Source organism: Janthinobacterium sp. UMAB-56 (assembly GCF_900095265.1).
GTDB lineage: Bacteria > Pseudomonadota > Gammaproteobacteria > Burkholderiales > Burkholderiaceae_D > Janthinobacterium.
The window spans coordinates 284,963-333,015 of sequence record NZ_LT607652.1 but is presented as its reverse complement, the minus strand read 5'-3'; the positions used below and the strand labels follow the sequence as shown (position 1 = coordinate 333,015).

General features: G+C 62.4%; 52 protein-coding genes and 1 pseudogene. 25 read left to right on the top strand and 28 right to left on the bottom strand.

Translation table 11 applies throughout. From position 1 onward, the window contains the following. The 6 genes from fliD to K0F85_RS04570 form a co-directional block, all read left to right on the top strand. On the top strand, positions 1-953 hold a 953-nt coding region (fliD, locus tag K0F85_RS28585; protein ID WP_257572522.1), incomplete at its 5' end, for a flagellar filament capping protein FliD. A 21-nt stretch (positions 954-974) separates the two neighbouring features. Next, entirely contained in the window at positions 975-1,421 is a 447-nt protein-coding gene (gene fliS / locus K0F85_RS04590; RefSeq protein WP_219114742.1) for a flagellar export chaperone FliS, read from the top strand. A 4-nt stretch (positions 1,422-1,425) separates the two neighbouring features. Then, positions 1,426-1,752 carry a flagellar protein FliT gene (locus K0F85_RS04585; protein ID WP_219114741.1) on the top strand — a complete coding sequence of 109 codons (327 nt, stop codon included), beginning with the start codon at positions 1,426-1,428 and terminating at the stop codon, positions 1,750-1,752. Between the two features lie 25 nt (positions 1,753-1,777). Continuing rightward, a complete protein-coding gene (locus K0F85_RS04580; RefSeq protein WP_219114740.1) occupies positions 1,778-2,965 on the top strand; it encodes a flagellar hook-length control protein FliK in 1,188 nt (395 codons plus the stop codon). Then, positions 2,958-3,284 carry an EscU/YscU/HrcU family type III secretion system export apparatus switch protein gene (locus K0F85_RS04575; protein ID WP_219115004.1) on the top strand — a complete coding sequence of 109 codons (327 nt, stop codon included), beginning with the start codon at positions 2,958-2,960 and terminating at the stop codon, positions 3,282-3,284. The genes K0F85_RS04580 and K0F85_RS04575 overlap by 8 nt, the downstream gene beginning before the upstream one ends. A 25-nt stretch (positions 3,285-3,309) precedes the next feature. Further along, a complete protein-coding gene (locus K0F85_RS04570; protein WP_219114739.1) occupies positions 3,310-4,056 on the top strand; it encodes a flagellar brake protein in 747 nt (248 codons plus the stop codon). 31 nt (positions 4,057-4,087) lie between these two features. Here K0F85_RS04570 and fliE read toward each other — a convergent pair whose 3' ends face one another. Further along, on the bottom strand, positions 4,088-4,390 hold the full coding sequence (gene fliE, locus K0F85_RS04565) for a flagellar hook-basal body complex protein FliE (protein ID WP_257572521.1): 303 nt from the start codon (positions 4,388-4,390) through the stop codon (positions 4,088-4,090). Between fliE and K0F85_RS28580 the strand changes: the two genes are divergently transcribed. The 14 genes from K0F85_RS28580 (at position 4,287) to fliR (ending at position 16,070) form a co-directional block, all read left to right on the top strand. Then, positions 4,287-4,643: a hypothetical protein gene (locus tag K0F85_RS28580; protein ID WP_257572562.1), complete on the top strand. Its 357-nt coding sequence runs from the start codon at positions 4,287-4,289 to the stop codon at positions 4,641-4,643. The genes fliE and K0F85_RS28580 overlap by 104 nt on opposite strands. 75 nt (positions 4,644-4,718) lie before the next feature. After that, on the top strand, positions 4,719-6,434 hold the full coding sequence (fliF, locus tag K0F85_RS04560; RefSeq protein ID WP_219114737.1) for a flagellar basal-body MS-ring/collar protein FliF: 1,716 nt from the start codon (positions 4,719-4,721) through the stop codon (positions 6,432-6,434). Continuing rightward, a complete protein-coding gene (fliG, locus tag K0F85_RS04555; protein WP_034787109.1) occupies positions 6,427-7,425 on the top strand; it encodes a flagellar motor switch protein FliG in 999 nt (332 codons plus the stop codon). The genes fliF and fliG overlap by 8 nt, the downstream gene beginning before the upstream one ends. Positions 7,426-7,468: 43 nt before the next feature. Next, positions 7,469-8,182, top strand: coding sequence for a flagellar assembly protein FliH (locus K0F85_RS04550; protein ID WP_219115003.1), 714 nt, complete (start codon positions 7,469-7,471; stop codon positions 8,180-8,182). A gap of 89 nt (positions 8,183-8,271) precedes the next feature. Then, on the top strand, positions 8,272-9,588 hold the full coding sequence (fliI, locus tag K0F85_RS04545; RefSeq protein WP_257572555.1) for a flagellar protein export ATPase FliI: 1,317 nt from the start codon (positions 8,272-8,274) through the stop codon (positions 9,586-9,588). Between the two features lie 32 nt (positions 9,589-9,620). Beyond that, positions 9,621-10,061 (top strand): flagellar export protein FliJ, encoded by a 441-nt coding sequence (fliJ, locus tag K0F85_RS04540; RefSeq protein WP_219114735.1) that lies wholly within the window; start codon positions 9,621-9,623, stop codon positions 10,059-10,061. Between the two features lie 19 nt (positions 10,062-10,080). Beyond that, positions 10,081-11,373 carry a flagellar hook-length control protein FliK gene (locus K0F85_RS04535; RefSeq protein ID WP_257572520.1) on the top strand — a complete coding sequence of 431 codons (1,293 nt, stop codon included), beginning with the start codon at positions 10,081-10,083 and terminating at the stop codon, positions 11,371-11,373. Positions 11,374-11,559: 186 nt separating this feature from the next. Continuing rightward, positions 11,560-12,072, top strand: a complete 513-nt coding sequence (gene fliL / locus K0F85_RS04530; RefSeq protein WP_219114734.1) for a flagellar basal body-associated protein FliL — start codon at positions 11,560-11,562, stop codon at positions 12,070-12,072. Positions 12,073-12,078: 6 nt separating this feature from the next. Then, the gene (gene fliM, locus K0F85_RS04525; protein ID WP_070220128.1) at positions 12,079-13,065 is read left to right on the top strand and encodes a flagellar motor switch protein FliM; all 987 of its coding nucleotides are present in this window, start codon (positions 12,079-12,081) and stop codon (positions 13,063-13,065) included. Between the two features lie 52 nt (positions 13,066-13,117). Next, complete coding sequence (fliN, locus tag K0F85_RS04520; protein WP_034754038.1) at positions 13,118-13,552, top strand: flagellar motor switch protein FliN; 435 nt, start codon at positions 13,118-13,120, stop codon at positions 13,550-13,552. After that, positions 13,549-14,142 carry a flagellar biosynthetic protein FliO gene (fliO, locus tag K0F85_RS04515; RefSeq protein ID WP_219114733.1) on the top strand — a complete coding sequence of 198 codons (594 nt, stop codon included), beginning with the start codon at positions 13,549-13,551 and terminating at the stop codon, positions 14,140-14,142. The genes fliN and fliO overlap by 4 nt, the downstream gene beginning before the upstream one ends. A 7-nt stretch (positions 14,143-14,149) precedes the next feature. After that, entirely contained in the window at positions 14,150-14,908 is a 759-nt protein-coding gene (fliP, locus tag K0F85_RS04510; RefSeq protein ID WP_219115001.1) for a flagellar type III secretion system pore protein FliP, read from the top strand. Between the two features lie 15 nt (positions 14,909-14,923). Continuing rightward, positions 14,924-15,193, top strand: a complete 270-nt coding sequence (gene fliQ, locus K0F85_RS04505) for a flagellar biosynthesis protein FliQ (RefSeq protein WP_035821365.1) — start codon at positions 14,924-14,926, stop codon at positions 15,191-15,193. 22 nt (positions 15,194-15,215) lie between these two features. Further along, positions 15,216-16,070 (top strand): flagellar biosynthetic protein FliR, encoded by an 855-nt coding sequence (gene fliR / locus K0F85_RS04500; RefSeq protein ID WP_219114732.1) that lies wholly within the window; start codon positions 15,216-15,218, stop codon positions 16,068-16,070. 9 nt (positions 16,071-16,079) lie between these two features. On the opposite strand, the pseudogene K0F85_RS04495 reads toward fliR, so the two are convergent. From K0F85_RS04495 to flgB, 12 genes and pseudogenes are all read right to left on the bottom strand, one after another. Then, positions 16,080-17,244: pseudogene (locus K0F85_RS04495) on the bottom strand (MFS transporter). A 57-nt stretch (positions 17,245-17,301) separates the two neighbouring features. Then, positions 17,302-18,543, bottom strand: a complete 1,242-nt coding sequence (gene flgL / locus K0F85_RS04490; protein ID WP_219114731.1) for a flagellar hook-associated protein FlgL — start codon at positions 18,541-18,543, stop codon at positions 17,302-17,304. 52 nt (positions 18,544-18,595) lie between these two features. Further along, positions 18,596-20,563 (bottom strand): flagellar hook-associated protein FlgK, encoded by a 1,968-nt coding sequence (gene flgK, locus K0F85_RS04485; protein ID WP_219114730.1) that lies wholly within the window; start codon positions 20,561-20,563, stop codon positions 18,596-18,598. 88 nt (positions 20,564-20,651) lie between these two features. Then, positions 20,652-21,578 (bottom strand): flagellar assembly peptidoglycan hydrolase FlgJ, encoded by a 927-nt coding sequence (flgJ, locus tag K0F85_RS04480; protein WP_219114729.1) that lies wholly within the window; start codon positions 21,576-21,578, stop codon positions 20,652-20,654. 10 nt (positions 21,579-21,588) lie between these two features. Continuing rightward, the gene (locus K0F85_RS04475; protein ID WP_219114728.1) at positions 21,589-22,704 is read right to left on the bottom strand and encodes a flagellar basal body P-ring protein FlgI; all 1,116 of its coding nucleotides are present in this window, start codon (positions 22,702-22,704) and stop codon (positions 21,589-21,591) included. Between the two features lie 2 nt (positions 22,705-22,706). Next, the gene (locus tag K0F85_RS04470; protein ID WP_219114727.1) at positions 22,707-23,357 is read right to left on the bottom strand and encodes a flagellar basal body L-ring protein FlgH; all 651 of its coding nucleotides are present in this window, start codon (positions 23,355-23,357) and stop codon (positions 22,707-22,709) included. A gap of 50 nt (positions 23,358-23,407) precedes the next feature. Continuing rightward, the gene (gene flgG / locus K0F85_RS04465; protein ID WP_219114726.1) at positions 23,408-24,190 is read right to left on the bottom strand and encodes a flagellar basal-body rod protein FlgG; all 783 of its coding nucleotides are present in this window, start codon (positions 24,188-24,190) and stop codon (positions 23,408-23,410) included. 72 nt (positions 24,191-24,262) lie between these two features. After that, complete coding sequence (locus K0F85_RS04460; RefSeq protein WP_219114725.1) at positions 24,263-25,006, bottom strand: flagellar basal body rod protein FlgF; 744 nt, start codon at positions 25,004-25,006, stop codon at positions 24,263-24,265. Positions 25,007-25,189: 183 nt separating this feature from the next. Beyond that, entirely contained in the window at positions 25,190-26,737 is a 1,548-nt protein-coding gene (locus K0F85_RS04455) for a flagellar hook protein FlgE (RefSeq protein WP_219114724.1), read from the bottom strand. Positions 26,738-26,791: 54 nt separating this feature from the next. Beyond that, on the bottom strand, positions 26,792-27,487 hold the full coding sequence (locus K0F85_RS04450; protein ID WP_219114723.1) for a flagellar hook assembly protein FlgD: 696 nt from the start codon (positions 27,485-27,487) through the stop codon (positions 26,792-26,794). 15 nt (positions 27,488-27,502) lie between these two features. Further along, entirely contained in the window at positions 27,503-27,904 is a 402-nt protein-coding gene (gene flgC, locus K0F85_RS04445) for a flagellar basal body rod protein FlgC (RefSeq protein ID WP_071075845.1), read from the bottom strand. Positions 27,905-27,906: 2 nt separating this feature from the next. Next, entirely contained in the window at positions 27,907-28,353 is a 447-nt protein-coding gene (gene flgB / locus K0F85_RS04440) for a flagellar basal body rod protein FlgB (RefSeq protein WP_219114722.1), read from the bottom strand. A gap of 191 nt (positions 28,354-28,544) precedes the next feature. On the opposite strand from flgB, the gene flgA reads away from it, so the two are divergent. The 3 genes from flgA (at position 28,545) to K0F85_RS04425 (ending at position 30,136) form a co-directional block, all read left to right on the top strand. Next, complete coding sequence (flgA, locus tag K0F85_RS04435; protein WP_219114721.1) at positions 28,545-29,240, top strand: flagellar basal body P-ring formation chaperone FlgA; 696 nt, start codon at positions 28,545-28,547, stop codon at positions 29,238-29,240. Positions 29,241-29,351: 111 nt separating this feature from the next. Then, the gene (gene flgM / locus K0F85_RS04430) at positions 29,352-29,660 is read left to right on the top strand and encodes a flagellar biosynthesis anti-sigma factor FlgM (protein ID WP_034787161.1); all 309 of its coding nucleotides are present in this window, start codon (positions 29,352-29,354) and stop codon (positions 29,658-29,660) included. Between the two features lie 8 nt (positions 29,661-29,668). Continuing rightward, complete coding sequence (locus K0F85_RS04425; RefSeq protein ID WP_219114720.1) at positions 29,669-30,136, top strand: flagella synthesis protein FlgN; 468 nt, start codon at positions 29,669-29,671, stop codon at positions 30,134-30,136. 63 nt (positions 30,137-30,199) lie between these two features. Here the strand turns inward: K0F85_RS04425 and K0F85_RS04420 are convergent, their stop codons facing one another. From K0F85_RS04420 to K0F85_RS04370, 11 genes are all read right to left on the bottom strand, one after another. Continuing rightward, on the bottom strand, positions 30,200-31,057 hold the full coding sequence (locus K0F85_RS04420; protein WP_219114719.1) for a hypothetical protein: 858 nt from the start codon (positions 31,055-31,057) through the stop codon (positions 30,200-30,202). Positions 31,058-31,129: 72 nt separating this feature from the next. Further along, the gene (locus K0F85_RS04415) at positions 31,130-31,492 is read right to left on the bottom strand and encodes a translation initiation factor Sui1 (RefSeq protein ID WP_219114718.1); all 363 of its coding nucleotides are present in this window, start codon (positions 31,490-31,492) and stop codon (positions 31,130-31,132) included. A 50-nt stretch (positions 31,493-31,542) separates the two neighbouring features. Then, complete coding sequence (gene motD / locus K0F85_RS04410) at positions 31,543-32,331, bottom strand: flagellar motor protein MotD (RefSeq protein WP_219115000.1); 789 nt, start codon at positions 32,329-32,331, stop codon at positions 31,543-31,545. Positions 32,332-32,336: 5 nt separating this feature from the next. Further along, positions 32,337-33,083 carry a flagellar motor protein gene (locus K0F85_RS04405; protein WP_099377957.1) on the bottom strand — a complete coding sequence of 249 codons (747 nt, stop codon included), beginning with the start codon at positions 33,081-33,083 and terminating at the stop codon, positions 32,337-32,339. Continuing rightward, positions 33,065-33,796: an RNA polymerase sigma factor FliA gene (locus tag K0F85_RS04400; protein WP_219114717.1), complete on the bottom strand. Its 732-nt coding sequence runs from the start codon at positions 33,794-33,796 to the stop codon at positions 33,065-33,067. The genes K0F85_RS04405 and K0F85_RS04400 overlap by 19 nt, the downstream gene beginning before the upstream one ends. A 45-nt stretch (positions 33,797-33,841) precedes the next feature. Next, positions 33,842-34,705, bottom strand: coding sequence for an antiactivator of flagellar biosynthesis FleN protein (locus tag K0F85_RS04395; protein WP_219114716.1), 864 nt, complete (start codon positions 34,703-34,705; stop codon positions 33,842-33,844). Continuing rightward, on the bottom strand, positions 34,698-36,026 hold the full coding sequence (gene flhF / locus K0F85_RS04390; protein WP_034785293.1) for a flagellar biosynthesis protein FlhF: 1,329 nt from the start codon (positions 36,024-36,026) through the stop codon (positions 34,698-34,700). Before flhF ends, K0F85_RS04395 begins: the two co-directional genes overlap by 8 nt. Positions 36,027-36,286: 260 nt before the next feature. Then, positions 36,287-38,383, bottom strand: a complete 2,097-nt coding sequence (gene flhA / locus K0F85_RS04385) for a flagellar biosynthesis protein FlhA (RefSeq protein WP_219114715.1) — start codon at positions 38,381-38,383, stop codon at positions 36,287-36,289. After that, positions 38,380-39,573, bottom strand: a complete 1,194-nt coding sequence (flhB, locus tag K0F85_RS04380) for a flagellar biosynthesis protein FlhB (protein ID WP_219114714.1) — start codon at positions 39,571-39,573, stop codon at positions 38,380-38,382. The genes flhA and flhB overlap by 4 nt, the downstream gene beginning before the upstream one ends. A gap of 139 nt (positions 39,574-39,712) precedes the next feature. Then, positions 39,713-40,711, bottom strand: coding sequence for a fumarylacetoacetate hydrolase family protein (locus K0F85_RS04375; protein WP_219114713.1), 999 nt, complete (start codon positions 40,709-40,711; stop codon positions 39,713-39,715). A gap of 89 nt (positions 40,712-40,800) precedes the next feature. Next, a complete protein-coding gene (locus tag K0F85_RS04370) occupies positions 40,801-41,511 on the bottom strand; it encodes a pseudouridine synthase (RefSeq protein WP_219114712.1) in 711 nt (236 codons plus the stop codon). Between the two features lie 256 nt (positions 41,512-41,767). Between K0F85_RS04370 and K0F85_RS04365 the strand changes: the two genes are divergently transcribed. Next, positions 41,768-42,145, top strand: coding sequence for a hypothetical protein (locus tag K0F85_RS04365; protein WP_219114711.1), 378 nt, complete (start codon positions 41,768-41,770; stop codon positions 42,143-42,145). 370 nt (positions 42,146-42,515) lie between these two features. Here K0F85_RS04365 and K0F85_RS04360 read toward each other — a convergent pair whose 3' ends face one another. From K0F85_RS04360 to K0F85_RS04345, 4 genes are all read right to left on the bottom strand, one after another. Continuing rightward, positions 42,516-43,517, bottom strand: coding sequence for a S49 family peptidase (locus K0F85_RS04360; protein WP_219114710.1), 1,002 nt, complete (start codon positions 43,515-43,517; stop codon positions 42,516-42,518). A 39-nt stretch (positions 43,518-43,556) separates the two neighbouring features. Beyond that, positions 43,557-43,934, bottom strand: coding sequence for a Rieske 2Fe-2S domain-containing protein (locus tag K0F85_RS04355; protein WP_219114709.1), 378 nt, complete (start codon positions 43,932-43,934; stop codon positions 43,557-43,559). Beyond that, on the bottom strand, positions 43,931-44,590 hold the full coding sequence (locus K0F85_RS04350; protein WP_219114708.1) for an HAD-IIIA family hydrolase: 660 nt from the start codon (positions 44,588-44,590) through the stop codon (positions 43,931-43,933). Before K0F85_RS04350 ends, K0F85_RS04355 begins: the two co-directional genes overlap by 4 nt. Positions 44,591-44,680: 90 nt before the next feature. Then, positions 44,681-45,676 (bottom strand): RluA family pseudouridine synthase, encoded by a 996-nt coding sequence (locus tag K0F85_RS04345; protein WP_219114707.1) that lies wholly within the window; start codon positions 45,674-45,676, stop codon positions 44,681-44,683. Positions 45,677-46,356: 680 nt separating this feature from the next. On the opposite strand from K0F85_RS04345, the gene K0F85_RS28575 reads away from it, so the two are divergent. After that, the coding region (locus K0F85_RS28575) for an Rne/Rng family ribonuclease (protein WP_257572519.1) at positions 46,357-48,053 on the top strand (1,697 nt) is incomplete at its 3' end.

Genomic DNA, 48,053 nt, shown 5'->3' with positions numbered 1-48,053 from the left:
GTATTTCCTTCCAGAAAGATGGCAGCCTGACACTGGAAGCGAGCAAACTCGACAAAGCCATCAGCGCCAACTTCGGCGATATCGCTGGCCTGTTTTCGGCCATCGGCAAGGCCACCGACAGCAACGTCGCCTTTACCAGCTCGACGGCCGCCACCAAGCCCGGCACCTATGACCTGAGCATCACTACCATGGCCAGCCAGGGTTCGCTCACCTCCGATGGCGTGCTGGCGGCCAGTACGACGATTGCCAGCGACACCACCTGGAATATCACCCTGAACGATACGGAGCCATCGGCGGCCAAGAATACGGCCCAGGTGTCGATACCGGCTGGCACCTATACGCCGGCACAGATGGCGTCGCTGATGCAATCGTCGATCAACGGCGTGAAAGCTTTTTCAGACAATGGCGCGACGGTCTCCGCGTCGATCGACGGCACCGGCAAACTGGTCCTGGTGTCGAGCCGCTATGGCTCGGTATCGAATCTGGCCTTGAGCAACAGCACGGGGACCGGTATAGAGACGCTGTTTGGCGCGGCCAAGCCCGTCAAGGGTGCCGACGTGGCCGGCACCCTTGGCGGGCAACCGGTTGTCGGCTCCGGTCAGACACTGACGGGTGCACCCGGCTCGCCAGCCGAAGGCTTGAAAATTGAAGTGACCGGCGGCGGCACCGGTTCGCGCGGCACGGTCAGTTTCTCGCAAGGCTATGCCTACCAGTTGAACAACCTGGCCACTTCCTTCCTGGGTACGGGCGGCGTGATTACCGGGCGCACGAGCGGTATCAATGAAACGCTGAAGTCGATAGCGACGCAGCGCGACAAGTTCAGCGCGAAGCTGACCGAGATCGAAGCGCGCTACCGCGCCCAGTACTCGCGCCTGGACGTGACGCTGAGCAAATTGACGTCCACGCAAAGCTATTTGACTCAGCAGCTGGCATCCATCGCCGCCAACCGTTAAACCCATTCATCAGGAGAATATATGTTTGGAACCCAACAACGCGGCGTCAACGCCTATGCCAAGGTCGGCCTGGAAACAGGCATAGGCTCGGCCTCGCCGCACAAGCTGATCGTGATGCTGTACGACGGCGCCCTGGTGGCGGTGCTCAGCGCGCAGATGCACATGAAATCAGGCAATGTGCCGGAAAAAGGCAAGTCCATCTCGAAAGCCATCCAGATCATCGACAATGGCTTGCGCGCCAGCCTGGATAAGGAAGCGGGCGGCCAGATCGCCGAAGGCCTCGACGCCCTGTATGAATACATGAGCGCGCGCCTGCTGACGGCCAACATCCACAACGATCTTGGCATGCTGGAAGAAGTGCAGCGCTTGCTGACCGACCTGCGCGAAACCTGGAATGCCATTGGTTCCACGCCCGCCGCCATTCCCGGCGCCGATTTGAAACGTATGCCCAGCCTTGCGAGCGCCTGACCCCATGATGACCCATCAAGAAGTCCTGACCACCTATGAAACCATGCAGTCCCTGACGGGCCGGATGGTGACCGCCGCCGGCAATGCCGACTGGGACGAACTCGAAGCGCTGGAACAGCAGGTGAGCGCGCATGTGGAGGCGCTGAAGGCGAATGAAGAAAAGGTCGTGCTGGAAAGCGCCGGCCGCCAGCGCAAGGTCGCCCTGATCAAGCAGATACTGGAAGATGACCGCAAGATCCGCGACCTGACCATGCCGTGGATGGCGCAATTGTCAAAGCTGATCAACAGCACCGGCACCGAACGGCGCCTGGCCAACGCCTACGGCGTCTAAACGCCCACGGGGCGAGGTCATTATCATGTTGCCGAAGATGGATACGATCGGCATGACGCCCTTGACCCCGGCCAAGGGCACGCGGGCGGCCGATGCCGTCGCCGACCCGCGCCAGGCCGAGTTCCAGCGCTCGCTGCAGGGACTGATCGGCAAATCCATGCAGGGACAGGTGCTGGCCCGCATGGGTGATGGCAGCTATCTGGTGCGCGTGGCCGGCACGCCTGCCCGCATGCAGCTGCCCGCCGGCGCGCAGCTGGGCACGGAAATCCCGCTGACCTTGATCGGCATCAATCCCCGTCCCTCTTTTCAAATCGGCAATAGCCGCGACCAGCCCGCCAGCGCCCTGCTGACGTACGCCGACGCGCAGGCCGAACCCGACGCAGCCGAAGCGCGCGGCCCACAGGCTGGTGCCGCCCAGGCGGGCACGCGCGCCAGCAGCACGGCCGCCACCCTGCTCAGCCGCGCGCCCCTGACACCGGCCAATTTGTTGCCCGCCCTGGCAGGCGACACGCCGGCGCCGGAACTGAGCACCACCGCGCGCGCCATCAGCACGGTACTCAGCCAGGCGGAAAGCGTGCCCGGCGCGCCCCTGGCGCTGCTCGGCAAGACACCGCTGATGGCCTCCCCGGGCACCAATCCTGCGCAGGTGGCGCAAAAATTGCACGATGCGGTCGGCAGCAGCGGCCTGTTCTACGAATCGCATGTAGCCGAATGGGCAGAAGGCAAGCGACCGCTGGCGTCGCTGCTGCTGGAGCCGCAAATGCAGAGGGCGGCACAGGGCGAGACGCCCAGGACGGGCACCGACCTGGCTTCGGCGCAACTGATCAATTTGCAGCTGCATACGCATGAACAGGCGCGCGTGCAGTGGCAGGGTGAAGCCTGGCCCGGCCAGAAGATGCAATGGGATATCAGCCAGGATGCGCCGCAAGGGCAGCAGCACGCAGGGCGCGACGGCGACGAGGAAGCGACGGCCTGGCGCAGCAATGTACGCTTCCAGTTTCCCCTGCTGGGCGACCTGGCCGCGCACGTGGTCTTGCAGGGAGGCCGCGTGGCCATCCAGTTGCAGGCGGGCAGCGAAGGCAGTGCCGACACCTTGCGCCAGCATGCGGCGCAGCTGGAAGCATCGCTCGCCGCGGCCGGCTGGCCCCTGTCGTCCCTCAGCATCGCCGGCAAGCCGGAGGCGGCCGAAGCGGCGGCAGCAGATGATGCTTGACGACACCAAGCGCAAGGTGCCGCAGACGGCCGTCGCCCTGGCCTACCAGAGCGGCACGCCGGCGCCCAAGGTAGTGGCCAAGGGCAGCGGCCTGATCGCGGACCAGATCATCAGCACGGCGCGCGAACATGGCGTCTTCGTGCATGAATCGAAGGAATTGGTGGCGCTGCTGATGGATGTCGACCTGGACCGCCAGATTCCGCCCGGACTGTATCGGGCGATTGCGGAACTGCTGGCCTGGTTATATCATATTGAATCTGCGAAGGGCGGACCGATCCCGCCGCCGCCCGACACCAGCGTCAACCTCACCGATACATAGACAGGCATCAATGCAAGCACATATTATGGATTCCGGTCTCGAAAACTGGCATGATTTTGAAGTGGAATCGCGGCGGGAAATCATCGCCTTGCTGCGCAGCATCAGCGAAAAGAACCAGCTGATCCGCATGCTGATCCACGGTGAGTCCGATGTGTGCGTCACTTCCATCCTGGAAGTCGATGCCGAACGCAATACCGTCATCCTCGACCGTTCCGTGAATGCCGACCAGAACCGGCGCATGGTGGCCGCCACCGGCATTTCGTTTGAAACCTCGCTCGACAAGATCCGCATCCTGTTTGCCAGCGCCCTGGTGGAAGAGTGCAATTACAGCGGCACGCCCGCCTTGAAAATTGCCATTCCAGAAACACTGATCCGCTTGCAGCGGCGCGAGTATTACCGCATGACCACGCCCGTGAGCAACCCCGTGCGCGTCTCGATTCCCCTGCCGCCCTCGCTGGGCGGCGCCGACACCCTGTTTCCGCTGGCCGACATCAGCTGCGGCGGCATCGCCATCCTGGACAATAAATTGATGCTGGGCGAGACCATCGGCAGGGACTATCCCGGCTGCCGCATCGACTTGCCGGAAGTCGGCATCGTCACCGCCACCTTACAAATTCGCAATTCGCTGGACATGACCCTGCTGAACAACAAGCTGAACCGCCGCCTGGGCTGCCAGTTCGTCGACTTGCCGCGCAGCATGCTGGCGCACGTGCAGCGCTATATCACGCGTCTCGAACGCGAGCGTAACGCACGCATGGCTGGACTCAGCTGATAACCCAGCCGAAAGCTGGGGTAAATTAGACTTAAACCTGCATATTCATGATCTCGTGATATGCAGAAACCAGTTTATTTCGCACCTGCACCGTCGCCTGGAATTCGATGCTGGACTTTTGCATCGACACCATCACGTCCGACAGGCTGACCTTGTCGTCGCCCATGGTAAAGCGCTGGCCCAGCGCCGCGGAGGCCTGCTGCGCGCCGCTCACGGAGTCCAGCGCGCTCTTGAAGGCATCGGCAAAATTCACCTTCGCCGCCGGCATCTCGGTCTGGATCGCCGGTATTTTCGCCTCCGGCCGCGTGGCCGCCGACTTCAGTTGCGCGATCATCGCCTCGATCCTGCTACTATCGATACCGCCTGTTTTCACTTTGCCTCCCGATTCTGGTCTGCTTCATATCTGTTCCATGCCTGTTGCACCCAGAGAACAAAACGCTGGATTGCACGGCAACGACGGGTACAATAACTTCCATCACATGTTGCCAGGGTTCCACAATACCAGCGCCAACGCCAGCCGCTCGGCCGAGCAGGCGGCAAAAGCGCCTTCTATTTGGACGATTGAAGCGCGTGACAGTGGCGGATAATTCTGCATATCGCCCCCTCCTTCATTGGAAGCGGCCCCCACTCATTAGCAAACATACGCGCCCCGGAAGGCAATCATGGCTGTAGCCGAAGAAATCGATGTGAACCGCATACCGCCGGAGCCGGCGCCTGCCCGCTCGCCCGTGGAATCCGTGCAAGCCTTCGCCAAGACACCGATGGGCAAGAATTTCCTGCGCGGCCTGGGCGTGGCGGCACTCGTTGCCATCGGCGTGGCCCTGTACATGTGGAACCAGCCACCCGAGTACAAGGTCCTGTTCTCCAATTATACGGACCGCGACGGCGGCGCCATCACCGCATCGCTGGACCAGCTGGGCATCAAGCACAAGTTTTCCGAAGGCGGCGGCGCCATTCTCGTGCCCACCGAGCAAGTCCATGACGCGCGCCTGAAACTGGCAGCGCAAGGCTTGCCCAAGGGCGGCAACGTGGGTTTCGAGCTGATGGAAAACCAGAAGCTGGGCGTTTCCCAATTCCTTGAACAGGTCAATTTCCAGCGCGCGCTGGAAGGCGAACTGGCGAAATCGATCGAATCGGTGTCCGCCGTCGACACGGCGCGTGTCCACCTGGCTCTGCCGAAACCCTCCGTCTTCGTGCGCGACCAGCAAAAACCGACGGCTTCCGTGCTGCTGAACCTGCACCCAGGCCGCGGCCTCGACCAATTGCAGGTGAGCGCCATCGTGCACCTGGTGGCGTCCAGCGTGCCGGAATTGCTTCCAGTCAATGTCACCGTGGTCGACCAGGCCGGCAACTTGCTTTCGAACCAGGAACGGGACAAGGACCGCGCCAACGGCATCAAGAGCCTGGACCCGAATCAACTGAAGTACGTGCAGCAATTGCAGCAAAGCGTGATCAAGCAAGTCGAATCGATCCTCCTGCCCATCGTCGGCGAAGGCAATGTGCGCGCCGAAGCGACGGCCGACGTGGACTTTTCGCAAAGCGAGCAGGCGGCTGAAACCTACAAGCCAAACTCGCCGCCGGAAGCATCCACCATCCGCAGCCAGCAAACGAGCGAATCGACGGGCGCCGGCAATGCCAATCCGTCGGGCGTGCCCGGCGCGCTGTCGAACCAGCCGCCCGGCGTGGCCACGGCACCGTTGACGGCAGAAGCACCGGGCGCAGCGCCAGGCGCACCAACGGCGCCCACGCAAAAGGAGTCGACGACAAATTATGAAGTTGACAAGACTGTGCGCTACGAGCAGAAATCCATGGGCGGCTTGCGCCGCCTGTCAGTGGCCGTCGTCGTCAACTACCGCCGCACGATCGACAAGGATGGCAAGGTCACCGTCAAGCCGATTTCCCCTGCCGAAATGGTCCAGATCAATAATCTGGTCAAGGAAGCCATGGGCTACAACAAGGAGCGCGGCGACAGCTTCAGCGTGGCCAACTCTCCCTTCGACGGCATCGACCGCGCGCCGGAAGGCAAGCTGGAGTGGTGGCGCGACCCGGCCAACTTGCCGCTGGCCAAGGAGTTGGCGAAGTTCCTCATCACGGCCCTGATCCTGCTGTATATCTTCATCAAGATCGTGCGCCCGATGCTGCGCCCGGTGATGCGCAAGATCGACGATTTCGGCGCCCCGCCGCCCGTCATCGAGCCGGAACTGGCCAAGGATGGCGAAGACAACGAAGTTCTGCTCAGCGAAGCCGAGCTGGAAGAACTGGAAGAAGATACGGCCCGCGGTTATCGCGAAAACCTGGCAATGGCCCGGAAACTGGCACAGGAAGATCCGCGCGTGGTCGCCAACGTAATCAAAGCATGGATAGGCAATAATGACTGAGACAACGGGACTGCAAAAAGCATCCATCCTGATGCTGGCACTGGGCGAGAGCGAAGCGGCCGAGGTCATGAAATTCCTCGGCCCGCGCGAAGTGCTGAAACTGGGCGCCGCCATGGCCACCATGAAGGGCATCGCGCACGAGCAAGTGGTCGAGGTGCTCGACGACTTCCGCGCGCAGACGGAACTCAATTCCACGGTCGGCCTCGATTCGGACGAATACATCCGCCAGGTGCTGACCAAGGCGCTGGGCGACGACAAGGCGTCCGTGCTGCTGTCGCGCATCCTGGGCGGCAAGGATGCGTCCGGCATCGAATCGCTGAAATGGATGGATTCGCAATCCGTGTCCGAGCTGATCCGCAACGAGCACCCGCAGATCATCGCCACCATCCTGGTCCATCTGGAACGCGATCAGGCTTGCGAAATCCTCGGCCATTTCACGGACCGCCTGCGCAACGACGTGGTGCTGCGCATCGCCACCCTGGACGGCGTGCAGCCGGCCGCCTTGCGCGAACTCAACGACGTGCTGACGAAACTGCTGTCCGGTAACGAAAACATCAAGAAATCGTCGCTGGGCGGCGTGCGCGCGGCGGCCGAGATCTTGAACTTCATGAGCGGCGAGCAAGAAGGCTCCGTCATGGACAATATCAAGAACTACGACAATGATATGGCGCAAAAGATCATGGACGAAATGTTCGTGTTCGACAACGTGATCGATATCGACGACCGCGGCATTCAATTGCTGCTGCGCGAAGTGCAGTCGGAAATGCTGATCATCGCCCTGAAAGGCGCCTCGCAAGAGCTGCGCGACAAGATTTTCAAGAACATGTCACAACGTGCCGGCGAGATGATGCGCGAAGACCTGGAGTCGAAAGGCCCCGTGCGCCTGTCGGAAGTGGAATCGCAACAGAAACAGATCCTGCAAATCGTGCGCCGCCTGGCGGACGAAGGGCAGATAGTACTGGGTGGAAAAGGCGAGGATTCGTTTGTCTAATTTAATACCCAAAGAGCAACAAACCGCTTACCAGCGTTGGGAAATGACCTCGTTTGGCGACGAGCGTCCCAGCGTGGTGGCGGCGCGCAAGCTGCTCGAACCGGACCCCGAACCGGAGCTCGACCCGGAAGTTGATCCGTACGGCGAGCTGCACGAGGAAGAGCCGGCCCCGCCGCTGGAATACCCGACGCAGGAAGAACTCGACGCCATCCGCGAGTCAGCGCGCGCGACGGCCTTCGACGAGGGCCGCGCCGCCGGCTATGCGCAAGGCCATGCGGCCGGGCATGCCGATGGCCATGCAGAGTCGTATGCGGAAGGCAAGGCGGCCTGCGCCGTGGAACTGGCGCACCTGCAAAGCGTCGCCGTCGACTTCGGCACGGCCGTGCAGCAGGCCGATGAACTGATCGCCAACGATGTCATGGAACTGGCACTGCAGCTGGCCAAGGGCATGCTGAAAACGGCCTTGCCCGTGCGCCCCGAACTGATGCTGCCGATGGTGCGCGAAGCCATCGAATACTTGCCCGTGCTGCAACAACCAGCCTTGCTGATGCTCAATCCGGAAGATGCGCAAGTGGTGCGCGACGGCATCGGCGACGAACTCCACAAGGGTGGCTGGCGTGTCATCGAAGACCCGACCGTGGAACGCGGTGGTTGCAAGATCGACACGGCCAGCAACCAGATCGACGCGCAAACGTCCACCCGCTGGCAGCGCCTGACGCATGCGCTGGGCAAGGACCTGGACTGGCTGGCGCCGTGAGCGAGCCAGTCAAAGGCCCCACCGCCCATGCGGCGCGCTGGCGCGCCTATCTGAGCGACTGTTCGGCCGTGGTCGGCTTTGTCGAACCGATGCAAATATCGGGCAGGGTCACACGCGTGGCTGGCCTGGTGATGGAAGCGGTGGGCCTGCGCCTGGCCGTGGGCGCCGCCTGCACCGTGCCGCTGCCGAATGGCGGCCGGGTCGAGGCGGAAGTGGTGGGCTTTGAAGGCGAGCGCCTGTTTTTGATGCCGCAAAGCGACGTCGAAGGCATCGTGCCCGGCACGCGCGTGTTTTCCGTCGAACCTGCCATTCCCCGCCCCGGCAGCGTGGCGCATCCGCGCCGCCGCCCCAGCGACCGCGCGCGACACTTGCCCGTGGGACCGCAACTGCTGGGCCGCGTGCTCGACGGCGCGGGACGGCCACTCGATCAGCTGGGCCCGTTGCACACGACCGACAGCGCTCCCATCAATGTACGCCCCGCCAATCCCCTGGGCCGCGCGCCCATCGTCGATACCCTGGACGTGGGCGTGCGCTCGATCAATGCCATGCTGACCGTGGGCCGTGGCCAACGCATGGGCCTGTTCGCCGGTTCCGGCGTGGGTAAAAGCGTGCTACTGGGCATGATGGCCCGCTACACGGAGGCGGACGTGATCGTCGTCGGCCTGATTGGCGAGCGGGGACGCGAGGTGAAGGAATTCATCGAGCAGATTCTCGGCGCCGAAGGCCTGGCCCGTTCCGTCGTGGTGGCCGCGCCGGCTGACACGCCGCCACTGATGCGCCTGCAAGGGGCCGCGTATGCGACGGCCATTGCCGAGTATTTCCGCGACCAGGGCCAAAATGTACTGTTAATCATGGACTCGCTGACCCGCTACGCCATGGCGCAGCGTGAAATCGCCCTGGCCATCGGCGAGCCCCCCGCCACCAAGGGCTATCCGCCGTCCGTCTTCGCCAAGCTGCCCGTGCTGGTGGAGCGGGCTGGCAATGGCGAAGAGGGCGGCGGCTCGATCACGGCGTTCTACACCGTGCTGACCGAGGGCGACGACCAGCAAGACCCGATCGCCGACTCGGCGCGCGCCATCCTGGACGGGCATATCGTGCTCAACCGCCGCCTTGCCGAAGCGGGCCATTATCCCGCCATCGACATCGAGCAATCGATTTCGCGCGCCGCCCACTCGATCACCACGCCCGAGCACCAGCAGCAGGCGCGCAAGCTGAAACAGTTGTATTCGCGCTATGAACGCAGCCGCGACCTGATCAGCGTGGGCGCCTACAGCGCCGGCACCGACCCCGTGCTGGACCAGGCCATCGCCCTGCATGACAAGATTGAAGCGTTTTTACAACAGCAAATCACGGAGCGGGTCAGCATGGACGAGAGCTTGGGGCAACTTACCGCTCTATTCGACTGATGAGGGCTTGCACAGCGGGAATATAATCAACCATGGCTTCTCCTTCCCAACTTGCAACCCTGATCGACCTTGCCCAGCGCGAAACGGATGACTGCGCCAAGCGCCTGGGCGCAGCCCTGAAAGCGCTCGACGATTGCCGCCAGAAGCTCGACATGCTGTCCGGCTACCGCGACGACTATGCCCAGCGTTTTGAGGCGAGCATGAGCAGCGGCATTACGCCCATGGCGTACCGCAACTTCCAGGCCTTCATGGTCAAGCTCGATAGCGCCATCCTGGGCCAGCAGCAAGTGGTCGAGCATGCGCAGGCCCGCAGCGAAAATGAAAAGATGCGCTGGCAACTGGCCGAACGCAAGCGCATGTCCTACACCACCCTGAACAACCGGGCACAGGAACAGGCGCTGAAGCTGGAAAACAAGCGCGACCAGAAAGCAATGGATGAGCACGCGGCGCGACAAGCCTATTACAAACGCTAAGCAACACTGAGGCAGCATCATGCAAACCCAGCCAACCCCGATTTCCCAGATTATCTCGCCCAACGCCACGCCGGGCGCAGCCAACCGCAGCCAGCCGTCCACCAGCGGCACGGCGGGCGACTTCCAGCGCACCCTGAANNNGATCGAACAACGCCAGAGCAGCCGCAATATGGCGCAGGCACAAGTACAAGCGCCGGCGCCCCGCCCCGCCAGCCCTGCGGCCACGCCAGCGCCAGCGCCAGCGCCCGCGACGCAGTCGCCCGCCAATGAAGCGAAGCCGACGCAAGCGGGCAGCGAACAGGCAGCCGCCAGCGACCAGCCGCCAGCGCCGGCCAGTGAGACCGCCGCTGACAGCGCCACGACCGAGAGCGAGGCCAGCGTAGCCACCGCTGCGGCCGCGACAGTCACGCCGCCAGCCGATCCGGCAGCCGAGATGCTGGCCCTGGTGGGCAGCATCCAGCTGGCCATCCAGCCGTCGGCGGCAGCAGCCAAGGGCGTGCAGGAATTGCCCGCCCGCGCCGGCGTCAAGGCCGAGGGCAAGGGCCTGGCGGCAAGTCCATTGCTGGCAGCCGGCCAGGACAGCGGCAAGGCCGCCACCACCGTCATCGCGCAAGCCGACAGCGGCGCCTTTGCCGACAGCCTGGGCCAGGCCCAGGGCAAGACGGCCGCCACACAAGGCAGCAGCGTGCCAGGCGGCAAGACCGAGCCTGGCAAGCTGGCCATCGACGCCCAACTGGCAGCGTCCGCCAAGGCTGGCAGCGCCGTGGTCGAACCACTCCTCAAGGAAACGCCTGCCGACCTGAGCCGCCTGGCGGCCCAGTTGCAGCCGGGCGCGCTGCAGCAGGCAGCGGCCGCCGTGGCCGTGCCTGCCGACAAGCTGGCAGGCCGGGTCGGCACGCCGGCCTGGGACCAGCAACTGGGCCAGAAAGTCGTATGGATGGCGGCCGGTGGCGACCAGAGCGCCACCCTGACCCTGAATCCGCCCGACCTGGGCCCCGTGCAAGTGGTACTGACGGTGACCAATGACCAGGCCGATGCGGCCTTCATGTCGGCCCAACCCGAAGTGCGCCAGGCGCTGGAAGCTGCCATGCCGCGCCTGCGCGAAATGATGAGCGAAGCGGGCATCGCCTTTGGCAGTGCCACCGTCTCGGCCGGCACGCCGGAACAGCAAAGCAATGGCGAGCGAGCCACCTCGGGCGAACGCCGTGGCCAGGGCCAGGGCGGCGGCGTCTCGGGTGGCGAGATCGCCATCGCGCCGGCGGCAGGCGGACGCAGCCGGCCCAGCCTGAGTGCCGTGGATACCTTTGCCTGAGGAAATGTCGTCGTGCACAAGCCACTGGCGCACCCCACGACGTAACTTTTCGTATAAAAACAGCGAGTTGAGGGCGCTTACACCCTCTTTTCACTGCATCCTTCTGCGCAGAATTTGCCGATAATGACATAATGGCGTCGTGAGCCACTTCCATGCACTCGAGTACCATTGAAAGCAAATCCAAAAATGAAAGCAGATCCGAAAGCAGATGCAGGCCTGGCTCCCGCCGGCGCCTCGAAAAAGAAGCTTCTGATCATCGTGCTGGCCGCGGTGCTGGTGGCTGGCGGCATCGGTGGCGGTGCCGCCTGGTACTTCCTGCATGGCAAAGCCGATAAAGAAGAAGCGGCGCCCAGCAAGAAAAAACATGCCGCGTCCAAGGCCGGTCCGCCCGTCTTCGTGCCTGTCGACTCCTTCACCGTCAACTTGCAGCCGGAAAACGGCGAGCAATACTTGCAGATCGCCTTCACCTTGCAGGTCAGCAGCCCGGAAGAAATGGATACAATCAAGCTGAACATGCCGAAGGTGCGCAGCCGCCTGCTGCTGCTGCTGTCCGGCAAGAAGGCATCCGAACTCAATACCGTGGAAGGCAAGCAGCAACTGGCGGCCGAAATCATCAATCAGGTGAACCAGCCGTTCGAGGACAAAGGGCCGGAGCAAGACGTGACGGACGTATTATTTACCGCATTCATCATTCAATAAGCAGCCATGGCCGATAATTTCCTCTCCCAGGAAGAAGTCGATGCCCTTCTGAAGGGCGTCAACGGAGACCAGGACGACGCGCAGACGCCGGAAGATGTCACGGGAGTTCGTACCTACAACCTGGCAACCCAGGAGCGCATCGTGCGCGGCCGGATGCCAACGTTGGAAATTATCAACGAGCGTTTCGCCCGCCTGCTGCGCGTGGGCCTGTTCAACTTCCTGCGCCGCAGCGCCGAAGTGTCGGTGGGTTCCGTGCGCGTATCGAAATATAGCGAGTTCATCCGCAATCTGGTGGTGCCGACCAATCTGAACCTGGTCCACATGAAGCCGCTGCGCGGCACGGCCCTGATGGTCTTCGATCCGGGCCTGGTGTTCCTGCTGGTCGACAATCTGTTTGGCGGCGACGGACGTTTTCATACGCGCGTCGAAGGGCGCGACTTTACGCAGACGGAGCAGCGCATCATCTTGCGCATCCTCGATATCGTCTTCGAAGCCTATACCAAGTCGTGGGAGCCGGTCTTCCCCGTCGAATTCGAATATATTCGTTCAGAAATGAACACGCAGTTCGCCAATATCGCCACGCCGAACGAGGTGGTGGTAGCATCCACGTTTACGGTGGAACTTGGCTCCGTTTCCGGACAAATCCACTTCTGCATGCCGTACTCGATGATCGAGCCGATCCGCGATTCACTGACCTCGAGCCTGCAGGGCGAGGCGCTGGAAGTGGACAAGCGCTGGATCCGTTTGATGACGCAGCAGATCCAGATCGCCGAAGTCGAGCTGGTCGCTTCGCTGGGCACGGCGCGCGTGTCGTTCGACGAAATCCTGAACATGAAGGTGGGCGACATCATCCCGCTGAATATTCCCGAACTGATCGCCGCCACCGTCGATGGCGTACCCGTGATGGATTGCACCTACGGCGTGTTGAACGGACAATATGCATTGAAGGTGGAGAAACTCCTCGCCAATGCCGATAACATGAACAATCATTAAATAATGCCCCCGGGCCGCGCTGCGGCCCGCATCTGTACAACAGGAGAAACACATGTCTGACAACCAAGACGACCAAAGCGCGGAAGACGATTGGGGCGCGGCCATTGCCGAGCAGGCCAAGGCGGAAGCCGAAGCGCTGCAGAACCAGGCAGCCAATACGGCCAGCGCGGCCAGCGCCGCCGTATTCAAGGACTTTTCCAAGCAGGCATCGAAGTCGGAAACGCACAACGATATCGATTTCATCCTCGATATCCCCGTGCAGCTGACGGTCGAACTGGGCCGCACCAAGATCGCCATCAAGAACCTGCTGCAACTGGCACAGGGTTCCGTGGTCGAACTCGACGGCCTGGCGGGCGAACCGATGGACGTGCTGGTGAACGGCTGCCTGATCGCCCAGGGCGAAGTGGTGGTGGTGAATGACAAGTTCGGCATCCGCCTGACCGACATCATCACGCCTTCCGAACGCATCCGAAAATTGAATAAATGAAGCCTGGCCTGTTGATTTCCACCCTGCTGCCGCTCATGGCGGCATGCAGCATTGCCCAAGCGGAACCGGCAACCGCGTCAGCGCCGGCGGCCAGCGCCGCCAGCGCGTCTGTCGCGCTGGCAAGCGAGACACCGCCAGCCGCCGCAGCGGTGCCGGTCGCAGCACCTGCCGCCGCACCCGCACCCGCCGCCGCCCTGCCCGCCATGCCGGCGGGCGCGCCGATGACGATGGCGCCGACAAGCTCGGCCGGCAGCCTGTTGCAAACCATCTTCGCGCTCGTGTTCGTACTGGCCCTCTTGATCGGCCTGGCGTGGTTCATGAAGCGCTATGGCCCCAAGGTCATGGGCGGCAACAACAAGATGCGCGTCGTCAGCTCGCTCAACCTGGGCGGACGCGAACGCATCGTCCTCGTCGAAGTGGCCGACCAGTGGATCGTCGTCGGCGCCTCGCCCGGCCGCGTGAACGCGCTGGCCACCATGCCGCGCCAGGAAGGCGAACTGCCGCAACTGGCCGCGACGCAAAACGGCCCCGCGGCCGCCAATTTTTCCGAGTGGCTGAAACAGACCATCGAAAAACGCAATGGGAAATAAGCAGCAGATGGCATGGTCCAAGGTAAAGACTCCCCTGAGCTGGCTGCTGGCCACCGCCGCGCTGGCCTTGCCGCTGTGGGCCATGGCCCAGCCTGGCATCCCGGCCTTCAACAGCACGCCGGCGCCGGGCGGCGGGCAGAACTACTCGCTGCCGGTGCAGACGCTCATCCTGATGACGTCGCTCACCTTCCTGCCGGCGGCCCTCTTGATGATGACCTGCTTTACGCGCATCATCATCGTGCTGTCCTTGCTGCGCCAGGCCATCGGCACGCAATCGGCGCCACCGAACCAGGTGCTGGTGGGGCTGGCCCTGTTTTTGACCCTGTTCGTCATGGGCCCCGTGTTCGACAAGATTTATACGGATGCCTATCTTCCCTATCAGGAAAACAAGATCAGCATGCAGCAGGCGATGGACAAGGGCGTCGATCCGCTGAAGACCTTCATGCTCAAGCAGACGCGCCAGGCTGACCTGGCCCTGTTTGCCAAGATGTCGCGCTCGCCAGCCCTGCAAGGCCCGGAAGACGTGCCCCTGCGCATCCTCGTGCCCGCCTTCGTCACCAGCGAACTGAAGACGGCGTTCCAAATCGGCTTTGCCATCTTCATCCCGTTTTTGATCATCGACATGGTGGTCGCCAGCGTACTGATGTCGATGGGGATGATGATGATGTCGCCGGCCACCATTTCGCTGCCGTTCAAGCTGATGCTGTTCGTGCTGGTCGATGGCTGGCAGTTGCTGCTAGGTTCACTCTCCCAGAGCTTTTACTAGGTAGGGAAGCATACGATGACCCCCGAAAGCGTCATGACCCTGGGCCGCCACGCGATGGAAATCACCCTGATGGTGGCCGCGCCCATGCTGCTCGTCGCCCTCATCATCGGCTTGATCGTCAGCATCTTCCAGGCGGCCACGCAGATCAACGAGGCGACCCTGTCTTTCATCCCCAAGCTGGTCGGCATCTTTGTCGCCCTCGTCGTGGCCGGCCCGTGGATGCTGTCCGTCATGCTCGACTACATGCGCCAGGTATTTACCGGCATTCCGAACCTGGTCGGCTAGGCATGGGGCCACGGCAGACGCCATGCTGACCCTGTCGAGCATCGAACTGAACACCTGGATCGCAGCACTGCTGTGGCCGCTTAGCCGCATACTCGGCCTGATTGCGGCCGCCCCCCTGTTCGGCAACGCGGCCGTGCCGGCCAGCGTGAAGGTGACACTGGGTGCGCTGCTGGCCATGATCATCGCCCCCACCGTGCCGGCCCTGCCTGCCGTCAACCCGATGTCCCTGCCCGGCTTGCTGATCCTCACGCAAGAGATGCTGGTGGGCCTGGCCATGGGTTTTTCCATCCGCATCGTGTTTTCCGCCGTCGAAATGGCGGGCGAGCTCAGCAGTCTGACCATGGGCCTGGGCTTCGCCTCCTTCTTCGACCCGCAAACCAAGGGCAGGTCTTCGGCCATCAGCCAGTTCCTCGTCATGCTGGCCACGTTGATGTTTCTGACTGTCAATGGCCACCTGGTCTTGCTGGCGGCGCTGGCGGAAAGTTTTGTCAGCCTGCCCATCTCATCGAGTCCCATCAGCGGCGGTGGCTTCCAGCAATTGGCAGCCTGGGGTGGGGAAATTTTCCGCTCCGGCCTGCAAATTGCCCTGCCCGTCATCGCCGCCCTGCTGCTGACCAACGTGGCCCTGGGCATTTTGACGCGGGCCGCGCCGCAACTGAATATTTTCGGTATCGGCTTTCCCGTCACTCTGGGCGTGGGCTTGCTGGTGATCGGCATGGTCCTGCCCTACCTGGCCACGCCCTTCCAGAACATGTTCCTGCGCGGCATAGAAACGGCGCGTTTGCTGCCGCGCGGCTTTGCCACGCGCGACCGGCCTCCCCCACCCGCCCCGCCGAACCCCTTGCGCCCGGCGACGCCGGCGCCGCAGCCGCCCTGATTCCTTCGTTTATCGCTGGTCGCTGCTGAGCGCCACGCGCCAGCGCCGCACATCGAGATTCAAACGCAAGTGGTGATGCCTGACCAGGTAGCGCACGCCGACCAGCGCCGCCGCCAGGCCAGACAGGGCGGCGATGCCCAGCGCCCAGCGCGGGCCGAAGGTGTCGGCCACCCAGCCCACGATGGGCGCGCCCAGCGGCGTGCCGCCCGCCGAGATGGCCGAGAGTAGCGCCATCACGCGGCCCCGCATGGCGGGCGCCGTCGACAGTTGCACGCTACTGTAGACACTGGTGATAAACGTTTGCGCGGCGATACCAATCACTACCAGCATCATGCCGAACAACCAGTAGTTGGGCATGACGGCCGCCAGCGCGCAAGCCATCACGGAACTGAGCACGCCATACTGGCCGGCGCCCGCATGGAAGGCCGTCAGCGACATGGTCGACAGGAAAATGGGGAAATTCAGGCCGAAGGTGCCGATCAGGAACAGCATCAGCAGGATGAGCATCAGGTCGGGCCGCCGGCGCACGTAGCGCCAACCTTCGCCAAGGCGCGCGCGTGGCCTTCAGGCGCGGTGCACGGCGCAGCAGTTCCACGCGCACTAGCATCAGCGAAGCGATCACGGCGGCAAACGAGGCCGCATTGATGAGGAAGACCCAGCCGCTGCCGACGCTAATGATGAGCAAACCAGCGACAGCCGGGCCCAGCATGCGGGCCGCATTGAACGAGGTGGAATTGAGCGCCACGGCGTTCGCCAGGTCGTCCTCGCCGACGATTTCGGAAACAAACGTCTGGCGCACGGGCGCATCGAAGGCCGTCACGCAACCCAGCAGGAAAGCAAACACATACACCTGCCACAGTTGTACCTGGCCGCTGATACACAATATCCCGAGGCCCAGCGCCAGCAAGCCCATGGCCGCCTGCGTGCACAGCAACAATTTCCTGCGATCCAGCAAGTCGGCTGCCATGCCCGTCAGGGGCAGCAACAACAACTGCGGGCCGAACTGCAAGGCCATGACGATGCCGACGGCGCTGGCATTGTGCTACGTCAATTCGCTCAGCACCAGCCAATCCTGCGCCGTGCGCTGCATCCAGGTGCCGATATTCGACACGAAGGCGCCGCCGGCCCAGATACGGTAATTGGGACTGCGTAGCGAACGCCATGTATTGTTCATCTGGGCATGCGGCTTCCCTGCCCCGCCCTGGCCGCATACAGCTGCAATGCGGACGGCTTATCTGATGTAATTGAACAGCGACAGGCCCGAGATGGAGGTAAAGGACTTCTGCGCCGCCTGCAGGGTGGTCTGCTGCTGGCTGAACAGGGAAATCGCCTTCACCATGTCCAGGTCCTGCAAGCCGGACAGGGTGGTCGCATACTGCAGGTCGAGGTCGTCGCCGGCGCTGTCGAGCGTGTCGAGTTCCTTCAGGCGCGAACCGACTTCCGCACGCACCGACAGCACATTGTCGTAAGCCGTGTTGAAAATATCCTGCGCCGCGTTCAGGCTGGCCGTCATGCGCGCCTGGCCCGCGTCACCCGAGGCAGGCTGACCCAGCGCGCCGATCAGGTTGGTGATGGTGGTAAAGATCGATTCCTTGCCGCTGGGCTCCAGGGTGAACTTGTCCTGGTCGGCAGGCTTGCCCGCGATGTTGACTTGCTGGCCGTCAAAGTTAATCGCGTCGCCCGTCTTGTAGGCTACGGGCACGGCGGGATTCGGGATGGTCTGGCCCAGGGTCGCATCCGTCACGGTATAGGTCGTGACGGCATCGGTGCCCGTGCCCGTCACCTGGAAATCGATCGAGTACTTATGTCCCGTCAACTTGCTGGGATCGGTGACGGTACCACCGGAAATGATGCCGGCGCCGCCGCGCGTGAAATTGCCAGGGTCGGCCGCCGTGGTGAACTTGCCGTTGCCCGTCAAATTATTCTCGAACACGGCCGCGCCCGAATCGCTGGTGGCCAGGTAGCGCGTCGAGCCCACCTGCAGCTCGCGCTGGCCCTGGTCACCCACGTAGCTGGCGCCGCCCGGCGTCTGGCTGAACGGCTGGGTGGACGACTTGTAGCCGCCGAACAGATAGCCGCCCGCGTTGTCGGAAGTGTTGGCGATGCCCATCAGGTCGGTCAGGCGCCCCTTCAGCTCCGTGGCCAGACTCTGGCGGTCGACATCCTTCAAGGCCGGATTGCCGGCCTTGCGCACCAGATCCTGCACATCGGCGATCAGCGAGGTGGTGCTGGCCAGCGCCAGCTCTTCCTGCGACAGGAAATTCTTGGCGTTTGAGCGGTTCGTCACGAATTGCGTATTGATCGATTGCGACTGCGTCACTTCCAGCGCGCGCGCAGAAGCGATCGGGTCGTCGGCCGGCGTCAGGTTGCGGCGATTTGCCGACAGCTGCATCTGGGTGCGGTTCAAGGCACCCTGCAGATTGTTCAGCTGCGTGCTGCCCGCTTCATAGATCATTTTGGTACTGATGCGCATGATGCTGCCCTTCCTGATGGCGGCGGGGCGCTATGCGCCGCCGCTTGAATAATTAACGTCCGAGGCCGATGACCACGTCGAACAGGGTGCTGGCGATCTGCATAACCTTGCCGCACGCCTGGTAGGCTTGCTGGTAACGCAGCAGGTTGGCAGCCTCTTCATCGAGGTTGACGCCGGAGACGGCTTGCTGCTGCGTACTGGTTTGTTGCAGCAAGGCCAGGCTGGCCAGGCCGCTGACCTGTACTTCGCGCGTCTTGTTGCCTACATAGCTGACGGTTTCCGCGTACGAACCCTGGAACGTGGCCTTGCCGCCGTCGAGAATATTTTTCGTCTGCAAGCCCGCCAGCAGAGCGGCATTGCGGTTGTCACCCACCCCGCCCGTGTTCGGCGCAATGGTGAAGGTATCGCCCTGCGCGGGCGCGCCCGTCATGCTGACGTTGATGCCGCCAAAGCTGAAGCTGTCGCCTTCCGTATAGGGGATGTTCGCCGTACCGGCCGGATAGGTGGTGGTGGCGCCATTCAAGCCTTTCACCGTTACCGCCTGGCCGGCGGGGAAACCTGTCAGTGAGGTGCTCGCCTTGTCATACGTCAAGGTCAGCGGTGCGGTCAGGGCATTGCCCGGGGTCAGGTAGGACTTGTCGACGGAGCCGGCGCTGAGTTTGCCGCTGCCCGTGTTGGCCACCGGCGCCGACGTGGCGATCGGCGCGCCGGCGGCCAGCTTGTTGCGGTCGGTAATCGCCACGGCCAGATCTGAAGCGCCGTGGGCCGTTGGCCTGACCATGAAGTTGTCGCCCTCGGCAGCCGCGCCCGTGATCGAGAAATCCACGCCGTCGATGGTCTGCGGCACCGTTTGCGGATACGGATTGATGGTCGTTTTCGCGCCGTCGCTCTGGCGCGTCACCACATAGTTCGCGCCGTCATACTTCACGGCATAATCGCTGGCCGTCAGCTTGGTCGGATCGCTGACCTTGGCCGACACTGCAGTCGTGCTGGTGGCGTTGTTGCGGTAGTCGGCGCCGATGACGGGATCGGGCAACTTGAAGAAATCGCCGCCCATGTCGCCATTCAAGTCCTGGCCCAGCTTGTGCTGCTCATTGAAGGAAGATGCCAGCGCGATGGCGACCTTGCCCAGCGAATTCTGGATACGGTCCAGGCTGCCGCTGCGGAATTCCAGCAAGCCGCCCAGCGCACCGCCGCTGAGAGAACTTTCCGACAGCTTGGTGACGCTCGATCCCGTCACATAACCGACGTCCAGGCGGTTCGGATCCGTCGGCGACGGCGTGGTGGCCAGTTCAAAGTTCTTGCTGCCCACCACCAGCGGCTGGCCCGAACCGATCGAGACGGAAATCGAGTTGCCGGCGCCAGGCTGAACCGTTGCCTTGACGTATTTGTTCAGCTCCGCGATCAACTGGTCGCGCTGGTCCAGCAAATCGTTGGGCTGATTGCTTTCACTCGTGGTCAGGTTGGTAATCGACGTATTGAGTTCCGCGATCTGCTTGGCGTAGGAGTTGATCACCTTCACGTTCGAAGTGATCTGCGAATTGACACCATCGCCGATTTCCGTCAGACGCGCGCTGAGGCCCTGGAAGCGCGCCGTCAGCGAATTTGCGCTCGACAACAATGCCTGGCGCGACGAAACAGACGAGGGATTCGAACTGAAATCCTGCACGCCCTTGAAGAAGTCGGCCATCGCCGGCGACAGCCCGGCCGTGGGGTCGGCCAGCATATTGTCGATCTGCGTGATCTGCGTATAGTAGGCGTCGAGCGAACTCGTGGTCGCCTGCGCAGCATTCACCTGGGAAGCCATGAAACCGTCGTACTGGCGCTTGATTTGCGATACCTCGGTACCATTGCCAACAAAGCCATAACCGGCATTATTGAACTGCGCCGTCTGCTGCAGCACCACCTGACGGCTGTAACCGTCCACGTTGGCATTGGTGATGTTATGCCCGGTCGTCGACAGGCCCACCTGCGCTGCAAGCAAACCGCTCTTACCGATGCTGAGTAGATTCGAAGTCATGGTGTCTTATTGGTTACCGTCAAGAGTATTTACGGCAGCCGCAGCGAAAACTTGAAGCGCGCGGCCTGCACAAGGGTATAAAAACGACTTAACCGACCAGCGAATGCTTGATGATTTTTGTCAATTTGGCAGCGTAATTCGGGTCCGTCGCGTAGCCCGCCTTTTGCAAGCCCTGGGCGAACGTGCTGGCGTCGCCCGCGTTGGCCAGCACTTTCTCGTAGCGCTTGTTGTTGGTAATCAACTGCGCATAATCCTTGAAGCTGTCCGCGTAGCTGTCGTAGGCGCGGAATTTTTCCACCTTGCGCTGCGCCTTGCCATTCACATATTCCGTGGTGACGGCTTCGGTGACCTTGCCCTTCCAGTCGCCGGACGCCTTGATGCCGAACAGATTGTGACTGCTGCTGCCGTCGCGGTTGATGATTTCGCGCTTGCCCCAGCCCGTTTCCAACGCTGCCTGGCCCAGCATGAATTTGGCCGGGATGCCGGTGGCACGGCTGGCTTCTTCCGCATGCACGCCCAGCTTTTCCTGGAAGGCGCGCACATGCGGCGCCTGCGTGGCGTTGGCCTTGTCGCTCAGCGTCTTGCCGGTGCCGGTGGCGCTGCCTGGACCCTCGGCGAGGGCGCCCTGCTGCTGGCGGAATGCAGCCAGCGCCTGCGCCATGCTCGACGAACGGGGCGACGGCGCTTCGGCGCCATCGGCGGCCAGTGCCTGGTTCGACGACGACAGTTGGCGGATCAGCACGTCGGCCAGTCCCGTGCCACGCTTGGCCAGGTTCTGGCTCGTCTGCTGGTCCAGCATGGAGGTGTACATCTTGCTTTGCTGGCTATCCATGATGCCGTCCTGCGGCGTGGCGTCGCGCATGCTTTTCATCATCATGTTGATGAACATGGCTTCGAATTGCGTGGCCGCCTCTTTCAGGGCGGCAGGGTCCTTCGCCTTGGCGGACTGGCGCAAGCCATCCATGCCCTTGACGTCATAGGCGGCGGTATTGCTGAGGTCGGTTTGGCTGATCATGGCGTGCCCATCAAATGATTTCGAGTTCGGCGCGCAGCGAGCCGGCCGCCTTCATCGCCTGCAGTATGGCCAGCAAGTCTTGCGGCGAGGCGCCGATGGCGTTCAAAGCCTTGACCACGTCGGACAGCGAAGCGCCGCCCTTGACCAGCATGACCTTGCCCGGCTCCTTCTTGATATCGATCTGCGCCGTTTGCGTGACCACCGTGCGTCCACCTGACAAGGGGGCCGGCTGGCTCACCTGCGGCTCGACATTGATGGTGACGGACAGGTTGCCGTGCGAAATGGCACACGTTTCCAGGGTCACGGACTGGTTCATCACCACCGAGCCGGTGCGCGCATTCATGATGACCTTGGCCGCCAGGCGGGCCGGATTGACTTCGATGCTTTCCAGCTGGCCCAAAAAGGCCACGCGCTGATCGCTGCCGCCCGGCGACTGCACCTGGATCACGCGCCCGTCCAGCGCGGCGGCCGTGCCGGCACCGTAGCGGCTGTTGATGGCGTCGACCACGCGGCTGGCGGTGGCGAAATCGGTGGCGTTCAATTCCAGGCGTATCGTGTTGTTGGCGCCCAGTACCGACGGTACGCTGCGCTCGACGGTGGCGCCGCCAGAGATACGCCCCACGCTCAAGTGATTGATGACGACGGAACTGCCGGCCGCCTGCGCGCCCACGCCGCCCACCAGCACGTTGCCCTGCGCCATGCCATACACCTGGCCATCGGCGCCCTTCAGCGGCGTCATCAATAAGGTGCCGCCGCGCAAGCTTTTCGCATTACCCATCGACGACACCGTCACATCGAGCAACTGGCCCGGTTGGGCAAACGCGGGCAAGGCCGTCGTCACCATCACGGCGGCCACGTTTTTCAGCTGCAAACTCGTGCCTTGCGGCAAGTTGATGCCCTGCTGCTGCAGCATTGCCGCCACGCTCTGGATGGTGAACGGGGTTTGCGTGGTCTGGTCGCCGCTGCCGTCGAGGCCGACGACGAGGCCATAGCCCATCAGCTGATTCTGGCGCACGCCGGCGATGCTGGCCAGGTCCTTCAGGCGCTCGGCCTGCGCCATGGGCGCCAGCAGGGCGCAAGCGAGGCCGAAAATGGCGCAACAGCGGGGAAAGTTAAAAGTAGCCATGGTCAGAACGGCAGCAGGCTGAGGAAGAAGCGCGACGCCATCGAGGCCATCTCGGCGCGGTCGATCTGGCTGTTGGTGCGGTATTCGACGCGCGCATCGGCCACCTGGGTCGATGGCACGACGTTGCCCGTGCCGATGGTATCGGGATTGACCATGCCCGAGAAGCGGATGAATTCCGTGCCCTTGTTCATGGCGATCTGTTTTTCGCCGGCGACGATCAGGTTGCCGTTCGGCAATACCTCGATCACCGTCACGCCGATCGTGCCGGAAAAAGTGTTGCTGGCGGACTGGTTGTCGCCATCGGAAAACTTCGTCGCGCCAGTCGCCGCAACGCTGCCGCCCAGGCGGCCCTGGGCGAAGCCGGGCGTGCTGAAGCCCACGCTGCCGGACTTGTTGCCGGAACTGGCGCCCGACTTGACGGCATTCGTGCGCTCGGTGATGGCGATGATCATGGTGTCGCCCACGTGACGGGCGCGGCGGTCTTCGAAGGCGGGTCGGTAGGTCGACGGCTGGTAGATGGAGCCATTGCTGACGACTACGGGTTCCGGCATCGGCGCGCGCGTGGTGGTCGGGTATTGCACGATCGAGGTGGGCGTGATGGCGCAGCCGGACAGCAGGACTGCGGACAACAGGGCGATGATGGGATATTGCATGACAAACCTCCGCTGCCATCCTGCGGCGGATGGCATGACGACTATGAAAATTAAAGTTGCGACAATTTCTGCAGCATCTGGTCGGATGTGGTGATGGCCTTGCTGTTGATCTCGTAGGCGCGCTGCGTCTGGATCATGTTGACCATTTCCTCGGCCACGTTGACGTTCGAGGATTCGATATAGCCCTGCATCAGCACGCCGGCGCCATTCGTGCCCGGGGTGTTGGTCTGCGCCACGCCGGAAGCGCCCGTTTCCATGTACAGGTTTTCACCCTTCGATTCCAGGCCGGCCGGATTGACGAAGGTGGTCAGCTGCAGGGAGCCGATTTGCGATGGCGCCACTGTATCGGGCAAGGTGACGGAGACGGTGCCGTCGCGCGCCACGGTCAGGCTCAGCGCATTCGTCGGCACGGTGATGGCGGGCTGGATGACGAAGCCTTCGGACGTGACGAGCTGGCCGTTGGCGTCTGTCTGGAAAGAACCGTCGCGCGTGTAGGCAGTGGCGCCGTCCGGCATCAGCACCTGGAAGAAGCCCGTGCCGTTGACCATCACGTCGCGCGAATTGCCCGATGCCTGGGGATTGCCTTGCGTATGGATGCGTTCGGTGGCCACGGTGCGTACGCCGGTGCCGATCTGCAAGCCCGATGGCAGCTGCGTCTGCTGCGACGATTGCGCGCCCGGCTGGCGCACATTTTGATACAGCAAATCTTCAAACACGGCACGCGACTTCTTGAAGCCGGTGGTGCTGACGTTGGCCAGGTTATTGGCGATCACGTCCATCTGCGTCTGTTGCGCTTCCAGGCCGGTTTTGGCAATCCAAAGGGAACGAATCATGATTTTTCTCCAATAACAGCGCTAGTCAGCCCTGTAGACTATTTCTATGTGACCATTATGCGGGTGCCCCCATCAATTCAAAGCGAGGATCTGGGTGGCTTTCGCCGCGTTATTCTCGGCATTCTTCAACAAGCTCATTTGCGTTTCGAACTGGCGCGCCAGGGCGATCATGCTGACCATGGAATCGACGGGGCTGACATTGCTGCCTTCCAGCGCGCCCGTGGTCAGCTTCACAGCCTGGTCGGCCTGCGCCACCGTGCCGTCCTTCAGACGGAACAGGCCGTCGTCGCCGCGCACCAGTTGCTGCTCGGGCGGATTGACCAGCTTGATGCGTCCCAGCACCGTCGATGGCCCCGGCGGCACGTCGGTGGAAATCGTGCCCACCGTGCCGTCGCTGGCAATGGCCACCGTGACGCCGGGCGGAATGGCCATGGGGCCCGTATCGCCCTGCACCATCAGCCCGCCCTGCGTTTGCAGCATGCCGTTTTCATTGAGCTTGAAGGCGCCGTTGCGCGTGTAGGCTTCGGAACCGTCGGCCGACTGCACCGCGATCCAGCCCGCATTTTCCACGGCCACGTCGAGCGCGCGGCCCGTATGCTGCATGGGACCTTGCGTGAAATCGGAACCGACCGTCGAATCGACGACGAAGGCGCGCGTCGGCATCATGCCGTCGGCCACCACGGGCACGGCGCGGAACGAGTCGAGCTGGGCACGGAAACCCGTGCTGGTGGCGTTCGCCAGGTTATTCGCGGTGGTCGCCTGCTTGTCCAGGATGTGCTTGGCGCCCGAGCCGGCGGTGTAGATGAGACGGTCCATGTGTTTCTCCTGCCTAGATCGCAACTGATGCGGTTACTGCAAAAATACGGCAACATCACGGGTGCCTCGGAAAGCGTAGCGAGCGATTCAATACCGGCTTGAGTAGCGCAGCTGTACGGAGGTACAGCGAGCAACGCCGGCCCGGTAGTGAGACGCGCAGTAGCTTAACGAGGCGCCCCCACGTTAGCGCAGGTTGACGAGTGTTTGCAAGACCGAATCCTGCGTCTTGATGGTTTGCGCATTCGCCTGGTAGGCGCGCTGGGCCGTGATCATGTTGACCAGTTCCGCCGTCAGATCGACGTTCGATACTTCCACCGCCGAGGCACGCAAGTTGCCCAGGTTGCCGGTCTTGGGCTCGCCCGTGACGGGCTTGCCCGAGGCCGAACTTTCCACCCAGGCATTGTTACCCAGAGGCTCAAGGCCGTTCGGGTTGACAAAGTTGCTCAACACCACCTGGCCCAGGCTGCGCGTCTTGCCATTGTTGTACTGGCCCTGGATCACGCCATCGTTGCCGACGATAAATTGGCTCAGCTGGCCCGCCTTGTAGCCGTCCGCTTCCGTTTTCTTTTCCGCCGTAGTCGTGCCCAGTTGGGTCGACTTGGTGAAATCGACCTGTACCGACAGGGTCGCATTGGCGCCCGTGGCGGGGAAGATCGGCAGGTTGACGGTGACGGGCAAGGATTGCGGCGGCACCAGGGCCAGCATGGCGGCCTTGTCCAGGCTACCCACCGTGTTGAAGACCAGCGAACCGGTCTTGACGGCTGGGACCACCGTCACGGCACGGATGGCCGCATCGATCTGGTCGGGCGTGCGGCTCGAATTGACGCCATTCGGCACAGCACTGCCGTAGGTGGCGGCGATGGCGGCCAATTGCGCCGGCGTGGCGCCCGCAGCAGCGGCGGCAGCCGAGACGGCGGCACCGGCCGCATTGCCGTAGGCAACGGCGGCGGTCGTCACATTGGCCGGCACCAGCGGCACGGCTGTGGCGGCAGCCTGGTAAGCGGCGCGCGCGGCCAGCGAAGCAGGGTCCGTCTGCAGGGCGGCTGCGGCCTTCATGCTGGTCACTTCCGTGCCGTCAATGGCCGAGTAGACATCCCAGGTGTTGGTGCCCGTCTTGACGTAGAAATTCGACATATTGTGGGAATTGCCCAGCGAATCGAAGACTTCGACGGGAAACTGCTTGTGGTACGAGGTATCGTCAGTTGAATTGAACGGCACCGTGGTCGGCATGGCCGTATTCGAATTCAGATTGACTTGCGTATCGATCTTGGTGGTTGCCTCCGGCTTCATGTCCGACTGGTCGATCTGCAGTGGCACGATGGCGCCGGCAACGATCTTGCCGTTGACGTCGGCCGGATAGCCGGTCAGCTGCGCCAGTTGGGCGTTGACGATGAAGCCGCTCTTGTCGACCTGAAACTGGCCATTGCGCGAGTACTGGATGGCGCCGTTGACGCTGGTACGGAAGAAGCCGCCGCCATTGATGGCGATGTCGAGCGGGTTCGACGAAGTTTCCAGGTTGCCCTGGTTAAATTGCTGGGCGATTTGCGAAACCGATACGCCGATCCCCGCCTGGTTGCCACCTACACCATACAGTGAGTTGGCATAAATGTCGGCGAACTGGGCCTGCGACTGCTTGAAACCCACGGTCGACGAGTTGGCGATGTTGTTGCCGATGACGTCCAGCGATTTGGCGGCGCCATTCAAGCCGCTCAGGCCTTGTTGGAAAGACATTGTGTTCTCCTGGTAGATATTTGGGGGTAGAGGGTCACGCTAAGGGGAAGCGGCTTACAGTATCTGTTTCACGTCGGCCATGGTGATGCTGCCCACGCCCGGAACATTCAATTTCACGCCATTCGCGCCCGTCGACACACTGGCGACCGAACCGAACATCAGCGCCGTTGCATCCTTGAGCTTGGTGCCACCGCGCGTGGCTTCCACCGCGAAGGTATAAGCGCCGTCGGCCAGGACGATGTTCTTGCCATCCTTGTCGAGATCGGCGGTAGAACCATTCCAGCCCAGTGGCAAGGTGCCCGCTTCCTGTGCGCCCAGGTCGATGGAATGGACTTCCTTGCCATCCTTGTAGATGATGACCTTGACCTTGTCGGCTGCCGTGGCCAGGTCCACGCCCAGCAGGGCGGCGCTCTTGCTCAGGTTGATATCCTTGCCCGCCGTCAACACGCCGTGGCCGATGATATTGGCCGCCTGCATGGATTCGGCTTGCTGGTAGCTGGCTTTCAAGCTTTCCACCGTGGTATTGAGCTTGTTGACGCCCGTCACCGTGGACAGCTGCGCCAGCTGACTGGTCAGCTGTGCATTGTCCAGCGGGTTCATCGGGTCCTGGTTTTTCAACTGGGTGACCAGCAGGGTAAGGAATTTGTTCGTTTCCGCTTCGACACTGCCTGCGGCGGCCGTCGTCTTCTTCGGATTCATCGTCGCCATCAGGTCGGTGGTGACGGTGTTGCTGGTATCGATGGTTGCCATAATGATCAGTCAGCCTTACTGGCCGAGGGTGAGGGTTTTCAGGAGCAGCGACTTGGCCGCGTTCATGGTTTCCACGTTGGTCTGGTACGAACGCGAGGCCGACAGCATATTGACCATCTCGTCGACCGTATTCACGTTGGGCATGGTGACGTAGCCCTTCTCGTCGGCCAGCGGGTTCTTCGGGTCGTAGACCAGCTTCATCGGCGACGGGTCTTCGATCACCTTCTGCACCTTGACGGCCGTGGCGCCGTTGGCCATGGGCACGGCTTCGAACACCACCTGCTTGGCGCGATAGGCTTCGCCCGTGGCACTGGTGGCACTGTCGGCATTGGCCAGGTTGCTGGCCACCGTGTTCAGGCGCTGCGCCTGGGCGCTCATGGCCGAACCGGAGACATTGAAGATATTAAATAGCGACATGATTATTGTCCTCCCTGGATGGCCGTCAGCATGCCCTTGATCTGCGCATTGAGCAGGGTGATGCTGGCCTCGTAGCGTATTGAATTGTCGGCAAAGGCGTTGCGCTCGAGATCCATGTCCACCGTATTGCCATCGACGGCGCCCTGGGCCGGCGCGCGATACAGCAGCGGCGTGCCGTCGGCCAGGGTCTCGACCTTGCCGCCTGCACCAGCAGCGGCAGCCACGCCCTTGCCCGGCATATGCTGCGCCGCCGTGCCGGTCAGGGCGGGCATACTGCCGCCCGACTTCGCCAGCGCACCCTTCAGCGCGCTGGCGAAGTCGACATCGCGCGCCTTGTAGTTGGGCGTGTCGGCATTGGCGATATTCGAGGCGAGCAATTCCTGGCGCGTCGAGCGCAAGCTTAGTGCCGTCTCGTTGAAGCGCATGTAATCGTCGAGTTTCCCTATCATGTCAGGCTCCGGAAAGATCTGCCACTGGCGCCCGAGATGGCGGAAGGATGGCGGTATAGTGATGACAGGAAACATAGTACGGCGCCCACCGGCAAGGCCATCGCCGGATCAGACCATACTTTTACCCCTTAATCGGCGCTTCGAACGGGGCGGCGCGCACTATCATGGCAGTATTCCAGAGGCCTATCACCATGAAAACACCGCTCGCTTTCTTCTTCGCTGTTGCCACCCTGCCACTGCTGGCACAGGCGCAAAACGCCGGCCGGCAAACGCCGGAAGCGCTGCGCAACAGCGTGGAACAATTCCTGCAAGTGCAAAGCAACGGCTTGCCAGGCAAGGTGACGGTCACCGTCGGCGCCGTCGATCCGCGCCTGAACCTGGCGGCCTGCCCCGCGCCGCAAGCGTTCATGGCGCCAGGCGCGCGCGCCTGGGGCAAGACCACCGTGGGCGTGCGCTGCACGGCGCCCAGCAACTGGACTATTTATTTGCAAGCGAACGTGGCCGTCGTGGGCGACTACGTGGCCAGTGCCGTGCCGCTGGCGCAAGGGCAAGCCATCGACGCCAGCCAGCTGGTGACGATGCAGGGCGACCTGGCCGCATTGCCGGCAGGCATCGCCACCGACGTGGCCCAGGTGGTAGGCGCCAGCACGAATATGTCCTTGCCACCAGGCACGCCGATGCGCCTCGACACCCTGCGCCGCAAGCCGGTGGTGATGCAGGGCCAGCTGGTGCGCGTCGTTTCCAGTGGCAACGGTTTCCAGGTGGCATCAGAAGGGCGCGCCATCGGCAGCGCCGGCGATGGTCAGACAGTGCAGGTACGCACGCAGAGCGGCCAGCAGATCAGCGGCGTGGCGCGGGCTGGCGGCATGGTAGAGGTCGCGTTCTAAACACGGATGGACAGTGATATTGTGGTCTGGCGCACTAAAGTTTCGGGAGAAGGTGCCGATAATGACACATATCCCGGAGTTTTTTGACTTCGACCAGACGAGGATCACGCTGTGAAAATTACCGACAACACCATTAAAAGCAATCCCGGCCTGCCGGTGGCGCCCGCGAGTACCTCCGGCGCCCGGAATGCCGAGAAAGCCCAGGCAACACCGACGACGTCGGACAATGTACGCCTGTCGCCGCAAGGACAGGCATTAGCGGCCAGTGCAACTGCCGGCAGCGGCGCCGTGTTCGACACGAAAAAAGTCGAACGCATCAAGCTGGCGATCGCCGACGGCCAGTTCCAGGTCAACTCTGAAAAAGTGGCGGACGGTCTCCTTGACACAGTCAAGGACTTGCTGCACTCACGAAATAGATAGGTTTCCCCATGCAATCAGTGACTCCGTTTTCCAGCCTGCGCGACGAGCAACAGCTCATGACCACATTGCTGGCATTGATGAAAGAAGAACAGCGGCATCTGGTTGCGGCTGACATCGATGCAATCACGGAGCTCACGGCGCGCAAGACGGCGCTGGTCGGACAATTGAGCCAGTTGGCGGCGCAACGCCACCAGGCGCTGGCGGCAGCCGGTTTCACGGCCGCCGAAGCGGGCATGGAAGACTGGCTGGTCGGCGCCAACGAAGCGGAGGCGGCCCCCCTGTGGAAAGCCCTGCTCGAAACGACGCGCGAAGCCAAGGAACAAAACCGCCTGAACAGCCTGCTCGTCAACAAACACATGCTGCACACGCAAGGCGCCCTGAACGCCATGCGCCCCCCGGCCCAGAGCGGCAATTTCTACGGCCCCAGCGGCCAAGCGACGACGAACACGGCCAGCCGGCGCGTGGTGATCGGCTGATTGCCCTTCTTATCTCCCTTATTCAACAGCGATCCCCCGGCAAGGCGCAGCGGCCTTGCCACCTCAACCGTGCGCGGCGCGCCCCGCATGCTGGCGATACTTCGCCGCGATGGCTTGCGCCTTGGCGCGGGCGGTGGCCTGTTGCTCCGGCGTCAGCTCGTTTTGCAGCCAGTGCCAGTATTCATCCTGATATGGATTCGTGACGCCGGGCGCCAGGATCTCGTCATAGACGAGGCGCAGGGCCAGCAGGTAGCCATACGCTTGCGGCGCATCCTTCAGCACCACCTCGCCATCGCGCAGATACGCCATCATCAGGGTAGTCACGCTGGTGAGTTCCGCCTCGTCCGCCTGCGCCGTCAGTTGGGCGATGGCTTGCCGCTTCCATGCCTGCACCAGCGGATCGTCGGGACGGTTGCGCAGCGCGCTGCGGTCGCCGAACGGCCCTTCCGACAGGAACAGGGTGGCGGCGCCCGGCACGCCCGCCTTCGCGGCGGTGGCCAGATAGCCCAGGCGGTCCTCGCGCTGACGCTGCGTCAGGCCCGCGCACAGCTGCCGCTGGGCGGCCTTTTCGTCTGCCGTCATCTCGCGCCCCAGTTCGAATTCCAGTGCCGGCAGACGGCCTTCTGTCTCAAAAGAAATACAGTCGTCGAGCAGGTTGTAGGCCGCAGACGCGTCTTCCGGCCTGCCGCTGGCGGCCAGGCGTTCGAGCCGCTGCGCCAGGGTGAGGGGCAAGGGCGCGGCATCGGCGACCGGGCTGGCATCGATATGCATATACGATTCCAGGCTGCGTTGTGCCGGTGCGCTGGCGGCAGCGATAGCCACAGATTCCGGCGCGCCGCCGTCGGCTGAAGGCCCGTACACGAGCGCCAGCACTGCCGCGATGGCAGCGGCGATGGCGATGCCGGTCAGTTTGCTATTCATGATGAGGTGGCGCGTGTGGATGGCAAACGCACCTTAGCACAGGTGCGCGGCACAGTCCCGCACGCGCTGCGGCTAGCCGCCGGCCTTTTTCGGCTGGTGGCCCAGCTTGGCCAGTGCGGCCAGGATGGTGTCCACATGGTCGCCCTGCACTTCGATGACGCCATCCTTGACGGTGCCGCCCGAACCGCACTGCGTGCGCAGCTGCTTGCCCAGCAGGGCCAGCGCCATGGCATCCAGCGGCAAGCCCTTGACCACGGTGACGCTTTTGCCGCCGCGACCCTTGGTCTGGCGCGACACGCGCACCACGCCGTCGCCCACGGGCGCCGCTTTCGCCTGCGCCTTGCACGCGCATTGCGCCAGCGGCTGACGGCAGGCGGGACACATGCGCCCCGTTTCGGTGGAATAGACGAGACCGCCCAGGGAGCTGCTTTTCATGATGGAGAAAAAAAAGGAAAGAAGGCTGCGATTGTACCAAGCGCCGGCGGTCAATTGGCCGGCGCAGGTGCAGGCACCAGCGGCGCCGTCAGCACTTCCGTCACCGTTTCGGGGATGCCCGACAAAATCGTCACGGCGACCCGGCGGTTGCGCGCGCGCCCTTCCGGCGTGTCGTTCGGCGCCACGGGGATGTTGTCGGCGTGGCCCACGGCCGTCAGGCGCGTCGCTTGCACGCCGCTGGCGATGAACAGGCGCACCACGGCGCTGGCGCGCGCGGCCGACAGTTCCCAGTTCGAGGCGAAGCTCGAATTGCTGATCGGCTGGACATCCGTATGTCCTTCCACCTGCACGTCGTGCGTGTCATCCTTGAGCAGTACGGCCACGGCGCGCAGGGCCTGGTCCGACTCCATCGTCAAGCCTGCGGCGCCCGGGTCGAACAGCACGCTGGCATTGATTTCCACACTCACGCCGCGGCTCGTCTGCGTGACCCGCACCTTGCCTTCCTTGACCAGCGGCGCCAGGGTCGACGTCAAGTCCTGCGCCAGGCGCGTCATGTGTTCGCGCTCGCGGCGGATGGCTTCCGTGCGGCGCTTCAGGACGGGATTGGGCAGCGGAATGGCTTGCGGCGCTTCCATGACGATGGGTGGCGCGCCCTTTTCCAGGCTGAAGGCCTGGCCGATGGCATTCTGGAAGACGCGGTATTTACCCTCGTTGACTTGCGAAATCGCATACATGACGACGAAGAAGGCGAACAACAAAGTGATGAAGTCGGCGTACGAGATCAGCCAGCGGTCCTGATTGTCCGGCTCCTCGTCATACTTCCTGCGCGCGCGCCGCATCATGCTCAGTGCTCGTGCAGCAGGCTGGCCACGCGCTCTTCGATGATGCGCGTATGGTCGCCCGTGGCGATGTCGTACAGCACGGCGGCCGTGATTTCATATTGCAGCACGCGGCGCGAGACGATGGCCTTGAGTTTATTGGCCACCGGCAAAAACAGCAGATTGGCCAGGCCCACGCCATAGATGGTCGACACAAACGCCACGGCGATGCCGCTGCCCAGTTTGCTCGGGTCGGTGAGATTTTCCATCACGTGTATCAGGCCCAGCACGGCGCCCAGGATGCCGATGGTGGGCGAATAGCCGGCCGCCGATTCCCACACCTTGACGGCCTGGCGCTCGGCCATTTCGTAGGCGGAGATTTCCACGTCGAGCAACTGGCGCAGCTTGTCGGGCGCGATGCCGTCGACGATCATCCTCAAGCCCTTGGCATTGAAGCGGTCGGCCGTGTTTTCCATCAGGCGTTCGAGCGCCAGCGGGCCGTCGCGGCGCGCCGTCAAGCTCCATTGCCCGATGTCGCGCGCCAGCGCAGCGCGCGTATCAGACGGCGGCAGGAAGACCCAGCGCAGCATTTCCAGGCCGCGCACGAAGGTGCGCAGCCGCGTTTGCAGCAGCACGGCGCCGAAGGTGCCGACGATGACGATGGCAAAGGCGGCCGGCTGCAGCAGGGAGGCCATCTTGCCGCCTTCCAGTGCCTGGCCGACCAGGAGGCCCGCCAGCGCCAGCGCCAGCCCGATTACGCTGGACCAGTCCACGCCTGCTCCCTCAAGGTTGCGCGCAGGCGCGCGACGGCCTGGGTATGCAGTTGCGAGACGCGCGATTCGGAAACGCCCATCACCGCGCCGATCTCCTTCAGGTTCAGCTCTTCTTCGTAATACAGGCCCATGAGTATTTTCTCGCGTGGCGGCAGCGCGTCGATGGCATCGATCACGGATTGCCGGAAATCAGTATCAAGCAGGGAACGCAAGGGGTCGCTGTCCTCGTCCACGCAATGGCGGTCGAGGAAGCTGTCATTGCCGTCCGGGTCATGAAAGTCTTCGTAGTACACGAGCTGGTGGCCGCCGCCGTCGCCCAGCATTTCCTGGTAGTCGGTCAGCGACATTTTCAGCAATTTCGCCACTTCCGACTCCGTCGGCGGGTGGCCGAGGCGCTGCTGCAGGGTGCTCATCGCCTCCTCGATCTTGCGCATGTTCTGGCGCATGCTGCGCGGCAGCCAGTCGCTGGTGCGCAATTCGTCGAGCATGGCGCCGCGGATGCGCAGCACGGCATACGTCTCGAACTGCGCGCCATGCGTTTCTTCATAGCGGGTAATGGCATCGAGCAGGCCGATCATGCCAGCCTGGATCAGGTCGTCGACCTCGACCGAAGGCGGCAATTTTGCCTTCATATGGTACGCCAGACGCTTCACCAGCGGAATGTGCTCCGTCAGCAAATAGTCCTTGTTCGATTTCCCTTTGACCGTATACATAGGCTGCTTATTGTTTTCTCGTCTTATCTGATGCTACGGTTGCTTTCAGGCGCTGAACTGGTGCGGGCTCCCCGTCTGGTACAAGGTGCCACCAAGCACCGGCGCCGCCGAACGGGCCAGCCGCTCGGCCAGTCCGCGAAACGCCACCGACGCTCCCGCCAGCGGAAAGGCATCGACCACGCTGCGGCCCAGCCGCGCCGCGCGGTGCAGATACTCATCGGCAGGCACCGAACCCATCGAGGTCAGTTTCACGGCCAGGTAGCGGCTCGCCGCCTGCGCCATATTATCGTATACCACTTTTGCCTCGGATTCGGAAGCGCCGGTGACAAGAATGCCGAACGGACGCCGTCCCAGCTCCTGGCTCAGGCGCTTGATCAGGCAGTACGCCGCCTTGATCGAGGTGGCGCTGGTCGAGACCTGCACCACGATATCGGATGTCGCCATCAGCGGCACGGGGAAGCAATCGCCCGCGTCGGCCATGACGCCATCGACCAGCACGATGCCGCTCTGGCGCGCCAGCACGTCGAAAGTCTTGCCCAGGCGGCGCAGTTCGTCCTCGCCCGCATAATCCATGCTGTCCATCAAGTGGTTGCGCGCACCCAGGCTGGCCACGCCAAAACCTTGCGGCACCTGGTGGATGACCTGGTTCAAGCCGCACTGCTGGCGTGCCACGTCGCGCAGGCTGGCGCCATGCGCCAGTCCCAGGCGCGCTGCCACGCCATCGCTGCCGCCGCTGGCGTCGAGCAGCAGCACGTCATTGCCGCCGTAGGCCAGCGAGGCGCCCAGGTTGACCAACATGGCGCCCTTGTCATCCTGCGGCGTGGCCGAGAGGAACGTCATGACGCGCGGCTGCGGGCCGGCCAGCATGCGGCGCAAGCCTTCGGCCTGATCGAAATCAAAATTAGCCAAGGTGCACCCCGCGCGCTTCATTGTTGCGGGCGGCCGCCTGCGCCATCAGCAGCGGCAGTTCGGCATCAGAAAACTGCGTCGCCGCCGCATCGCGTTTGAGCTTGAAGGCGCGGTCGATCAGGTAGCCGCGGTCGGCCAGGTACAGGTCTTCCGGCACGCGCTGGCCGTTCGACACATAAAACAGGTTCAGCTTCTGGCGGATCACCACGTCGAGCACATTGCCGATCGAAGCCGCTTCATCGAGCTTGGTCATGATGCAGCCGGCCAGGCCGCTGCCCTGGTAGGCGCGCACCACTTCATTGAGGGTTTCCTGGGTCGCCGTGGAGTTCAGGCACAGCAGACGTTTCACGTCGGCGCCGGCGCCCGACAGCATGGCCACCTGTTCCGTCACCATCTGGTCGCGCTGGCTCACGCCCACCGTATCGATCAGCACCGTGTGCTTGTTCTTCAATTCTTTCAGGGCGATGCGCAAGTCCGCCTCATCCTTCACCGAATGCACCATCACGCCGAGGATCTTGCCGTAGATGCGCAGCTGTTCATGCGCGCCGATACGATAGGCGTCCGTGGTAATCAGGGCCAGCTTTTCCGGGCCGTGGCGCATCACGCAGCGGGCCGCCAGCTTGGCCGTGCTGGTGGTCTTGCCGACACCGGTCGGGCCCACCAGGGCAAATACGCCGCCCTGCTCCAGCATGGCGTCTTCATTGGCGACCGTATTCAGGTTACGGCTGAGGACAGTCTTGATCCAGCGCATGCTTTGCGCGCCATCGAGGCCGGCGGGCAGTTTGTCGATCAGGTAGCGCGCCAGGCTGGCGGAAAAACCGGCGGCCAGCATTTCGCGCAGCACGACGGCTTTTTGCGGCTCGCGCTGCTGCGTCGAGCCCCAGGAGATTTCCGCCAGCTGGGTTTCCATCATGCCGCGCATGGCGCGGATCTCATTCATCATGCCGCTCATTTCGGCGGCGGCGTTCTCTTTGACGTGCGCCAGCGCGCTGGCCATCATCTGTTGCATGCGGGCCATGTCCACTGGCTCGGAGGCAGCCTGGCGCGGCGCGGCAGGACGTGGCGCGGCCGGGCGCTGGGCCGGGGCGGCCGGACGCTGCGGCGTGGCGAACTGGGTCTGCAACTGGGGACGCGGCTGGGCCATTTCGGACGCTGCCGGCGGCGAAGCCAGCGAAGCGGCATCGTCATTGGCCAGCGCGAGGATTTCCACCACGCCATCGGCCTGGCGGTTCGACAGGATCACGGCATCGGGGCCCAGCGCTTCGCGCACCTTGCGCAGCGCATCGCGCGACGAGGCGCCCGTAAATTTCTTCACATTCATGACCGGCCTCCCAAGGCGGGGGTGGCGCAATATTGGCTGAACTGTGTGACCATCATCGACTCCTGTTGCTTGGGTGCTGTCTTCCTCATGGACACAGATCACCCGGACAGTTTCTATTATTAGCGATGCTTGCAGGAAATGATCGAAGGAACAGGACGGGAAAGTACCCGTTATTCAGTTTGCCAGCAGGAAAGTGATGCTGAAAGTCAAAATTTGGGGCGCCGTTCGCGCGAGAGCGGCGCCCGATACATATTGAATAACTATTGTGCGCCCACCAGGCTGGTGACGCGGATGGTCTTGGTTTCCGGCACTTCCGCATGCGACAGCACTTTGAGCTGCGGCAGGGCGCGGCGCAGGAAGCGCGACAGCAAGGCGCGCAGCGGCGCCGGCACCAGCAGCACGGGCGTCAGTCCCAGCGCTTCCTGCTGCTGCGCCGCCAGGCCCGCCTGGTGCGCGATGGTATCGGCCAGGCCCGGCTCGATGCCGGCACCATCGCCGCCATTGCCCATCGCTTGCATCAGCAGGCGCTCGAGGCGGCTGTCGAGGGTCATCACGGACAGTTCGGCCGCGCCGGGGAATAATTGCTGCACGATGGCGCGGCCCAGTGCCACGCGCACCAGCGCCGTCAGGTCGTTCGGGTCTTGCGTACTGACCGTGTGCTCGGCCAGGGTTTCGATGATGCTGCGCATGTCGCGGATGTGCACGCCCTCGGCCAGCAGATTCTGCAGCACCTTTTGCAGGGTCGACAGGGACAGCATCTTCGGCACCAGATCTTCCACCAGGCGCGGCGCATCCTTGCCCAGGTGGTCGAGCAGGGACTGCACTTCCGCGCGGCCCAGCAGCTCGGAAGCGTGCGAAGTGATCAGGTGGTTCAAGTGCGTGGCCACCACGGTGCCCGCATCGACGACCGTGTAGCCCATCGATTGGGCCTGGTCGCGCATGCTGGCGTCGATCCAGGTGGCCGGCAAGCCGAAGGCGGGGTCGTTCGTGGCAAGGCCCGGCAAGGTGCCGCTGGCCATGCCGGGGTTGATGGCCAGGAACTGGCCGTTGAATGCTTCGCCCACGCCCACTTCCACGCCCTTGAGGGTAATGCGGTAGGCGGACGGTTTGAGCTCCAGGTTGTCGCGGATATGCACGGGCGGCGCCAGGAAACCCACTTCCTGGGCGAATTTCTTGCGGATGCCCTTGATGCGCTTGAGCAGCTCCCCACCCTGCGTCTTGTCGACCAGGGGAATCAAACGGTAGCCCACTTCCAGGCCCAGGGTATCGACAGGCAAGATATCTTGCCAGCTGGCTTCTTCCTGCTCGGGCGCGACGGTCGCTTGCGGGGCTTCGGCCGGCGTTTCCGCCGCCACCTTTTCCTGCTTGCGCTTCTTGCTGATCAAATATGCGGAACCGGCCAGCAGCGAAGCGAGCAGGATGAAGACCATGTTCGGCATGCCGGGAATCAGACCCATGCCACCGATGATGCCGGCGGTAATGTACAGCACTTGCGGTTTCGCAAACAATTGCCCCACCAGCTGAGTGCCGATGTCCTGTTCGCTGGCCACGCGCGAGACGACGATACCGGCTGCCGTGGAAATGATCAGCGAAGGAATCTGTGCAACCAGGCCGTCACCGATGGCCAGCAAGGTGTAATTCTTGAGCGCATCGGCAAAGCCCATGTCGTGCTGCAGCAAGCCCACCAGCAGGCCGCCGATGATATTGATCACGGTGACCATGATGCCGGCGATGGCATCGCCGCGCACGTATTTGCTGGCACCGTCCATGGCGCCATAGAATTCCGCTTCCTGCGCCACTTCCGTGCGGCGGCGGCGCGCCTCGTCTTCGCCGATCAGGCCGGCATTCAGGTCGGCATCGATGGCCATCTGCTTGCCGGGCATGGCGTCCAGCGCGAAGCGGGCGCCCACCTCGGCGATACGGCCCGCACCCTTGGTCACGACGGTAAAGTTGATGATCGTCAAAATGATAAACACCACGATACCGACCGTGTAATTACCGCCGATCAGGAAGTGACCGAATGCCTCAATCACTTTACCGGCCGCGTCGGCGCCCGTATGGCCTTCCGTCAGCACCACGCGCGTGGACGCCACGTTCAGCGACAGGCGCAGCATGGTCGATACCAGCAGGATGGTCGGGAACGCCATGAAGTCGAGCGGCTTGACCGTGTACAGCGCCGTCAGCAGCACGATGATGGATAGCGCGATATTGAAACTGAAGAAAATATCGAGGATGAAGGCCGGCAGCGGCAACACCATCATCGACAGCAGCATGATGATGATGATAGGCGCGGCGATGCCCTTGCTGGCGTTGTTGCCCATTCCGCTGAGCCAGGCTGGCAATCTCAGGCCGTTCATGGTGTACTTCCTTTATTCTTGTCTGCCGCGCCAGCTGCGGGCGGGTTCTGCGATGCGGGGTTCTGCGGGTCAAGCTCGGGTGGCACGTCGAGTTTTTTCGGCTTGTCGGGACGCTCGCCCTGGCCCTTGCCGTAGCTGCGCAGCTGGAACACATACGCCAGCACTTCGGCCACGGCGCCATACAGCGCCTCGGGAATCTCGTCGCCGATGTCGGTATGCTTGTACAGCGCACGCGCCAGGGCCGGCGCTTCCAGGATGGCGACCTTGTGCTCGCCGGCCAGTTCGCGGATCTTCGCCGCCACCTCGTCGACACCCTTGGCCACCACCTGCGGCGCGCCGCGCGAATTCTCGCCGTATTTCAGGGCCACCGCGTAGTGGGTAGGATTGGTCACCACCACGTCGGCCGTCGGCACGTCGGCCATCATGCGGCGGCGCGACATTTCATGCTGCATCTGGCGTATCTTCGCCTTGATCTGCGGATTGCCGTCCGACTCCTTCGACTCTTGCTTGACTTCCTGCAAGGACATTTTCATCTTGTTGGCGTAGTGCCACATCTGGTAGGGCCCGTCGATGGCGGCGATCAGGCCCAGCGCACCGACGATCAGCAGGAAGGCCGTGATCAGCAGGCTGATCAGATGGGCCGAACCGGCGCGCAAGGATTCGACCGACAAGCCCAGCACGGCGTCCTTTTCATGCTGCATCACCATCCAGGCGACGACGCCGACGACGAGGGTCTTGGCGATGGCCTTGAGCAATTCCACCAAGGCATTCTTCGATACCATATTGCCCAGGCCGCGAATCGGGTTGAGCTTGCCAAAATTGGGGGTGAAAGCCTTGGAACTGAACAACCAGCCGCCCACCAGCACGGGCGACGCCAGCGCGACGAGCATGATGGCCACCGCGTACGGCAGGCAAGTCAGCAAGACCGAGCCCACGTCGTAGCCGATGCGCAACATCATCGCGTCGGGATTGAGTATCTGCGCGCGATCCAGCGTCAGGCCTGACACCATGACGGCCATCAGCCGCCGCACGATGGCATCGCCGGCAAACCACAGGCAGCAGCCGGACGCCATCAACACCGTAAACGTTGCCACTTCACGCGAACGCGGAACGTCGCCTTCCTCACGCGCCTGCTCGAGGCGCTTCGGTGACGCGGCTTCGGTCTTTTCTGCGTCGCTGTCTTCCGACATCAATCAACTCCGGTGAAGTCCTGCGGCCTGGCTAGGCGCAATACGGACTGGGCATGACGCATTATCGGTTCAATCCCCACAAGGCCATCAAGGGAGAAGGGGGACTAATGCCCTGCTTTTCCTTTGCTCCGCAGAAACCTTAGCGGGACTTGCGCGCTTCAAGCTGTTTCACGTTTTGTTCTATCGCGCCAAACAGCGACTTGCCATCATCGCCCAGCATCTCCAGCCGGAGCACATCACCAAACAGCAGGAATGGCGTGCTGGCGCCGCCATCGGCGATCATCTCCTGGTTACGTCGCTCAACGATGCTGGAAAATCCCTTCTTGACTTCCTTGTTGGCGATGCCGCCCGCGCTGACCACGCTGCCGGCGCGCGCGTTGCGCGTCTGGCACAGATGGGCGAGCAATTGCGGGTAATTGAACGCCATGTCAGCGCCCGCGTGGGGCTGGCCCGTCAACTTGCCGTTCAGGCTGCAGCGCAGGGCGTAATGCACCTTGCCACCGCGCCAGGCGTCGCCCAGTTCGTCGGGCGTGATGGCCACCGGTGAGCAAGCCATGGCCGGCTTGGCTTGCAGGAAGCCGTAGCCACTGGCCTGCTCGTCGGGCGCCAGATTGCGCAGGGTAATATCGTTGACCAGCATCAGCAGCTTGATGTTCAGATGTGCCTGGTCGGGCGTCGAGCCCTTGGCCACGTCGTCCGTGATGACGGCGATGCCCGCTTCGTAATCGATACCCCACTGTTCGTGCGCCAGGGTGATGTCATCGTGGGCACCGAGGAAATCGTCGCTGGCGCCCTGGTACAGGCGCGGCGCTTCGCGCAAATTGGCGGGCGCCTCGCTGCCTGCCGCCTTGCAGGCCCGCTCGATCTGCTGCAGATAGGACGCGCCAGCCACGCGCAGGCTGCTGCGCGGCAAGGGCGCCATGCAATTGGCCGGGTCGAATTCGAAGGCGCGATGGCCACGGCCGCTATTGAGGGTCTGGTACAGCAAGTCCAGCTGGGGCGCGATGAAGCTCCAGTCGTCGAGCGCCTTTTGCAGGGTCGAGGCAATGCCGTCGGCCAAGTGGGCCGTTTTCAAGTCGCGCGAGACGACAGCCAGCTGGCCATCGCGCGTGCCATCCTTCAGGGTAGCTAATTTCATGTGCGGGAAACTTCGTCAAATGCAGGCAATGGAGGCTAAAGACGCCAAAAAGCCGGGAGATTCCCGGCTTTGGCGCGATGAAGAGGAAATCAGGCCAGGAGGGCGATCTGCTCGGGAGTCAGGTAGCACCACTCGCCTTCGGCGATGCCCAGCGACTCCAGGGTCAGGCTGCCGATGGCCGAACGGTGCAGCGCGCTGCAATGGTTGCCGGCGGCAGCCAGCATGCGCTTGACCTGGTGGTACTTGCCTTGCTCGAGCACGATTTCCAGCTGGAATTCTCCGCGCTGAACGCACACGAGGGCGGCCAGCGGCGCCGGTTCGTCGTGCAATTGCACGCCGGCCAATAGCTGCGCCACCAGTTCATCGGTTACGGGCTCCTGCGTGGTGGCTTGGTAAATCTTCGGAACGTGACGCTTCGGCGACGATTGCGCATGGATAAATGGGCCATCGTCGGACATCAGGAGCATGCCGGTCGTGTCGTGGTCGAGCCGGCCGACGGGCTGGACTTCGCGCCAGGTGAATTGTTCCGGCAACAGGGTCAAGACGCCAGGATGATGGCTGGGTTTGCGCGAACATTCGAAATTGGCAGGTTTGTTCAGCGCCAGGTACAGCTGCGCGCGGTAAACCCACTCTTCTTCAAACACATGCAGCACCAGGCCTTCGGTCTCGACGGTGGTGCGGTAATTGGTCTGGGTGACGCCATCGATGACGACATCGCCATCTTCGATGAGGGAACGACAATATTTACGGGTGCCAAAACCCTGCGATTGCAGGATGCGGTCTAGGGATAATTTACTCATGGGCGTGACTTTACCAGAAGCGGCTGGCAGCGTGAAGCGGCGACACCTGGCGCCTGCGCGGCGGTACAAGCGGCACGAAACCTTAGAGCAAGCAGAAATACCAAAAAGAACAAGGTGAGATTTGGCGAGAAATGGCTGATTCCTTTGAGATAAATCAAGCGCTCGGAATATCGCATTGATAGACTGAAACTTCGTTAGGAATCCGCCTAACGCACTTTAGGAATAATAACCAGGCAACCACTGACAAGGACATCGTATGAAGCATACCGATACCATCGCCTTACAAGGCAGCATCACCGACATGCGCCAACGCATCGCTGCAGAACAGGCGGCCATGCATAAAGTCCAGCTCGGCGTGGCGCGCTGGAGCAATGCCCCGACACCGCAGGAGGCGGACGCGCCACCATCGCCGGCAAGCCAAACGCACTGGCATGCAGAGGCGCAATGCCATTTCATGTGCTGGCTGGAACTGGGCGGTTTTGCCTACGCGGATGCGACTGCCGAGAAAGAAAGCGCGCCCGCCATGGCGGAGCTGCCGCCCGACAGCAGTTCCAGCGCCAACGCGGCAGCAGCGCCAGCACGACAGGCAAGCGCCCGCCCCCAGCCAGTGCACTGCAACGGCTGCGCCGTCTGAGCGCGGCTCACCCGAACAGCCATGCCCCGCCCTCGCATGCCTTGCACGCACGCCCATCCCCATCCGTGGACACCGCGCCATCGAGCACGCACGACGCACAAAAGGAAACGGCGGCATTGCGCCGCCGCTTCCAAGCCCCAACGGGACTTTAGTGAGGAATGTAAATTCACTCAAAACCACATCTGCGATGCGGCGAGTAGCTCCAAGACCTGCTGATCAAGTTAGTACTGACAACATAATTAATATATCGCCCCTCCTTGAAAAGAACTACGCTTTCACTATAGCCCAAGCAGCCCCATTTTCAAGCCAATTTGCCATCTTAATGAAAATCGTTCTCGACTGGCTTGCCAGCCAGCCAAGAGTGATATCCTCAGCGCAACGCCGGTTGTGACTGCTGCACGGCCGCCTTCATGGCGCCGGCGCCCATGGCGGCACCAAACTTCTTCAGCACCCGTTCCGGCAAGCCTTCATGCTGCGTGTAATCGACGATGTCTTCCGCCTTGACGACATCGCGCGCCACGCTGTCGACCGTGCCGAAATCGTCGGCCAGACCCATTTCCACGGCTTTCGCGCCCGTCCAGTACAGGCCGGAGAAGGTATCGGCCGTTTCCTTCAGGCGCTTGCCCCGTCCCGCACGCACCACCTCGATGAATTGCTGGTGAATTTCATTGAGCATGCCTTGCGCATACGCCTTGTGTTTTTCACTCAAGGGGCTGAACGGGTCCATGAAGCCCTTGTTTTCGCCCGCCGTCAGCAAACGGCGCTCGACGCCGACCTTTTCCATCACGCCCGTAAAGCCGAAGCCATCCATCAGCACGCCGATGGAACCGACCACGCTGGCCTTGTTGACGTAGATGCGGTCGGCGGCGGCGGCGATGTAATAGCCACCCGAGGCGCACATTTCATCGACCACCACATACAAGGGCTTGTCAGGATAGCCCTTGCGCAGGCGCTGCATCTCATCGACGATCATACCGGCCTGCACGGGACTGCCGCCCGGACTATTAATATGCAGCACCACGGCCACGGAACCGGCATCGGAAAACGCCTTGTCCAATGCGGGGATGACGACGGCGGCCGAGCCGCTGCCTTCGGACTCGATGGCGCCACTGATGTCGATCAGGGCCGTGTGGCGGCCCAGGGTCTCGCTGTCGTCGGCCGTGTTGTAATCATAGAATACCCACAGGGCGAACAGCACGATCAGCAGGCCGAAGACCTTGAAGAAGATGCTCCAGCGGCGGTGTGCGCGTTGCTCTTGCAAAGTGGCAAATACCAGCTTTTCCAGCACGTCGCGCTCCCAGTTTCCCGCAGGGGCGCCGTGGCCGGCGCCTGGCGCTCTGCTGTCCAGCTTGTCATTCGTGTTATCGCTCATGGTTCACTTTACTTAAATTACAGAAGGCCTGCCCTTGCCTCAGGCCGACAGTGGCTGGACATACTCGTCGGGTTGCCAGTACAGCTGACCATCGCGCTCGGACACGGCAATCGGACGCAAGCGCCCCCCCTTGCAGGGACCGCCCGCGCACAGGCCGCTTTCCGGCACATAGATGGCGCCATGCGTCGAACACATCAGGTACAAGCCGCTGGACTCGAAAAACTCGCCCTCGGCCCAGTCCAGTTCGATGGGCACGTGGGCGCAGCGGTTCAGGTAACCATACGCCTTGCCGCCATGGCGCACGACAAAGCCGGTGGTCGCTTCGCCGGCAGCCGAGACGGGAAAGCGCACGCCCTTGCCGCCATCGGCCACGGCGTCGGCGGCGCAAATGAAAATGTCGACAACATCACCCATCATGCGTGCTCGCTCAGCCATTGATGCAGATCAGCCACCGTGGCGGCCGAATACAGGGGATTACAGGCCTGCAACTGCTCCACCGGATGCGCTCCATACTCTACGGCAATACTGGCCGCACCTGCATTGCTTGCCATCAACAAATCATGACTGGTGTCGCCGATCATCACGGTGCGGCGCATATCCTGCCCCAGTTCGCGCGTCAGCTCCTGCAGCATGGCCGGATGGGGCTTGGAAAAAGTTTCATCGGCGCAGCGCGTCGCATCAAACAGCGACAGCAGCCTGACGGCATTCAAGGAGCGGTTCAGGCCGACGCGGCTCTTGCCCGTGGCGACGGCAAGAAAATAGGCTTGCTGCGACAATTCCTGCAGCATCTCGTGCACGCCGGGAAACAGCGCCAGTTCGTGGTCACGCGACAGATAGTGATAACGGTAGCGTTCCGCCATGCGCGCATGGTATTTCGGTTCCACGTCGGGCATCACCAGCTGCATCGCTTCCTGCAAGCCCAGGCCGATCACGTGCGAAGCCAGCAACTCGGTGGGAATTGGCAAGCCCAGGTCTTTGGCCGAAGCCTGAATGCACTTGACGATGGTCGAGGTACTGTCTATCAAGGTACCGTCCCAATCGAAAACGATCAGATCAAATTGCTTTCTTGCCATGTTTCCCGACGGCATAGCCGGCGGCTCCTTGAGAATGAATGATGGCGACTGACTACCTTATGAGTAGTGTGACGCGCACATGGTGGATATTTAGCGTGCGGCAACGGCCAAGGGTTTGCCCAAGCTTACCAAGAAACGCTCGCATTCGGCGGCCAGCGGCGCGTTCAGGGTCATCGTCTTGCCCGTCTCCGGATGCGTAAACGTGATCTGGTGCGCGTGCAGGAACATCCGTTTCAGGGCGCCGCGCGTGCTGTCGGCTTTCAACAGGGCACGGTTGAGGCCAAAGTCGCCATATTTATCGTCGCCGGCGATGGGGAAACCGGACGAGGACAGATGCACGCGAATCTGGTGTGTGCGCCCCGTCTTCAATTCCGCTTCCAGCAAGGCGAAGTTGTGATATTTATGCAACAGTGAAAACACCGTGTGCGACGCCAGGCCGTCAGCCTGCACGGCCACCCGGCGTTCGCCTTCGGCCGTCGTATATTTATGCAGCGGCAACTTGATATGCTGGCGCGCATTCTTCCAGTCGCCAGCCACCAGCACCAGGTAGCGCTTGTCCGTGACGCCGTCGCGCATCTGCTCGTGCAAATTCGTCAAGGCCGTACGCTTCTTGGCCAGCAACAGCAAGCCGGACGTGTCGCGGTCCAGGCGGTGTACCAGTTCCAAAAACTTGGCGTCGGGGCGCGAAGCGCGCAATTGCTCGATCACGCCGAACGAGACGCCCGAGCCGCCATGCACGGCCACGCCGGCCGGCTTGTCGATGACGAGCAGTTGCGCATCTTCAAAAATGATCTTGAATTCGGCGGCCGGCGCACCCGTGGGCGCCTTTTCGGCCACGCGCACGGGAGGAATACGCACCACGTCGCCGGCGGCGAGACGGTACAACTGATCGATACGGCCTTTATTAACCCGCACTTCTCCCGATCGCAATATCCGGTAGATGTGGCTTTTAGGCACTCCCTTGCACACTCTTAATAAGTAGTTGTCGATGCGCTGGCCTGCTTCTTCCTCGGCAATCGTTACGAATTGGGCTTGCGGCTGAACCGGGGGTGTTGAAGGGGGAACAACATCATTTTGACTCTTCATTTACTATGTCTTCCCAGAAATCTCTCTAAGTCCTTCATTTTGAATATATAATTGTTTTTGCTGCGGCCCTGGCTGCTGCGAGTGTAAGAATAAAAGCACATTTTACACAGGGGCGTCTCCACCGGCCTCGCCAAATTGCAAATTCGGTGGAAAAAAATGTATATGCACCATCGCTGCGCGAATCAAGGTTGCACCGTAGTTGTAATCGGATAACGCGTGGAGATGCAGAAGTGAGTGTGGGATTATAAGGATAAGTACCCGTTAGCGCGACTTATCGAGTCGGGCTCGCGGGTTGATGAAGTTGATAACGCTTGCCGTTTTCGCCAAACCCCGTATGCGGCCACCTGAGGTTGTCGATGAATAGGCTGAGGCCAAGCCTCGCCATCGCGATCCCTGTAATGAGCCGGCTAACGATTTGGCTCTGAATTTGCTGACCACTTGCATTCTCTGCCCCCGACCTCCGGGCTGTTTCAGATGCGTTGCAGGTGTCCTGTGCACTCGGCATGACGATCGACCTCACCGCGCCTGTTGCGGCCGTAACGTATACCTCGTACGCGTTGTTGCTCCGCACGCTAAGGCATTTCCCCCGCCAGCACTCCCGTTCTCGCATATATCCCTGTACTTTCGCCGCTTCCCCGGAAGCGGCTTTGAGATGGCCTACGGGTCGCGGAGTTATAAAAATGAAACGCATGTTGTTTAATGCCACGCAGCAAGAAGAACTGCGCGTAGCGATTGTCGACGGACAAAAACTGATCGACATCGATATCGAGACAGCCGGGCGCGAACAGCGCAAATCCAACATCTACAAGGGCGTCATCACGCGCATCGAGCCATCGCTCGAAGCGTGCTTCGTCAGCTATGGCGAAGACCGCCACGGCTTCCTGCCTTTCAAGGAAGTTGCCCGCACGTACTTCCGCGAAGGCGTGGATGTGCGTAACGCTTCCGTCAAGGAAGCGCTGCGCGAAGGCCAGGAAATCATGGTCCAGGTGGAAAAAGAAGAGCGCGGCAACAAGGGCGCCGCCCTGACTTCCTTCGTCTCGCTGGCCGGCCGTTACCTGGTCTTGATGCCGAACAACCCGCGTGGCGGTGGCGTATCGCGCCGCGTGGAAGGTGAAGAGCGCCAGGAATTGCGCGAAACCATGGATAAACTGGACTTGCCTGCTGGCATGTCCGTCATTGCCCGCACGGCCGGCATCGGCCGCAACGTCGATGAACTGCAGTGGGACTTGAATTACCTGATGCAACTGTGGCGCGCCATCGAGGGTGCCGGCAAGTCGGCCAACGGCGCTTTCCTGATCTACCAGGAATCCTCGCTCGTCATCCGCGCCATCCGCGACTACTTCCAGCCCGACATCGGCGAAATCCTGATCGACACCGACGAAATCTACGACCAGGCGCACCAGTTCATGAGCCACGTGATGCCCGACATGGTGCACCGCGTAAAACGCTACAGCGACGACGTGCCGCTGTTCTCGCGCTTCCAGATCGAACACCAGATTGAAACGGCGTACAGCCGCACCGTGCCGCTGCCATCGGGCGGCGCCATCGTGATCGACCATACCGAAGCGCTGGTGTCCGTCGACGTCAACTCGGCCCGCGCCACGCGCGGCTCGGACATCGAGACCACCGCCTTCAACACCAACTGCGAAGCGGCCGAAGAAGTGGCCCGCCAGTTGCGTTTGCGCGACTTGGGCGGCTTGATCGTCATCGACTTCATCGACATGGAAGTGGCAAAAAACCAGCGCGAAGTGGAACAGCGCCTGAAAGATGCGCTGCACCATGACCGTGCCCGTGTACAAATGGGCAAGATCTCCCGCTTCGGCCTGATGGAACTGTCGCGCCAGCGCCTGCGCCCTTCGCTGTCCGAAGGTTCGCACGTGACGTGCCCGCGCTGCTCCGGCACCGGCCACATCCGCGATACGGAATCGTCCGCCCTGCAGGTGCTGCGCATCATCCAGGAAGAGGCGATGAAGGAAAACTCGGCCACCATCCACGTGCAAGTGCCCGTGGACGTGGGCGCCTTCCTGCTCAACGAAAAGCGCGGCGAAGTGCTGAAGATCGAGAACCGCCACCGCATCGCCGTGATCCTGATCCCGAACAAGCATCTGGAAACGCCACACTACAAGCTGGAACGCATCAAGCACGACGATCCGCGTCTGGAAGACAGCCAAGCCAGCTACAACCTGGCCGAAAGCGCTGAAACCGACATGGCTTACAGCAAGCGCCAGAAGGAAGAAGCCAAGCCGCGCCAGGAAGCCGTCGTCAAGACGATCACCCCTGACCAGCCGGCACCGCTGGTCGAGCGCAAGCCTGTCGAAGCGAAACCGGCTCCGGTGGCCGCGCCTGCCGCACCGCAAGGCCTGATCGCCAAGATCAT

What these genes read in the sequence shown, in the direction of transcription:
- fliO (WP_219114733.1), top strand. Translation starts at nt 13,549, where the DNA reads ATGAAGCCTGGCCTGTTGATTTCCACCCTGCTGCCGCTCATGGCGGCA.
- fliL (WP_219114734.1), top strand. Translation starts at nt 11,560, where the DNA reads ATGAAAGCAGATCCGAAAGCAGATGCAGGCCTGGCTCCCGCCGGCGCC.
- flgB (WP_219114722.1), bottom strand. Translation starts at nt 28,353, where the DNA reads ATGATAGGGAAACTCGACGATTACATGCGCTTCAACGAGACGGCACTA.
- K0F85_RS04375 (WP_219114713.1), bottom strand. Translation starts at nt 40,711, where the DNA reads ATGAAATTAGCTACCCTGAAGGATGGCACGCGCGATGGCCAGCTGGCT.
- flgL (WP_219114731.1), bottom strand. Translation starts at nt 18,543, where the DNA reads ATGCGCATCAGTACCAAAATGATCTATGAAGCGGGCAGCACGCAGCTG.
- fliS (WP_219114742.1), top strand. Translation starts at nt 975, where the DNA reads ATGTTTGGAACCCAACAACGCGGCGTCAACGCCTATGCCAAGGTCGGC.
- fliP (WP_219115001.1), top strand. Translation starts at nt 14,150, where the DNA reads ATGGCATGGTCCAAGGTAAAGACTCCCCTGAGCTGGCTGCTGGCCACC.
- fliM (WP_070220128.1), top strand. Translation starts at nt 12,079, where the DNA reads ATGGCCGATAATTTCCTCTCCCAGGAAGAAGTCGATGCCCTTCTGAAG.
- K0F85_RS04580 (WP_219114740.1), top strand. Translation starts at nt 1,778, where the DNA reads ATGTTGCCGAAGATGGATACGATCGGCATGACGCCCTTGACCCCGGCC.
- K0F85_RS04355 (WP_219114709.1), bottom strand. Translation starts at nt 43,934, where the DNA reads ATGATGGGTGATGTTGTCGACATTTTCATTTGCGCCGCCGACGCCGTG.
- K0F85_RS04350 (WP_219114708.1), bottom strand. Translation starts at nt 44,590, where the DNA reads ATGGCAAGAAAGCAATTTGATCTGATCGTTTTCGATTGGGACGGTACC.
- flgK (WP_219114730.1), bottom strand. Translation starts at nt 20,563, where the DNA reads ATGACTTCGAATCTACTCAGCATCGGTAAGAGCGGTTTGCTTGCAGCG.
- K0F85_RS04575 (WP_219115004.1), top strand. Translation starts at nt 2,958, where the DNA reads ATGCTTGACGACACCAAGCGCAAGGTGCCGCAGACGGCCGTCGCCCTG.
- K0F85_RS04460 (WP_219114725.1), bottom strand. Translation starts at nt 25,006, where the DNA reads ATGGACCGTCTCATCTACACCGCCGGCTCGGGCGCCAAGCACATCCTG.
- K0F85_RS04470 (WP_219114727.1), bottom strand. Translation starts at nt 23,357, where the DNA reads ATGCAATATCCCATCATCGCCCTGTTGTCCGCAGTCCTGCTGTCCGGC.
- K0F85_RS04475 (WP_219114728.1), bottom strand. Translation starts at nt 22,704, where the DNA reads ATGGCTACTTTTAACTTTCCCCGCTGTTGCGCCATTTTCGGCCTCGCT.
- K0F85_RS04585 (WP_219114741.1), top strand. Translation starts at nt 1,426, where the DNA reads ATGATGACCCATCAAGAAGTCCTGACCACCTATGAAACCATGCAGTCC.
- K0F85_RS04360 (WP_219114710.1), bottom strand. Translation starts at nt 43,517, where the DNA reads ATGAGCGATAACACGAATGACAAGCTGGACAGCAGAGCGCCAGGCGCC.
- K0F85_RS04345 (WP_219114707.1), bottom strand. Translation starts at nt 45,676, where the DNA reads ATGAAGAGTCAAAATGATGTTGTTCCCCCTTCAACACCCCCGGTTCAG.
- K0F85_RS04570 (WP_219114739.1), top strand. Translation starts at nt 3,310, where the DNA reads ATGGATTCCGGTCTCGAAAACTGGCATGATTTTGAAGTGGAATCGCGG.
- flgJ (WP_219114729.1), bottom strand. Translation starts at nt 21,578, where the DNA reads ATGATCAGCCAAACCGACCTCAGCAATACCGCCGCCTATGACGTCAAG.
- motD (WP_219115000.1), bottom strand. Translation starts at nt 32,331, where the DNA reads ATGCGGCGCGCGCGCAGGAAGTATGACGAGGAGCCGGACAATCAGGAC.
- K0F85_RS04370 (WP_219114712.1), bottom strand. Translation starts at nt 41,511, where the DNA reads ATGAGTAAATTATCCCTAGACCGCATCCTGCAATCGCAGGGTTTTGGC.
- fliF (WP_219114737.1), top strand. Translation starts at nt 4,719, where the DNA reads ATGGCTGTAGCCGAAGAAATCGATGTGAACCGCATACCGCCGGAGCCG.
- fliQ (WP_035821365.1), top strand. Translation starts at nt 14,924, where the DNA reads ATGACCCCCGAAAGCGTCATGACCCTGGGCCGCCACGCGATGGAAATC.
- K0F85_RS04400 (WP_219114717.1), bottom strand. Translation starts at nt 33,796, where the DNA reads ATGTATACGGTCAAAGGGAAATCGAACAAGGACTATTTGCTGACGGAG.
- K0F85_RS04415 (WP_219114718.1), bottom strand. Translation starts at nt 31,492, where the DNA reads ATGAAAAGCAGCTCCCTGGGCGGTCTCGTCTATTCCACCGAAACGGGG.
- fliE (WP_257572521.1), bottom strand. Translation starts at nt 4,390, where the DNA reads ATGATCGCGCAACTGAAGTCGGCGGCCACGCGGCCGGAGGCGAAAATA.
- fliJ (WP_219114735.1), top strand. Translation starts at nt 9,621, where the DNA reads ATGGCTTCTCCTTCCCAACTTGCAACCCTGATCGACCTTGCCCAGCGC.
- K0F85_RS04420 (WP_219114719.1), bottom strand. Translation starts at nt 31,057, where the DNA reads ATGAATAGCAAACTGACCGGCATCGCCATCGCCGCTGCCATCGCGGCA.
- K0F85_RS04550 (WP_219115003.1), top strand. Translation starts at nt 7,469, where the DNA reads ATGACCTCGTTTGGCGACGAGCGTCCCAGCGTGGTGGCGGCGCGCAAG.
- fliR (WP_219114732.1), top strand. Translation starts at nt 15,216, where the DNA reads ATGCTGACCCTGTCGAGCATCGAACTGAACACCTGGATCGCAGCACTG.
- K0F85_RS04425 (WP_219114720.1), top strand. Translation starts at nt 29,669, where the DNA reads ATGCAATCAGTGACTCCGTTTTCCAGCCTGCGCGACGAGCAACAGCTC.
- fliG (WP_034787109.1), top strand. Translation starts at nt 6,427, where the DNA reads ATGACTGAGACAACGGGACTGCAAAAAGCATCCATCCTGATGCTGGCA.
- K0F85_RS04365 (WP_219114711.1), top strand. Translation starts at nt 41,768, where the DNA reads ATGAAGCATACCGATACCATCGCCTTACAAGGCAGCATCACCGACATG.
- flhB (WP_219114714.1), bottom strand. Translation starts at nt 39,573, where the DNA reads ATGTCGGAAGACAGCGACGCAGAAAAGACCGAAGCCGCGTCACCGAAG.
- K0F85_RS04455 (WP_219114724.1), bottom strand. Translation starts at nt 26,737, where the DNA reads ATGTCTTTCCAACAAGGCCTGAGCGGCTTGAATGGCGCCGCCAAATCG.
- flhF (WP_034785293.1), bottom strand. Translation starts at nt 36,026, where the DNA reads ATGAATGTGAAGAAATTTACGGGCGCCTCGTCGCGCGATGCGCTGCGC.
- fliI (WP_257572555.1), top strand. Translation starts at nt 8,272, where the DNA reads ATGCAAATATCGGGCAGGGTCACACGCGTGGCTGGCCTGGTGATGGAA.
- flhA (WP_219114715.1), bottom strand. Translation starts at nt 38,383, where the DNA reads ATGAACGGCCTGAGATTGCCAGCCTGGCTCAGCGGAATGGGCAACAAC.
- K0F85_RS04450 (WP_219114723.1), bottom strand. Translation starts at nt 27,487, where the DNA reads ATGGCAACCATCGATACCAGCAACACCGTCACCACCGACCTGATGGCG.
- flgA (WP_219114721.1), top strand. Translation starts at nt 28,545, where the DNA reads ATGAAAACACCGCTCGCTTTCTTCTTCGCTGTTGCCACCCTGCCACTG.
- flgG (WP_219114726.1), bottom strand. Translation starts at nt 24,190, where the DNA reads ATGATTCGTTCCCTTTGGATTGCCAAAACCGGCCTGGAAGCGCAACAG.
- fliN (WP_034754038.1), top strand. Translation starts at nt 13,118, where the DNA reads ATGTCTGACAACCAAGACGACCAAAGCGCGGAAGACGATTGGGGCGCG.
- flgC (WP_071075845.1), bottom strand. Translation starts at nt 27,904, where the DNA reads ATGTCGCTATTTAATATCTTCAATGTCTCCGGTTCGGCCATGAGCGCC.